We start from the raw sequence: 57,671 nt of genomic DNA on the forward strand, positions 1-57,671 counted from the left end.
AAGTCGTTCATTTACGCCATTTAAGTCCTGATTGCCAGCGATTGCTTCGGAAAGCGGGAAGTATTATCGAGGTTAACATCATGCAAGATCCCCACTATCAGGTGGCTTCTGATCTGGAATAATCACAATAAAAGCCCGAGGTGACGAACCTCGGGCTCTTTTACTATCATAGCTATTATGCCTAGGAAAGATAACTTCCAATCGAAACGATATCGGCAAATACGCCTGAAGCCGTTACTTCAGCACCCGCCCCGGGGCCTTTGATCACCAGCGGGCGATCATGGTAACGCTTCGTGGTGAAAGAAATGATGTTGTCGGCACCTTCCAGAGCGTACAGCGGATGATTCGGCCCTACGGCTTTCAGGCCAATGGTAATTTTGCCACTTTCCAGCGTAGCCACGTAACGTAGCTTTTCGCCTTTGGCGTCGGCATCATCCACCCATTTCTCGAATACGGCATTACAGTTCTCCAGTTCTGCGAAGAAATCATCCACCGAAGGAGCATTCTGGCAACTTTCAGGCAGTAAGGGTTTGATTTCGATATCTTCAAAATTCAGTTGCATCCCAATTTCACGAGCCAGAATCAGGATTTTTCGAGCTACGTCCTGACCACTTAAATCGTCGCGAGGATCGGGTTCGGTGTATCCTTTGGCTTTCGCTTCGCGAACCACTTCCGCAAAACGTAATCCCGGACGGAAATTGTTGAAAATGTAACTCAGTGTTCCCGAGAAAACGCCTTCAATTTTCAGGAAACGATCCCCCGACGCGATGAGTCCCTGAATGGTATTAATGACGGGTAAACCCGCCCCGACGTTGGTTTCGTACAGGAACTTTACTCCTTTTTTCAAAGCCATGCGATGACGACGAGCGTACTCTTCATAAGAAGCCGCGTTGGCCGTTTTATTAGGCGTAACGATGGAAACCGAAGCTTCCAGCAGGCCTTCGTAATAGTCTACTATCGATTTATTCGCCGTACAATCAACGAAGATACTGTTTGGTAAATTGAGCGTTTTGATCCGTTCGATAAAGCCCGAAAGATCGGCCTTTTCCCCATCGTGATCCATGCGTTCATCCCAGTGTTCCTTGGAAATACCGCCTTCGTCAATCACCATAACCCGGCTGTTGGTTACGCCAATCAGACGAATCTTCAGGTTGCGGAATTTCCGCATGTAACTCTCCTGCTGCGACAACTGATTGAGTAACGTCTTTCCAATCAGTCCCGTACCCATCAGAAACATGTTCAGCGTTTTTACCTGATCGGCAAAGAAGCTTTCGTGAATAACATTCAGTGCTTTGGAAAGATCTTTCCGCTCTATCACAACCGAGATGTTCAGCTCCGAACTTCCCTGAGCCGTAGCCACGATGTTAATCCCGTTTTTACCCAGCACGGAGAACAAACGGCCCGAAACGCCCGTATGCTGACGCATGCCTTCACCCACTACGGCAATTACGGAAAGGTTTTCCTGAATATCCACGCCTTCTACGTCCCCCATGCGAAGTTCATTGGCGAACTCCGTTTCCATGATTTCCCGCACTTTGGCTGAGAATTTAGGATCAATAGCGAAACAGATGGAATGCTCGGAAGAAGCCTGTGAAATCAGAATGACCGAAATTTCGTGGCGAGCCAGCACGGTAAATAACTTAGCCGAAACCCCGGCTACTCCAATCATTCCCGAGCCTTGCAGGTTAACCAAAGCCAGGTTATCAATGGAACTGATCCCCGTAATTGTGTACTCATGCGGCGGAGCCTGACGCGTGACAATCGTACCCGGATGCGAAGGATCAAAGGTATTCAGTACCTTGATGGGGATATTTGCTTTGAACGCTGGCGTTAAACTGGGTGGGTAAATTACCTTGGCTCCAAAGTGCGTCAGCTCCATCGCTTCCGCATAGCTCACCACGGGAATCGTAAAGGCGTTACGAACCTTTCGGGGATCGGAAGTCATCATGCCTGGTACATCCGTCCAGATTTCAATTACCGAAGCATTCAGAGCGGAGCCAAAAATACTGCCCGTATAATCTGAGCCCCCACGACCTAAGGTTGTGGTAATACCATCTTCAGTCGAACCGATGAAGCCGGTAATGAGCTGTAAACTTTTATTTTTTGAAAAATGATGCTGAATCAGGTGGTTGGTTAACTCAAAATTTACCTCGGCCTGCTGGAAGCTGGCGTTGGTTTTAATGAGTTTACGGGCATCGAGAAAGTCACAGTCCACGCCCTGATCTTTCAATACTTCAGTTACTAAGGTCGTAGAGAGACGTTCCCCAAAACTTACTAACAAGTCAGACGTGCGAGGTGAAATTTCCCGAATCAGGGTAATTCCCCGCAGCAGATCTTCCAGTTCATTGAAAAGTCCCATCACATCAGCAATCACACGACTGCGGAAACGGGGGCCAATGAAATGATTAATAACTTCCAGGTGACGATCCGATGCTTTCTTGAATACGTCGCGATATTCTTCATTACGAGCAGCCCGGCTGCCCATTTCGAGCAAATGGTTGGTAAAACCACCCATGGCCGAAAAAACTACGGCAATTTTCTCACCGCGTTGAAGATTATCATGAATAATGCCCAAAACCGCCTCAATGGCTTTGATGCTTCCTACGGAGGTGCCGCCAAACTTTAGAACTTTCATACGCTAATGAACGGCCTGATCGCCGTCCCGATAAAGTAAATGAGCCTATGGGGAATAGGCTATTTAGACAATAGAGCCGCAAAGATAGCCGAGACACCCATTATGCAGGTGAAGAATTAGAAATTCTGATGGAGAAAAGCCAATTCACCCCATTTATTTACTCAGTTAATTCGGGAAGAGAAATAGATTATTTGGCTAAAAACGAAAAAATCCCGAAGTTTTCGAAGCTTCGGGATTTTACTTGGTTCAGAGCGATTGTTCCATCTTTTCTCCCTGATGCCACCAAAGTTCATTGAACTTCTGGCCATTTTTACGTAAGAACTCAAAAGAACCTTCTTCCAGAATCCGCCCTTTGTCCATGACGTAGACGTAATCGAAATCCCGCAAGAGGTGCAGTCGGTGCAAAGAAGAAATAATGGCCTTATCCGAGAACGCCTTAAACATGCTGTTGTAAATTAGGGCTTCCGTTTTGGGATCGACACTGGAAGTAGGTTCATCCAGTAATACCACCTGACTTTCCTGAGCCGCCAGAATGCCCCGAGCCAGGGCCAGCCGCTGTTTTTGTCCACCCGAAAGGTTAACTCCTTTTTCCTGAATACTTGATTCCAATCCCTGAGGTAACTGCTCAACGACCGTCTGAAAATGAGCGATTTCACAAACCTCCCGAATCGTTTCTTCCGTAAAGGGCAAACCTAGCGTGATGTTGTAGGCAATGGTATTTTCAAAAATTTCAGGCTCCTGCGGAAATAGCGTTACCGTATCATACAGCGTACCCATGCTTTGAGCTTCTACTCCATCTACTTTTAATTGAGCACCTTCTTTGGGTTCGTACAGTCCTCTCAATAAGGCAAGTAAGGTACTTTTTCCGCTGCCACTTTCGCCAATTAATGCGATGCGTTGGCCCCGTTGAATACGTAAATGGAGGCCATGCAAACCCGTAACCTGCTCCGTCTGGTGAGAGAAGTTGATGTTTGTGAAGCGTGATTTCTTTCCAGTTTTCAGGCACTTTGGTAGCAGCTTCCGGGCGGTGATGATCGTTATAGGCTTCCGCAATCTCATTGGCCGCCTGTAAGTCGGTATTATGTCGAATGATGTCCGTATACTGCCAGGCTACGTCCTGAAAAACGCTGGTAAACTGATTGACGTATCCTAGTAACGTTACCAAACCACCGACGGCAAAAGCTCCCGTTGGGCTATAATTCTGGTAGACATAGCCCAGCGTGATAACCGCGTAGATCAGACCGATCATCATTTCGGCGGTAAACCATTTCCATTCATTAATGACTGCCGTTCTGCGAAAAGGCTGGAACATAGCGGATACTTTCCCCAGCAAACCCGTTTCCATGCTTTTTTCCAGTCGAAGCGTAATGACCGTAATGATGTTGGAAAGGCTGTCAAACAAAGTTGCGGAAACCGTGTGCTCATGTTCGTTCACCTCATTTAATGATCTAATGAAAGGTTTGTCAAACATGAAAATAACCCGCAGGGTAATCGCCCCAATGAGCACTCCAATGGTTCCGAAAACCGGGGAAAAGTAGAGCATCGCACTCAGCGAAAATACGAATTTGGCCAGAGCGTGTAAGTAAACGAAGCCATTCTGGAAAAACTCCCGCAGAGCTTCAAAAGCTTTTCGAATCCGGTTAATCGTCGCTCCCGAGTGGTGATCTTTGTGCCATTTCACGGGCAGGTGGAGTGCCTGATGATACCGTTCCTGAAGGAAATTTCGACTCAGATTGAAGGCTAGTTCACGCTCCATTACCCGGGCTGGGCCGTGACAGGCCCAGAACAGAAAACGAATCAGCAAATAGCCCAGAGCGTACCAGAGGGCATAACGCAGGGCATGCATTCCGTCCTGCTGAAGCTTATTAACCAGCCAGCCCAGCATCAGCGGCAAGGCTGCTTCAATTAAGTTGGAAAGAATAAAAAGAGCGTACACGAGCAGATACCTTCGACGTTCCTGTCGGGCATACTGCCAGGCCGTGCGTAGCAGTGAGATATAAGGATTATTCATGGTTTCGGGATGGATGGGAAAATCGGCTTGCGAACTTTCAGGAAACTTTAGTTACTGAAATACTCCGCGAATCATCAGCATTACTCTCAATCCGTACCGATAAATAAGCTTCGGGCCAGAGATGAGGTATCTGGGAAGGCCATTCGACGAAACAAAAGTTCCCGGAATAAAAATATTCTTCAACACCGATATCAAAAGCCTCTATTTCGGACTTAATCCGGTAGAAATCAAAATGATAAATGGTGTCATTCTGATCCGTAGAATATTCATTCACCAAGGCAAACGTTGGGCTTTGCACCGTTTGAAGCACTCCTAGTTCGCGACATAAAGCCTTCACGAATGTGGTTTTGCCCGCTCCCATCTCTCCTTCGAATAGCCACACCCGCAAATCCTGGCCGTAAGCCAGTACCTGACGAACCGTTTCGGGTAAATCCGCCAATGAGGCACAATGAAAAACTTTCTCCTGCATGAATGTATCTCTAAGAATTTAGGCGGGTATTACCTTTTGCAGACGTTCCACAATTTCAGCCACCGCCGGGCAAACCTGGGTATTCGCCAGCGTTAAGTCCAGAATCTGGTGCATCCGCCGCCGGTCCGTGTGCGGGTATTCCCGACAGGCTTTGGGCCTTACCTCATAAATGGAACAATAATTGTCGTAACCTAAAAAAGTACAGGGCGAACTGTTTAGGACATAATGCCGGTCTTCATCCATGTGAAGATAACGAGCAATCAAATCCGCTGGACGCATCCGCAGGTGTTTGGCAATCCGCTCAATATCGGCATCCGTGAAGATGGGACTGGTAGTTTTGCAGCAATTGGCACAGGTGAGACAATCCATATCGTCAAAAACTTCTTCGTGCAATTGCTCAAAAGCTTCGTCTAATTTTTTAGGTTTACGGGCCTTAAGCCGGTTCAGATACCGTTTGTGCTCCGCGTAACGCTCGTTCATTTTACAAAATTAATCTAATTAGTTTTCTGTTTGCAGTTTTCTGTTGATGTAACATATAACCAACCACAGGGTTACTCAAAGTTGTAAGTCTTATGATCCTGTTCTTTACGGATTTGCAATCTGAAAGAGATCTATTACTCTGAGTAACCCAGTGGTTCCGTCAACAGAAAACCGGAAACTGTAAACTCTATATCTATGATACGTACCGCTCTAGCGGGTTTTGGAGATTCTGCCCGTTACCTTCATGCCCCTTTTATACTCGCCAATTCCTCTTTTCAACTCACGCATGTGTTCGAACGTTCCAAAAATCGAGCAGCAGAGGTTTTTCCTTTTGTAACGACCGTTCGCAGTTTTGAAGCCCTGCTCGAAGAGCCTTCGATTGATCTCATTATCATCAATACGCCCAACGAAACGCACGCCGATTACACCCGGCAAGCTCTGGAGGCAGGCAAGCACGTGGTCGTTGAAAAGCCTTTTACGCCTACCGTTGAGGAAGCCGAAGAGTTAACGCAGTTAGCCAAAGAGAAAAATCTGGTATTAACTATTTACCATAACCGTCGCTGGGATAGTGATTTTCTGACCGTTAAGGATGTACTGGAATCGGGCGAACTGGGCGAAATTTTGAGTTATGAAGCTCACTATGACCGCTATAAGCCCATTTTGAACGTAAAAGGCTGGAAAGAAAAGCCGTCTCCCGGTAGTGGAACACTCTACGATCTCGGTTCGCACATTCTGGATCAGGCCCTGCATCTGTTTGGTATTCCTACTAAAGTCTGGGCTGACATCTGGACGCAACGGGAAGGTTCCACCATCCATGATGCCTTTGATCTCCATCTGACCTATGATAAACTTCGGGTTCGCCTACGTTCGAGCCTGTTAGTTCTCGAACCTGCTCCTCGTTATACCATTAATGGAACGTTGGGAAGCTTTCTAAAACCCGGTATTGATATTCAGGAAGATCAATTGAAAGCCGGAGAAATTATGCCAGGTCACCCTAATTTTGGTGTAGAACCAGAGTCGCTTTGGGGCATGATCCACACTCAGTTAGGCGATACTTCCATCAAACGAAAAATAGAAAGTCACGCTGGGAACTGGGGTCTTTTTTACGAAAATGTAGCCGATGCGATCCTGAACGGAGCTGAGCTTGCCGTGAAGCCTGAACACGTCATCAATCAGATTAAAGTCATCGAGGCTGCCTTTTTAAGTACGCAGACGGGTAACGCCGTTTCTCTACGATAATTGGTAAAAGATCGGAAAGTTTTTGGCAGACTTTCCGATCTTTTTCTTTCTTTCAAGCACCATTTCTGCCTGTAAATAGTTATAGTTGCATCTTGAAATGGAGGCTATGGAAACAGTTCAATCTAAAAATACTTCAATTCGTACCCACTCATTATCCAATCTATGGAGTACGGCTGAACGCGGAGGTTACCCTGCCGCGTTGTGGCGGTTACCACGAGCAAGTGAAAAACAGTTAATCATTGACTTATCGAGCGAAGACCGCCGTACCAAGATTGACCTGGAAGAATTGCCCGCTGGTTTTGCCATTAGTCCGTTTATAAATCCCGAAGGAGATCAGACTCGTTTTTTAAGGGCTGATCTTTATTTTTCTTTTGATTCAGAAGAAAATTTAGTGGCCGAAAAGACTTCCCCCTCGGCTGACTTCTGGCGAATTCAGGCATTTGAAGACGATGCCTTTGAGGAAGTGGATGCTCCCGACTATAACCTGTCTCCCATTCCGCTGGATCTAGAGTCGTTGAGTGAGCGGGAGAAATTTGAAGAATCGGTGCGGCAGGCGGTTACGGAGATGAAGCTCGGTGCTTTTCAGAAGGTTGTACTTTCGCGAAGAAAATGGGTGCAATTACCAGCCCAATTCGATCATGTGGCGGCTTTTCATCGCCTTTGTGAAGCGTACCCGCATGCGTTTATTTCCTTGGTTTCCTTACCCGAATCGGCCTGTGTCTGGCTGGGTGCTACGCCCGAAATTCTGGTTAGTCAGGACCAACAGGGTATGTTCAGAACCATGTCGCTGGCCGGAACGCAGTCCGCTCTGGATGAGAATAATCATCCTATTCCCTTGGGCGAAGCTCGCTGGTCGCATAAGGAGATTGAGGAACAGGCTCTGGTGAGTCGTTATATTATTGAATGCTTCAAGAAAATCCGATTAAGGGAATACGCTGAAAGCGGCCCACAGACGGTAAAAGCAGGTAATCTTCTGCATTTACGGACGGATTTTAAGATTGATACTAAATCCGTTAACTTCCCGCAACTGAGTACGGTTATGCTGGATTTGCTGCATCCTACGTCAGCCGTTTGCGGCACGCCTAAATCTTCTGCTCTCCGATTTATTGAACATTACGAAGCCTACGACCGCACCTATTACAGTGGTTTTTTAGGTCCAGTGAATATCAATAATGAATCTCATTTGTTTGTGAACCTTCGTACGATGAAGATCGAAGGCGATCAGGCGATTCTTTACGCCGGAGCGGGTATTACTGAAAGCTCTGTCCCCGAACAGGAGTGGAACGAAACCGAAATGAAGTGCCAGACTTTATTGTCAGCTTTGCTTTAGTAGTTAGTTTTCAGTTTGTTGTTGTCAGTTTTCAGTTGGGTAACTAGGGAGTTACTCGAAGTAAGGACTCTTTGGATTCATCATTCCACGGCCCAGATAAAATCTAATGGAAAACCCCGGGTTTGACACCTGGGGTTTTCCATTCTTAAACCCTGCTGGGGTTATCCTACTCATTTTGGATTTACGACCCAGAGCTTCCCCGGATTTCATCCGGGGCTATCCATATTCAACCCTGCTGGGGTTGTTATTATGATAGGTTTACAACAAATAACCCCAGCGGGGTTAAACATGGATAGCTTCGGTCTAGATGAACCCAGGCTGGATAGTCCCATCCCAGGCTGAATAGCCCCGAATGAAATCAGGGGACACGGTTAGTAATGATAATTATCTCATACCTGAAAGATATATCATTACTTAATCATCAGCGTCTGTCATTCAAAGCGAAGAATCTTATGATCTTTTTCTAATGTATTGGGACATGCGATAACTCGACTAAACCCGACCCGCCCCATTCCACAGAAGGTCTCTCACTTCGTTCGAGAGGTCAGGGATCATACCCAATTTTTCCTTTATAGAAACTCCACTGGTGGGAGATTCCATCTCGTACCTAAAAATAAGGCAGAAACCCAGAGGTCCTGAGCAAAGCTTTAGTTACCAACTGAAAACTACAATCTAACTACTCCCTGAATTGCAGGACGTTCGAAGAATTGATGAAGACCGGCAGCAAGTTATTACCCGTGGAGCTAGTTGATTTAACTGGCGTCGGCAAGGGCTTCTGAGCTACTTTTTTCCGGGGAAAGATATAGTTGAAGCTCTTGGTATAAAGCACACTTCCGCCCACCGTCGGCGTGTTCTGGTTGATGGTACTTTGCAGGAATGTATTCTGCGGGAAACGACTAAAGGCTTTCAAACGCCAGCGGGCATCAGGAGTGACAGTCCATTCGGCTGCCCAGTCACCAATCAGATTGGCATTTTGCGTACTGTACACCGAAGAAAATCCTCCATCTCGACTGATAGTCAATCCATTACCAAAGTTATAGGAAACCCTTGCTCGCAACTGATCGGCCAAAGTCGAATTCGAACCAATGATATTAACCGTATTAATATCCACCTCTACCCCATTCGCCACTTTCGAGAGAATATCACTTAAGACACTCGTCCCCGTTTCGGCTAGTAGATTCAATAACGTTCCCTGCGAGAAAGAAGCCTGCGAGTTCTGCGGTAACAAACGACCCGAGAAAAGCACGCTACTGACCTGATTATTCAGCTCCTGCTCATCATTGGCAATGCGGGCTTCAAAGGCCTGCACCGAACCCGAAAACTGGGGTTCCAGTGGATATTCCTTGATTTTTAAACCAAAGGCAACGTTTGGTTTCATTAAGCGATCCTTCAAACTAATCGTTACCTCTACGGGATACGCCCGCCGGGCCTGAGCGGAAGAGGTTTGCTCATTCGTCAGGTTCATGATAGGGGTCAGTGACGTTAGTTTCGTGTAAGAAGCTTTTACATCCACAAAGGCCTCATAAGGATCGCCGTACCAACTGATGCGGCTGTTGGGCTGGATGGCAAATTCTTTCGAAACCAGAGCCTCGTATTTATAGAAGTATTTCCCTTTTTCCAGTTCGTAACTTCCCCGCATGGAGAAATCCCCTTTGGTATCCACTTCCAAAGCCAGGTTACTATTTCCATAGGCTTCCAGGCGGTCGCCCGTGCGACGATCCAGCACCAGAATACATTTGGCATCGGGGGTAATATTAAAGTTGAAATCCATCCGAATACCCGTGCGAACCCGACGTTTCAGGCTAAAATCTTCCTCTTTTTTCTTAGGAATGGCCAGATTAACAAACTGGATATAATCGGTATTACTTACTTCACTGGCATTGTCAATTGGAATGGTAATCTCCGTTCCGGGACGCGTGGTCGCGTTAGATTTAATCACCAGATTTTCCAGCGTCCCTACACTCTCTACGCTTACATCGCCCGTAACGTAAGCTTTTCCGAAGAACAACTTATTCTCCTTAATGGTGGTATTCAGTACTTTGAAGTTCCGCAAATTGGCTTTCAAATCCAGAGCGTAATTCCCATTGCCACCCGAGTAAAGTCCAATCCGCACATTTCCGGGGTTACCTTCTTCATCCGTCACCGCCATTTTCGCTAATGCTTCACTTCCCCGGAACCGAATGGTATCCGCGAAATTCAATCGAACGCCCAGGTAATCGAACCGTAATTGACCTTTTTTTACGTCTGCTAATCCCCGAATCTGCGGCGATTTAGGTGTCCCTTTAATGGTTAACTTTCCACTCGCCTGACCTTTAATTTCGGAGAATAAGCCTTCCACGAAAGGTTCAAAAATCTGTAAATCCGTACGATTCAGGTTTGCGGCTAAATCCAGAGCATTTTCTCCCTGATCAGGCGTGTAAGTGCCTTTTATGTTCAGAATCGGATTATTCATCCGATCTACATTCACGTTCACATTCACCCGCTGATTGGCCTTGTCCCACTGCGAAGACGCGTCTACATTACCGATCAGAAAGCCTTTATACACCAGCTCGTCGATGTTGAGTTTTCCATCCAGATTGATATTCTCGTAGGCGTCCCGCATCCGGACATCCCCATTAAGCGTCCCGTTGATTTTCACCTGCAAAATCGGTTCAAGCGTTTGCAGATTAAAGTCACGGGCGTTCAGTAATAACGTTTCCTGCGGATTTTCTGAGACTCTTCCGTTTAAAGCAATGGACTGTTCGGTATTCTGGAAGGTCAAATCTTTCACGTCCACTGTTGAGCCCGTCAATCGAATCATATTACCCGTGTTCACATTCCAGTCCTGATCCAGAATTCGGATTCTGGAACGACGGAAGTGTAGATCAGTACCTTCGGCTCTAAAGAAGATATCTCCGTTTAAACTCAGGCGGTTTGTACTGGCTTTCTGCTGTAACCGACTGGTAAAAGCAATGTGGTCTTTATCCCAGGAAGCTTCCACCTGAAGATTTTCGGTGGGAGCAGCGGAATAAATCTGCTGATTATCAGAGGTAATAACGGCAGAAGCCAGCACATCATTCTGATGGGCAAACTTCGAAGTATTGATATCGACTTCGGAGTGGAAGAATTTATATCCCCCCATTAAAAGCGTGTCGGCTTTCGCATTTAGCGTAAAAACGGAGGTATTTCCCATCGTGAAATTACCCTCCACTTTACTATTGGGAGACAGGTAACCGTCGGGATAAAGAAAAGCCATCAATGGCCGGGAATCTTTAAATTCGACGGCATAATTCAGATTATAGGGGTTTGGAATGGGCTTGGTAGCCTTTTTCTGGTAATAACTTTGCCGGGCAGAATCCAGCTCGGTGAAGTAGATTTTATACTCTTCAATCAGATTGGGTAAATCCTTCAAAGCCTGCGAAAGCTTAAAGGGACCCTCTACGCTGGCATTCAGAATATCGGTTTGCAGGGAGATATACCGCTTATCCACCGGTTTGGGCATAAACAGATACAACGTATCAATCAGCAGGTTCCGATCACCGTCCTTTAAGTCACGGGTTAAATAGGTGTTTTTCAGGCGAGCTACGCCGTACATTTCGTCAATATCCAGTCCCGTCCAGACGACGTGTACTTCCGACTGCAAACGCATGTTTTCTTCGGAAATACCCAGCGGATGTAGCATCGCCTTGCGAATCGTTCCGTCAATATCGAAGTAATTCCGTTTTTTCCGAATATCAGCCTTACCCGTCAGATCGAACACCAGATTGGTATCCTGCATGGCAATTCGTCCATCGAATTGACCTAACTGTAGATTCCCGTCAACGCGAATATGACGGTAATCGTACCCCTGAAAACCAAACCTACGAACGTCAGTATTCAACTTCACTATGGCCGTTTCCTTATCAAAACCCTTGCCTTCAATCTGCCCTTTCAGATCAATCTTCTGAAGCATCTTCGGATCGTTAATCAAATCGCCCAGAGCAAAATTAACCAGCTCAATATCCCCCTTATAGGTTGAGTTATCGATCTTGTTGGCAATTTTCATGCTTAAGTTGGGCTTCGCAATGCCGTATCGGGTCTTCAACGATCCATTCGCCCGGAAATCATTATAGCGTCCGGCAAACAGTCCTGTGTATTCCAGCGTACCAAAATCATCCAGCGTTTCAGCGGCTGTTTTGCCCGTATACTGAGCCAGATCCTGAGCGTTGGTAGAGAACTGCGTCAGGTTGAAATTCATGTCGGTGGTTTCAAAATCGGGCAGGCCCTTAAACGCGAAAACACCCGCCGCCTGGCTTTTCTTGCCATACCGCAGGTCTTTAGCCCAAAATTTGAAATTCCGAACGATACCATCAAAATGCCCCGTCGCTTCCCACCGATCATTGAATTCGTATAACGGTCGCGAGAAACGGGCCAGGTCATTCGCATACACCACACTATGATCCAGATCGGCTAGAATGCGGACTTTCTCGTTAAAATCGCCCAGATCACGACTTCGTTTGTACCGAAATTCAATGTGCTTGCGAAGTGTGGAGCGATTCACCTGTACTAGCAAGTTTTCAAACCGCATCTGTTCCGAAGAAAAGAAAAACTTGGTATCGAACTTATGAATCCGCATTTGAGCCACCCGATCAATTCCTCGCAGGTTTGTAATATCGGCTGCAATGGTATCGGCAAAAACCAGAAAGTTTTTCACGTCTCCACTTAAGTCATTGATCACAAAATGATTGTAATCAAAAGTCCCCTTTCGGTTCAGAGGTTGGGTTCGCGGATCGTCGTAATGGAACTCTCCGGCTTCCACTTCTCCGGTTCCAATGGTAAACGGAATAATTTTGGGCGGGCCTTTACGGGGTGTTTTCGGAGCCGTTAATCGATCAATTGCCGCAATGAATCCATCAATATTCAAATCTCCGCTCGGCTGAACAACCAGACGAACATCGGGATTGACTAGCTTGACTTTATCGAGGTGAATATTGGTACTGGCGGAGTCGATCAGGTTAAAGAGGGAAAGATTAACTTCCAGCCGATTCACATCAATCATCGGCTGACGTAACGTGTCAGGAATTGAAACCTTCTCCAGAATCAGGTAATCAGGAAACTGGTAGTTCACCCGGCCAATGGTTATCGGATATTGTGTTTCCTTATAGAACCAGTCAGTTATGTAACGGGTAATCCTGGTCTGCACTTTCGGAATCCGCAGAAACGCCATGATACTTACGCTCAACCCAACCGTCAATAAAAAGAAGAAGGTAACGTTTCGGATTAAAATCGGAACTTCCTGACGAATCAGGCTGGCGACTTTGCTTCGTACGGCAGGAAAAAAAATAATCAGGAATAGCCCTACTAGTGCGGCGGGTAATCCTACCAATAGCAGTCCCCTTTTTATTTCTGTAAGCTGATTGGGAGTAAGGGTTATCCAGGATAAATAATGACCTACGCTCAGCCCAATGACTGCCACTACGAGGAGTGTCAGCAGAAATCGGGATATAAAACGCAGTAAGTAAGTCATCATGGAAAAGAAAGACAGTCAATGAAACAGCAGTAAACCTGCCATCAATAACTGTTTTTAGAACGTTTCAGGCGTACTTTTGTTGATAGTTCAGTAGTTAAAATTAATAAAATCAGGCCGAAACCTTCGGTTACTCCCCAGATTATGGTATTACTTGCCATCGAATCTTCCTGCGATGAAAGCTCCGCTGCGGTGCTGGTAGACGGGCAGATTCGTTCCAATATCGTAGCAACTCAGCTTATTCATCAGCAATACGGCGGCGTAGTGCCCGAATTAGCGTCCCGAGCCCACCAGCAACACATCGTGTCGGTGGTACAGGAAGCCTTAGCACAGGCCAAAGTTACAAAAAAGGACCTGAACGTGATTGCCTTTACCCGCGGGCCGGGCTTATTGGGAGCTTTATTAGTAGGAACTTCCTTTGCTAAATCGCTGGCCCTGGGTCTGAATATTCCGTTAGTGGATGTGCACCACATGCAGGCTCACGTGCTGGCTCATTTCCTGCAAACGCCTCATCCCGCCTTTCCTTTTCTGTGCTTAACGGTTTCGGGCGGACATACGCAAATTGTACTTGTCCGGGATTACCTCGACATGGAAGTCATCGGAGAAACGCAGGACGATGCCGTGGGCGAAGCCTTCGACAAAACGGCTAAACTCCTGAACCTTCCCTACCCTGGTGGCCCCTTGATTGACAAATATGCTAAAGAAGGTAACCCCGAACGGTTTCCTTTTCCGGCTGTGGATACGCCCGGATTAAGTTATTCTTTCTCTGGAATCAAGACGGCCATTTTATACTTTTTAAAGAAAGAAACGGCTCAGAACCCTAACTTCATTGAAGAAAATCTGGCGGATATCTGTGCTTCGGTGCAGGCGGCGTTAGTTCGAACGTTATTAACCAAACTCAAACGAGCCGCCCGCGAAACAGGTATTCGGGAAATTGCCATTGCTGGTGGTGTTTCCGCTAATTCTGGTTTACGGAAAGAACTTCAGGAAACGGGCGATAAACTCGGCTGGAATGTCTACATCCCTGATTTTGAATATTGCACGGATAACGCCGCCATGATCGGCATGGCTGGTTATTACAAAGCCGTACGAGGTGAATTCTGCCCGCAAACCGTTTCTCCTTTACCCCGAATGGACTGGTAATCACAAACATCGAGCCCACTGCATTTCCATGAAGCAGAAAATGCAGTGGGCTCGATATTTGTCAAATTCTTGTAAAGATGCGATTGTAAAACGTCGACTATCAATCGAATAACCGCAGCGGCCGCCGCTAGAAACGATCAACTACTTTTGTTATCTATATTACTTAAACGTCTTTTCGTATTCGTCTGGCTTAAAGCCCAGAGCCACTATCTTTCCATTGGACTCAATCAAAGGGCGGCGAATGACGGACGGTTTTTCCAGCATTAAGGCTACCGCAGAAGCTTCGTCCGTTGGTTTTTCTTCCAGTTTCTTCCAGGTCGTTCCGGCTTTATTGACCAAGTCCTCCCAGGATTTTTGCGTTAACCAACGTTCAATGATTTCCCGACTAACTCCCTGCTTTTTGTAATCGTGGAATTGGTACGTAATGCCCTGATCGGCGAGCCATACGCGGGCTTTTTTTACGGTATCACAATTCGGAATGGCGTATAATGTATACATATGTATGCTGGCAAATCAGGTTATTTATCAAACTTACGCAAACCTGAAATTTTCAAACTAATGAGTATTTCACGAAAAAAGAGCGGCATTCCCAAAGGATACCGCTCTTTTTTGTCTGTTCTTAGATCTTATTTTCTAGGTTCGCGTTTTTCCAGGAATGATCCAATGTAGAACGCAGAAACCATCAGCAATACGAAGAATGCCAGAGGAACATAAGTAGGAAGTGGAATATTCAGTAACATATCTGTGTAATGATCAGTGTTCAGAATTCGGTACGTGCAAAAGTAAGCCACAAAGCTTAAACTCTAAAACCATTTTTCAAATTACAGCACACCTTTTGTACTGGGCAGATTATTGAGCTCTTTTACTTCCCGGCGAACGGCCATTTTAATGGCTTTTGCCCAGGCCTTAAAGATGGCTTCAATTTTATGATGCTCGTTATCCCCTTCTACCTTAATATTCAGGTTCGTAAGCGAAGTATCGGTAAAGGATTTGAAGAAATGGTGGAATAACTCCGTTGGCATATCCCCAATTTTCTCCCGGCGGAAATCCGCCTCCCAAATCAGCCAGGGGCGACCGGAAAAGTCAATGGCTACCTGAGCCAGAGCCTCGTCCATGGGCAATAAAAATCCGTAACGGGCAATGCCGCGTTTGTCCCCCAGGGCTTTGCGGAAGGCTTCGCCAAGAGCTAAAGCGGTATCCTCAATGGTATGGTGTTCGTCAATGTGCAGATCGCCCTTGACTTTAATGGTCAGATCCAGTCCACCGTGTTTAGCTAACTGATCCAGCATGTGATCGAAGAATCCAAGACCAGTCTCAATGTTGGCTTTACCCGTTCCATCCAGGTTAAGTTCAACAAAAATCTGCGTTTCCTTCGTATCGCGTTGAACCCGTCCGATTCGGTCTTCGAGTCTTACTTTCCGGTAAATTTCATCCCAATCAGGTGTAGCCAAAGCCACTACGGCTTCCAGCTCGGGGGTTAATAAGCTACGTTCGGATTCCTTATAATCGGGCTCCACCAGAATCGCTTTTGCCTCCAGATTTAAAGCCAGCCGCACATCCGTCAGACGATCACCAATCACGTAACTATTCGCCAGATCATAACTGCCGTCCAGATACTGCGTTAGGAGGCCCGTTCCGGGTTTGCGGGTAGGTAAATTTTGCTCCGGGAATGAACGGTCAATGTGTATGGCGGAGAACTTCACTCCTTCCTTTTCCAGCGTTTTCAACATTTTATTCTGAGCTGGCCAGAAGGTATCTTCAGGAAACGAATCCGTGCCGAGGCCATCCTGATTGGTAACCATGACGAGTTCATAGTCTGTTTCTTCGGCAATTTTCCGAAGGGCAGAAATGGCTTTGGGCAGAAATTCCAGTTTTTCGAGGGAATCAATCTGAAAATCGGTTTGCGGCTCTACGATAATCGTTCCGTCCCGATCTATGAATAAGGCTTTTTTCATGTAAACGATTTTGCTGCAAATTTGAATAAGAATCAGTGACTTTGAACGGTTATCGGCTCATTTGATGAACAGATTCCAGGAAAATTTACAAACAGTGATACATTTCATTGATTATACTGGATTTTTCCACCACATAGTACAATTTAGTTGCAGAAGCGAACTCTTTCACCGTATTTTGCATTTGTATTTATAGCAGTGGAAGATATACATAGTTCTGCTGACTAAAAAGGCCTCCCGTCTGCCTTGCTCTGATTAGGTTCGCGTGCCGAACCCTCCTTTGTAGCTCACACTTTGGTCATCAGAAGCCCGACGGATGTGTAGGCATCGTTGTGGTTTATTTTACATCATTTTAAAACCGATTGTACCACAAACTTCCTGTTTGTGACGTCTTTGGTTACAGGCAGCCGCCTGTGGATGACCGGAGCACAAGGAACTCTTGTGGTATTACTAATTCATGGAGAATCAAATTTTATTTGCTGACCTGGGTCTTTCCGACGAGGTTAAGCAAGCCGTCGCGGAAATGGGTTTCGTGGCACCTTCGCCTATCCAGGCAGAATCTATTCCTCACTTACTTGAAGGTCGTGACGTTATTGGCCAGGCTCAAACGGGTACTGGTAAAACTGCCGCCTTTGGTATTCCCTTAATTGACATTATTGACCCTAATGAAAAAGTGATTCAGTCGCTTATTCTTTGCCCCACCCGCGAATTAGCGGTGCAGGTATCTGAAGAGCTTCGTCGACTTGCTAAATTCAAAAAAGGGGTATGGATCACTGCTATTTATGGTGGTGACAGTTACGAACGCCAGAACCGTGACCTGCGTAAAGGCTGCCAGATTGTGGTAGGTACGCCGGGCCGGGTAATGGACCATATTGATCGCGGAACACTTCGTCTGGATAATATTCGTTACATCGTATTAGATGAAGCGGATGAAATGCTGGATATGGGCTTCCGGGAAGATATTGAAACGGTATTAGCTGACTGTCCTGAAGATCGTCAAACGGTGTTCTTCTCGGCTACGATGCCTAAGCCTATCATGGACTTAACGAAACGTTACCAGAAGAATCCCCAACTGGTAAAAGTAACGAAGAACGAAGTAACCAATGTTAACATTGAGCAGAGTTGGTATGCCGTTCGTCCAGATGCGAAATTCGAAGCAATGTGCCGTCTGATTGATTTCCACCAAATCAAATTGATGCTGGTGTTTAGTAATCAGAAAGCACGGGTAGACGAAATCGTTGAGCAATTCCAGATGCGGGGTTATGCCGCAGAAGGTCTGCACGGCGATATGCGTCAGGCTGCCCGTACTCAGGTGATGAGCAAGTTCCGTGCCGGTACGACTCAAATCCTGGTAGCAACGGACGTAGCTGCCCGTGGTATTGACGTAGACAGCGTGGAAGCCGTATTTAACTACGACGTTCCTATGGATTCTGAGTATTACGTACACCGGATTGGTCGTACGGGCCGTGCGGGTAAGTCTGGAAAAGCCTTTACGCTGGCTTCAGGTTCAGAAAAATACCGCATCCGCGACATTCAGAACTATACGAAAGTAGAAATCATCCGTGGTAAATTACCCACTTTTGCTGATGTATTTGCAATCAAGAAAAACCGCTTTATCGAACGCGTACAGCAGACGATTGAAGAAGGTACTTCTGAGTTTTACGCTGACGTATTAAGCACTCTAGAAGAAGCTGGACATGAGCCTGCGGCTATCGTATCGGCTTTGGCTCAGTTAAATCTGGGTGGTGTAAAAACAACGGAAGATAACCTGGAAGAACAACCTCGGAATAATAAATTCGAAGGTCGTGATTCTCGCGGTGGTGATCGCAATGGCAGCCGTTTTGGCGAACGTCGCAGCAACGATCGCTTCGGTGATCGTCGTGGTAACACTGCCGAACGTAACGGTAACACGCGTGAGCGGGTTGATCGGGAAGGTAAGCCTTTCCGTCGGGGTGCAGATGCCGGTATGGTTCGTCTGTTTATCAACATCGGTAAGAACTTCAAAATCACGCCTAGCCACATCGTTGGAGCCATCACTGGCGAAACCGGTCTGCCTGGTAAAGTGATTGGTCAAATTGATTTATTTGACAGCTATTCATTCGTGGACGTTCCGAAAGAACACCACCAAACGGTTCTGAGTGCTCTGGATGGCAACACCATCAAAGGCAAACGCGTAAACGTTGAAGTAGCGAAAGGATAATAGGGTTTAGGGTTGTGTGTTAGGGGTTCTGAGTTTTTTTATCCTTTACATTAAACCTGCCTATATAAAAAAGCGAGTCTGGGTATCTATTTGATACTCAGACTCGCTTTTTATTTTAAGCTATTCATTAACTCCGAACGCAAAACTTTCCACACTAAACTATAAACGCCAAACCTGTTAAAGAAAGTTAAGGCTTTAAACGTGGCTGATGGTTTCTTTTCATAGTCTCGAAAATGAAAAAATCATTGATACTATAAACAAAAACGCCATGAAAAACTCCTTGTTAAAAAAAGCTTTCTTTTTCGCTGCTACCCTTGTAATTGGTTCTGTTACCGCTGCTCAGGCTCAGTCTTACGGTCGGTATGATGACCGATATGATCGTCGGGACCGGTACGAAGATCGTCGCTCCGAAAGCCGGGGCCGTTTTAATCCTGAGTTTCGTCAGCAACAACAAAATAGAAGAATTGAGCAGGGAATCCGTTCTGGTCAGTTGAGTCGTCGTGAAGTGCGTAACCTGAAACGCATGCAGGCTGATGCAGATCGTGCCATCTGGTCTGCTCGTGCCAATGGGTACTCTTCCCCCCGCGAACGTTTGATCATTAATGACTTACAGGATCGCATTGACCGGGCCATTACCTGGGAAAAACGCGACGGACAACGTGGTTATGACCGCTGGTAATTCTGGACTTTCATTTCTCTCCATTGCTTTCCTATTAATAGAATACCGTAGTAATTGGTTTGACAGGTTATCAAAGTGATCGGTGAATATTTCGCCGATCACTTTTCTTGTTAACGCCTAAAACATTACCTATTTTTCACCGTTATCTACTTGACACATAGCGACTAAGCCGCTTGCAACTAGTTCTATGTGTTCCGGCGATTACAGTCTTTTACTCTTCCAGGTTTCAACCTTATTCAACAAATCAATGATTTCTCCTAAAAACCTCCGTCGTTTCTTCAGTATGGGTGCATTAGTAATGCTCCTGATTCCCGCCGCAGAAGCCCAGGTAGCTTTTAGTCTTCACGGCACCCTGGCAGCTCCAACGCTGGATGATGCCAATACCCGTGGTGGGGCAGGTGCCAATCTGAAATTATTTCTCGGCAAACAATTTGCTATTGGAGCGGCTGCCAAGTACATCAGCCTTTCTTACGAAGCTAATAACAGCATAGGTTTACAGGCCATCGGTTCGCTGATTCCAGTAACGGCTACTGCTGACTATTACCTGACTTCCGGTTTTATTCGGCCCTATATTGGTGGAGAAGCTGGAGCGTATATCCAACGTTATGATTTACGCCAGGGTACTAATAGCCTATACGAATCTAAAACTACCCGATTTGGGGCAGCTCCCAAAGTTGGCTTAGCCATTGCTATCGGAAACTTGGGAATCTTTGCCGAAGGGAATTATCACTTCATCTTTTCAAACAAAGACGGTAGCCCCGATATTACTTCAAGCAGTAACATAAGCTTCAAAAGACCTCAGAACCTTTGGTCGCTTAATGCTGGAATTACCTTCGGATTCCCCAATTCCAATTAATCTACGTTACGTAGATTAAACAGGAAGTTAGCCTACATTGTGTAGATAAATAGCCTCTTTTTATTGAAAAAGTACTAATTATATTCACATAATTAGTACTTTTTTTATTTTACATTCGTGTATATTCTTGATCTAATAAGCCGTTACAGTTCTTGAAACTCAGGCTTGCTATTTTTTCATTCACTGATCCGATTATACATGAAAAGTACTGCATTAGTACCCCGCCTTCTGCTATTTGTTCTGTTCATCCTCTCTGCTCAGCTCGCTAATGCCCAAATTGCCTATACCTTACATGGTACGGCAGCAGTAGCCAATTACCCCTATGCTCCACTTAAACCCGGTTTTGGGGCTGGGGCCAAGCTGTTTATCACTTCGTATTTTGCCGTGGGAATTGCGGCAAAATATACGGCTCTTGGTTACAAGCATAAACAATCCTCATCTTCGATTATTACAAATACGGGGTCGCTTATTCCTATTACTACTACTGCTGATTTGTACTTAGCTAAGGGCCCCGTTCGTCCTTACATGGGTCTCGAAGCGGGAGCTTATTTCCATTCCCTCAAAACGGATGTAGAAGGCAATGGCTCTTACAGAGCTACCTATACTAAACTAGGCACTGCTCCGAAGCTTGGTATTTCATTCAAAGTCAATAAGTTATCTCTATTTGCTGAAGGTAGTTATCAGTTTTTATTTGGAAGTACAAACGGGAGTGTAACCGATCAAACCGTAAAGTTCAGATGGCAAACGCCCAATCAACCGTAAAGTTCAGATGGCAAACGCCCAATCAATACTGGTTTTTTAACGCCGGAGTCTCTTTCGGAATGCCTTGATCAAAATAATATTTGGCTATTCCCGCTAATATATGTACCCATCTGAGGGCATACACATAGGAGCACAAACCAATGTTGTAGATATTATTACCCATTATTCAAAGCTATGCCAAGCCCTATGTAGGGTTTGGCATCTTTTTTTATATTACCTAAGTACAATTGTTAAACTAGACAACTATCCATGAAAACAATTCGATTCTACGCTAGTATGGCTCTGGTGGCTATGTTAGCTACCTTCAGCACAAAATCATTCGCACAAGTTGGTTTCACGCTTCACGGTACAGCCGCCGCTCCTAATATTGACGGTGCGGAAGTAAAGCCAGGGGTTGGTGCAGGTCTGAAAGTATTCCTCGGTCCTAACGTAGCCGTAGGTGCAGCCGCCAAATACATTGCTCTTTCTTATGATTATAATCAATCGGTAGGAAGCAACGTGGAAAACAAAGGTTCTTTGGTTCCTATTACTGGTACATTAGACATTTTCCTGACCAGTGGCGTGGTTCGTCCTTATATTGGTGCTGAGGCTGGTGCTTACATCCGTAACACCAAGGCAACCATTTTGGGCAACGAATTCAAAAGCTCACGTACTAACTTCGGTGCCGCTCCTAAAATTGGGGTAGCCTTTGCCTTAGGTGGTGTAGGCCTGTTTGCCGAAGGTGCTTACAACTTCATCTTTGGTAACAAAAATGGTAGTGCAAACATTGGTTCAGGCAGTAATATTAGCTGGGATAACCCAAGCAAACTATGGGCCGTTAACGTTGGTGTAACCTTTGGTTTCCCACGTACGAACGACTAAGATCTAAAATCGAAGTACAAAGTGTTGTTTAGGCTGTTTATTGCCAAAAAAGACTAAGCCCACGAAGAACAAATCGATTGTTACCGTCACGCTTGGATGAGCCTGGATTTCGATCCAGGCTTTTCCCATTTCTGGTGACCAGTGGATATCATCAAAGACAAAAACGCTGTCCTGATGAGCTTTCTTTAGGCATTGCAGAAAGTATCGAACCGTAGGTTCATAGCGATGGTTGGCATCGAAGAAGGCAAAATCAATTTGCGAAACCTGTTGTGCTTGAGTAACCAAAGTTTCATCGAGATTCCCTATTACTAATTCAACCTTTGAAGCCTGAAGTTTTTGAAGGTTTTTAGCCGCCACCTGAGCCGTCTGCGGACAGCCTTCAAAGCTATAAATCTGAGCTTCAGGAGCAGCTTTGGCCTCGTAAAGTGTAGTAATACCCAGTGAAGTGCCCAGGTCAAAGAGAACGGTAGGCTGAAAATACTGAATCAGGCGATACAGCAACTGGGAAAATTTGGGCGTCTTCTGAGCATTTTTTGCAATGGTGGAAACCTTCCGAAGCGGAGTATTACTTAGTCGGGAACCCGCTCCGTAATCGACGACTTCAATCTCCAGTGTACTACTTTTCATCTCCGAACGAATAGCCTCAATTTCCTGAAAAACCGACTTATCTACCGAGTTACGAATAACTTTGGTGTATAGTTCGAAAACAAACGGAGAGTGAATCGAATGCTCGTTTTTCGCAGAAAACAGGTAACGCAGGAAAGCAGTAATCAAAATATATTCGCCCGTAAAGGTTAACCTGAGTTAACCTTTTTGAAGCCGTTAAAATGAGTAACAAAAAGATAATAGCTCTAAAGCTTAGTTGAGCTTGTAAGGAACAATGAGCAGGAATTCAGGAATCTGAACGGAAAACTCGCGACCATCGTACGTACGCTCCATCAAATAGCTACCGGCCATTTTACCCATGGTGGTTTGCAGGTTGCTTCCCGAAACGTATTCATGAATTTCGCCCGGCTCCAGCACGGGTTGTTGTCCGATAACGCCTTCCCCTTCTACTTCGCGAATAGTGCCGTTGGAGTCATAAATGAACCAATGCCGACGACGAAGACGAATGGTGTGATCCGACTGATTTTCAATGCGTACGCGATACGTGAATACAAAATGCTGCAAGGAAGCATTTGAATGGTCGGAAATAAACTCCGTAATCACACTAACTTTGACGCCTTCTGTAATAGCCGTTACCATAATCGTTTCGTAGTTTGCCGAATGGATTCTTACTTACTAAACAATCGAAATTAACCATCATCCCGATACGGGGCAAATCCTGGAATTGATTTTTATGAATTCTTAATAAAATATCTACGGGAAAAGCTCTATTCAGGTCGTCAATGATCCCTGTTATTCTTAATTTTTTACCTTATGAACGTTCAAATCGCCGAATCCTGGAAGACCTATCTACAGCCGGAGTTCGAAAAACCTTATTTTCAGACGCTCGTAGAATTTATTAAGCAAGAATACGCCACCAAGCAGGTTTACCCACCGGGCAAGTTAATTTTCAATGCGTTCAATCACTGCTCATTCGAAAATACGAAAGTAGTTATTCTCGGCCAAGACCCTTACCACGGCCCTAATCAAGCTAATGGATTGGCCTTTTCAGTGAATGATGGCGTTCGTACACCGCCCTCGCTGGTTAATATTTTCAAGGAAATTAAAGACGATCTGGGTAAGCCCATTCCACATTCGGGTAATCTTGAACGTTGGGCAGATCAGGGGGTATTACTTCTTAACGCGACCTTAACCGTTCGAGCGGGAGAAGCAGGTTCACATCAGGGAAAAGGCTGGGAAACCTTCACTGATGCGGTTATACGTATCTTATCGGAACAGAAAGAAAATCTGGTTTTCCTGCTTTGGGGAGCTTATGCTCAAAAGAAAGGAGCCGTTATCAATCCCGAAAATCACCTGGTCTTGAAGTCCAAGCACCCCTCTCCTATGTCAGCCAATTATGGAGGCTGGTTTGGGAATAAACACTTTAGCAAAACTAACGATTATCTGCGAAGCAAGGGATTACCGGAAATTAACTGGTAATGGAATAAGGTTGAAGGTTGGTTCTTGACTGTTTAATAAGTTTGAGGCGACGTTTGATACATTAAGCTGCTGACAACGTGCTATAGGGTTTATTTTACCAGACTACCATTTGAGATAACTTATTGATAGTTAGCATGCCGCTACTAGCATGGCCCGACCAGCTTTTTCGCTGGTACTACTACTCCCTGTAACTCGACACCATCAAACACATTGCTGCCAGCGAAAAAGCTGGCAGCGGTAATTCCTCTACAATTATTTTACTAGGCTACCTACCATTTAGGGTAACCCAGCGTTAGTTAGCATGCCGCTGCCAGCGTGGTCCGGCCAGCTTTTTCGCTGGTAGCACTACTCCCTATAACTCGACACCATCTAACACATTGCTGCCAGCGTGGCCCGGCCAGCGAAAAAGCTGGCAGCGGTAACCCTACTATTGTTTTACTAAACTACCGTTTTTGGCAATTAACTATACAGCAGATTCATCATTAACTGGATTGAACTCCTACTGGCGGCAATACCACTAAAATAACTTCATCAAAGCATTCTCAAACTTTCAAAAGAAACCAAACGATCACGTCATTCAAATTTCTTCCGCATTAACTCCATTTGATCGCACATTTTTATCATGAAATAGCGGCGAGCCATGTCATGTTCCTCGATGAAATGTTCGATTTGCTGTTTATCAAAAACGAGTAAGATTGACTCATCATTCACCTTTACAGAAGACTGATGAGATTCATTTAATAAGGCTTCGTGCAGCCCTAAAAAGCAGCGACATCCCTGCAAACGATGGCCCGTCTGAGCTTCTTCATCCAGAATATCTACCGATCCATCTTTCAGATAGAAAACGAACTCCGCGAGTTGTTGTTTTCGGTATAAATATTCCCCTTTGTGAGCATAAAGTTCAGTCCCACGGGCCAATAGTATTTTCTCCGTATCTAGTAGCATAGCTCTTCGTCTGGCTTTTGGGAATCAATTTCACCTGATTCATTAAAAGCTTATTTCTAAGGCGAAGTTGTTGAAAATCTGGCAAGTAAGAAATGATATAAATCAGTCGAAGAATTGAGAATTTCCGAATATTAATAAACAGAAACCCGATTCTTACCCATATTTATTAATCGTACAATTGACTGATTTTTAATAAGCGATCAGGCTTCACAATGGTAATGGTGCTACCGTGAGAAGTAACGATTCCATCTTCCTTAAATTCAGACAAAAACCGAATAACCGTCTCCTTAGCAGTACCTACGATGGCTGCTAAATCTTCCCGGGAAATGGAAATACTAAAGGGAGCATTTTCTTCTTTTTTCTGATACGTCGAACGCAGTAATAATAAAGCCTCAGCGAGTCGTTCACGTACGGGTTTCATCGCTAAATGAATCATTCTTTCCTGCGAATCACCGAGTGCTTTAGCTAACATTTTCATCAAATCATTAGCCACTTTTACGTTCGAGTCAATCAGGTTATTAAAATCCGAAGCGGGCAAAAAACAGGCTTGTGTATCGTCTAAAGCCACAGCTGAAGCTGTGTATTTCGCATTTTCAATTAGCGAACGATAGCCTAACGTATCGCCGGGTTTAGCCAGACGAATAATATGTTCTTTACCATCAGAATTCAGGCGGCTGATTTTTACTTTTCCATCGAATACACAGAACAAGCCAAAGGGTCGATTTCCTTCGTGGAAGATAACCTGTCCCTTTTTATACGTATGAAAGCACTTGTTTTCATTCATGCCTTCCAGCTCTTCATGCTGACAGTTTTTGAAAAGTGAAAATTCACGAAAAGCACAACGTTGGCATTCGGGAGCAGCTTGCGATTTCATCAGATTCTAGTGGATCTCGGGCAACGGTTCCGATTGAATCCCATGTTCGAACAACGGGCCGTTACGCTTATTAACAATACGCCGTTCCGTTTAGACTATTCTTCCGGGTTGGCATTACAAAGGTGACAGAAGTTATCAGTTCAAAAAATGATATAAATCACTTTGTGCACTTATTCCTTATCATAGGCCGCCGGGGCAATGAATCGGAGCTTTGATGTCGAATTGGGGGCCTTATCTAAAGAACTACTCGTACCGCAGAAAAATTTCTTTCCAGTGGGTATTTCTTGTTAACGTCAGCCCCTTTCCTGATCCATGCATACAATCCAGGATTCCGTTCTTACCCCGACGCATTGTTACCACTGCGGTAACGAATGCCCTGAAAAGGCCTTCGAGCAGGACGATCATTCGTTCTGTTGTGAAGGATGCCGGACGGTCTATGATCTGCTTTCGCAGAATAATCTATGCCGTTATTATACCCTTGAAGATCAGCAGGTAGGCATTTCGCCTTCTTCCAGTCGATTTGAATTTCTCGACCATGCGGAAGTGAGTCAGTCTTTACTTGATTTTCAGAACAATACCCAGTCTAAAGTTACTTTCTATATCCCCAGCATTCACTGCTCGTCGTGTTTGTACTTACTGGAGCATCTCAATCGGCTGAACCCGGCGGTGCTGAGTAGCCGAGTGGATTTTCTGAAAAAGCAGGTTTCCGTTTCATTTTCGAAAGAGGTAACGCTGCGGCAGTTAGCCGAGTTGTTAACTTCCATTGGTTACGAACCGCTGATTAGCCTTCAGGATGTAGTCAAAGAACAGCAGAATCCTGGCTATCGAAATCTGTTAAGCCGCGTGGGTGTGGCGGGGTTCTGTGCGGGGAATATTATGCTTTTCAGTTTCCCGGAATACCTGGGGCTGGAAGATGCCTCCTACAAAATTCTTTTCGGGTGGCTGAGTTTAGTTCTGTCCATTCCAGTAGTGTTTTACTCCGGCTGGGAATACTTCGAGTCCGTTTACAAAAGCCTGCGTGCCGGGCGTTTAAATCTGGATTTTCCGATTCTGCTCGGGATTCTGGTAGCCTGGTTGCGGAGTGTCTACGAAGTTACTTTTCTGCACCAAAATGGATATTTTGACTCCCTTACCGGACTAACTTTCTTTTTATTAGCCGGAAAATGGTTTCAGCAGAAAACCTACTCCTTTTTGTCTTTCGAACGGGATTATAAATCCTATTTTCCTTTAACCGCTACGCTGGCCGAAGCATCTGGTTCGACTCTGGAAGTTATCCCTGTTCAACAGTTACAGAAAGGTAATCGCATTCGCATTCGCCACGGCGAGTTAATTCCCGCCGATGGTTTATTATACCGGGGCTCGGGACTGATTGATTACAGTTTTGTTACTGGAGAAGCCCTACCGGAACCGCATCAGGCGGGTGATCTGGTTTATGCCGGTGGCCGACAAATGGGGGATTCCATTGAAATGGAAGTTCTCAAAAACGTTTCTCAAAGTACACTCACCCAGCTATGGAATCACGCTTCGTTCTCCAAAAATCAGAATAGCGTGCTGAAAACCTTTGCCGATCAGGTAGGTAATTACTTTACCATCAGCGTACTGATTCTGGCCTCATTGACAGCAGGGTACTGGTACTTTCATGATCCCTCTAAAGTGCTCAATGCCTTTACGGCGGTATTAATCATTGCCTGTCCCTGTGCGTTGGCCCTTTCTTATCCCTTTGCTTTGGGGCATGGCTTGCGAATGTTAGGCCTCCGCAAATTATACCTAAAAAACGCCGAGGTAATTGAGCAAATGGCTCAGTGCGATACCATTGTTTTTGATAAAACCGGAACATTAACAACTACCGAAGAACAACCCATTCAATTCATCGGACTGGCTTTAAGCCCCGAAGAACGGCGGATGGTGGCTTCGCTGGTTCAGCATTCCAATCACCCCCTGAGTATAAAAATCCAGCATTTTCTCCATGAATCCTACCCTCTTGAGTCCGTCGAAAACTTTGCCTCTTTTACGGGTAAAGGGTTATCAGGAACCATTCAGGGACATGCGATCAAAATAGGTTCCGCATCCTGGGCGGGAGCGAATGTAGCTCCACAGGAAGGCAGTACGGTATTTGTCAGCGTGGATCAAATATGCCGGGGTTATTTTCTCCTGCATACGTCCTACCGCCAGGGACTTGACTCCATGCTGACTCAACTTCGCCCCAGGTATCAGCTTTACCTGCTTTCCGGCGATTCTGATTCCGAAAAAACGGCTTTACAGCAATGGTTTTCCCCAGAGAATATGCGTTTTCGGATGAAACCCGAAGATAAACTGGCCTTTATCGAGCAATTACAGAAAGCAGGAAAACGAGTGATGATGCTGGGCGATGGACTGAACGATGCCGGAGCCTTGAAACAGGCTCATGTGGGTATTGCTTTAACGGATAACACCCTGCATTTCAGTCCCGCCAGCGACGGTATTCTGGAAGCCAGGCAACTCAGAAATTTACCAAAGATGCTTAAGTTCAGCCGCATGGGACTCTGGGTAATTCGCTTCAGTTTTCTGATTTCACTCATCTATAATTTCATCGGACTGAGTTATGGCCTAACGGGACACCTCGCCCCTATTGTGGCCGCCATTCTTATGCCCGTCAGCTCTGCTACCATGGTTTTTATTGCTACGCTGGGAATGAACCTTGCTAGCCGCCGACACCTGCCTCAACCTTCAGCCTACCTTTAAAACAGCTTTTACTAACTCTTTTTTTCATGTACATCTTTTTGTTTTTCATTGCCCACTGGTATCTATCCCTATTTTCACAAACGTTTTTTCTACATCGCTACGCAGCACACCAGATGTTTACCATGTCGAAGGGATGGGAGCGGTTTTTCTACTTTTTCACCTGGGTAACTCAGGGTTCCAGTTTTCTGAGTCCGTATGCGTACGGGGTTATGCACCGCCTGCACCACGCCTTTGCGGATACCGAAAAAGATCCGCACTCCCCCAGTTTTTCGGACAATGCCTTCGACATGATGTGGAAGACCAAAACCATTTATAACCGCATTCTGCACCACAAAGAGAACGTGGACCCTAAGTATTTCAAGAATGTGCCCTACTGGGGTTTCATGGAAAAGATTGGCGATAACTGGATTTCACGGGTTGCCTGGGGAACTGCCTACACCCTATTTTACATCCACTTCGCAACGAGCCCCTGGCAATATCTGTTACTGCCCATTCATTACCTGATGGGTCCCGTTCACGGGGTAATTATTAACTGGTTTGCTCACAAATACGGCTATACCAATTTCAAAGTAAATGATACTGCGAAGAACCTGTTACCCTTCGACTTTCTGATGATGGGAGAATCGTATCACAACAATCACCACAAGCTTGGCGGTCGGGCTAACTTCGGTGTTCGCTGGTTTGAATTTGACCCTACGTTTCCAGTTATTCTGCTACTGAACGCCGTTGGTGTGCTGAAGCTGAAGAAGAACAATGATTTGAATTATATGTAGGTAACTTACCGCTCCCAGCGAAAAAGCTGGCAGCGGTTATAGCCTTCCACAGTCGCTTGGCTTTATCGGAGTAACTGCGAGAGGCAAATCTGTGAGGTAGTAAACATAGTTTACCCCGAACTTGGTCTTTCCCCAAACAAACGTAGAGACGCCGATTTATCGCGTCTCAGCCGAGGAAAGGGAAATCATTGGGAGGTTATAAATCAATTCTACCCAGACGCGATAAATCGGCGTCTCTACTAAGGGGGTTTCCAAACGTAGAAATGCCGATTTATCGCGTCTCAGCCGAGGAAAGGGAAATCATTGGGAAGTTATAAATCAATTCTACCCAGACGCGATAAATCGGCGTCTCTACCAGGGGGGCCAAACGTAGAAATGCCGATTTATCACGTCTCAGCCGGGGAAAGGGAAATCATTGGGAGGTTATAAATCAATTCTACCCAGACGCGATAAATCGGCGTCTCTACTAAGGCGTTCTTTAAAATGTAGTACGACGCAGTCTCAATAAATGAAAGTTTATCAGGGCGGCACCTAGCCTTTTATTTTCTACGAGGCTGGTAATCTTCGTAAAAACGATCCTCGAAGGTATGGCCACTGGGAACCCCATCTTTCAGAATGCGATAAACCATCCAGCCTACCACAACCGGAGCCAGTATCCAGAGGGTAACGATGAGGGGCAGAGAAAACCAGCCCATATTTGCTCCAATAGTATAGACCAGTAAATAAAGCGTAGCAAAAAAGAGGGGAAAGCGAACGTTTTTCATAGCAGTATTGATTGAATGGTTAATTCAGAATCCTTATACTTGAATTCTGCTTAGATGATTCGCCGCCCGCTTTTCGCGAGTAGCCCCATAACTAACAACTAACTGCCAGCAGAAAAGCTGACAGCGAAAGACGATATGAATCCTCCTTCAAAAAAGATGTACCTTGATAGTTCAGAAGCCGTTCGGCATTTGGTGGATTCTTTCTATGAAAAAGTTCAGAAGGATGAGTTACTGGCTCCCATCTTCACCGACGTTGCTCAGGTAGATTGGGCCAAACACCTACCCAAAATGTACGGTTTCTGGGAAAACCTGCTGTTGGGGAATAACAGTTACCACGGTCACCCCTTTCGTCCGCATTTGATTATTAATCAGAAGCATACCTTAACCATCGAGCATTTTGAACGCTGGTTAACACTCTTTACGGAAACCCTTGCGGAAAATTTTGAGGGCGAAGGGGCGGAAAACGCCCGACAACGAGCCACGCAGATTGCCCTGGTCTGGAACAGTAAGCTCGAATACCTCAATAACGATTCTTATATGGAGAATTAAACTCCATTTCTTACTAGCCTACCCTTCGAAAATCACCCCCCGGGGTGATTTTTGTCATTTTTAAGAGTGCCCTTTCTCCTGACCTTTGAAACTGAAAATCAAAGGTTTATGAAAATCATTTTTCTTCTTATCGGCATTAGTCTTCTGCTGGCTTTAGGCTTTTTGGCTGCCTTCTTCTGGGCCATGAAATCCGGGCAGAATGATGATTTGTATACACCCAGTCTCCGAGCCTTACTCGACGACGAAGCCTGAGTTCACATTAACCATTCCTGTATCCCATGATTTCCTATTCTTCTACTGAAATCGCCCCACCTAAGCTCGAACGCTTCGCGTACGACAACAAGGTCGTTAAAGCCTTTTCCATTGCTACCATCATCTGGGGGTTAATCGGTATGCTGGTCGGTGTGATTGCCGCCACGCAGTTGTTTCAGCCCGCCATGAACATGGATAACCAGTACACCACGTTCGGTCGCATCCGGCCTTTACACACTAATGCCGTGATTTTTGCCTTTGTGGGTAATGCCATTTTCATGGGCGTTTATTACTCTCTGCAACGGCTGCTGAAAGCCCGGATGTTTTCGGATGTATTAAGCTGGATTCACTTCTGGGGCTGGCAGCTCATCATCGTTTCTGCCGTAGCAACGCTGCCTTTGGGGATCACCTCTTCCAAAGAATACGCCGAATTAGAATGGCCCATCGACATTGCCATTACGCTCATCTGGGTGGTTTTTGGCATCAACATGTTCGGAACGATCATCAAACGCCGTGAACGTCACCTGTATGTGGGAATCTGGGTTTTACATCGCCACGTTTATTACCGTAGCCGTTCTGCACGTGGTGAATTCCTTCTCCATTCCCGTTACCTTCCTGAAGAGTTATTCTATGTACGCTGGCGTTCAGGATGCTCTGGTGCAATGGTGGTACGGGCACAACGCGGTGGCGTTCTTCCTGACCACGCCTTATCTGGGGCTGATGTATTATTACCTGCCCAAAATGGCCAACCGGCCCGTTTACAGTTATAAACTTTCCATTCTACACTTCTGGTCGCTGATCTTTATTTACATCTGGGCTGGCCCTCACCATCTACTTTATACAAGTTTGCCTAACTGGGCTCAATCCCTGGGAACGGCCTTCTCTATTATGCTCATTGCTCCGTCCTGGGGCGGCATGATTAACGGTCTGCTGACCCTTCGCGGAGCCTGGGATAAAGTACGGGAAGATGCCCGGCTGAAATTCATGGTCGTGGGGGTTACGGCTTACGGGATGGCGACCTTTGAGGGTCCGATGCTTTCGTTGAAAAACGTAAACGCCATTGGCCACTTTACCGACTGGATTGTGGCTCACGTACACGTAGGTGCTCTGGGTTGGAACGGCTTCCTAACCTTTGCCATTCTGTATTACCTGATTCCTAAAATGTGGAAGACGGAAATTTACTCGAAACGGATGATGAACATCCACTTCTGGTTAGGCACACTCGGTATTCTGTTCTACGCCGTTCCGATGTATATCTCAGGCTTTACGCAGGGAATGATGTGGAAAGAATTTACGCCCGAAGGAACGCTCAAGTATCCCGCTTTTCTGGAAACAACGCTGCAATTGTTACCCATGCACATGATGCGTGCCATTGGCGGAGCCATCTATCTGCTTGGGGCTATTCTGATGGCCTATAACCTCTTCAAAACCATGGCTAAAGGCAGCTTCGTAGCTAACGAATCCGCCGAAGCTCCGGCTCTGGAGAAAGCATACGTACCCACAGGGGAAGACACCTACTGGCACCGCGTCTTCGAACGTCGCCCCATGCAGTTATTAGCAGGTTCATTAATCGTTATTCTGATCGGAACGGTGCTGGAATTGATTCCAACCTTTACCGTTGAGTCCAACGTACAAACCATTGCCTCTGTCCAGCCCTATACGCCTCTGGAGCTTCAGGGACGCGATTTATACATCCGCGAAGGTTGCAATAACTGTCACAGCCAGATGGTACGTCCCTTCCGTTCCGAAACCGAACGGTACGGGGAATACTCCAAAGCGGGCGAGTTCGTATATGATCACCCGTTCCTCTGGGGTTCTAAACGTACCGGCCCGGATTTACACCGCGAAGGAGCCAAATACCCTGATTCCTGGCATTACCACCACATGAATGATCCGACGAGTATGTCTCCGGGATCGATCATGCCGGCCTACCCCTGGTTGTTAACCCAAAAGCTGGATAACTCCACTCTGGAGGCCAAACTCAAAGCCATGCAGTCGCTCGGGGTTCCTTATGATGACTACGCCATTTCACAGGCTTCTGCTGACGCCGAACAACAGGCCGAAGCCATCTCGGCACGCCTGAAACAGGAAGGGATCAAAGTTAAATCAGACAAAGAAATCGTTGCCCTGATTGCCTACTTACAACGTCTGGGAACGGACATCAAGAAGGACGAAGCGGCTTTGAAATAAGTTGATGGTTGTTGGTTAGTAGTTGTTAGTTCTCCCGACTATAACCGCAACGGCAGCCGCCAACAACCATCAACCAACAACTAACAACCAAACATATGTTTCGCAACCTCATCACCCAGCTTCAGGGAGCCGATTTCTTTATGATTTCGTCGCTCGTCATCTTCGTTGCCTTTTTCGTTACGGTAGGTCTTTTCGTTTTTCTGACCGATCAGAAACACCTACAGGAAATGAGTAAAATGCCTTTGGAATAAATGCGTTGGCTGTTGTTAGTTGATGGTTATTCGTTTCCGCTATCAACTAACAACGATCAACCAACAACTACGAACAAAATGAACTTTGAAATAAAAACGGGCGAAGAGTTACTGCTGATGGTATTACTCATTTGCCTGATCTTCGGAGCTTTAGCCTTGCTGGTTTCTACCCTTCACTTATACCTAACGGTAAAAAATACCTTACCTACGAAGGAAGAAACCAAAGTAGATGTCTACGAAGGCAGTAGCATCTGGAATCGTATTTTCCGGGTACCGCCCTCTTCTACCAACGAACAGTTACTCATGGCCCATGCTCCCGATGGCATTCAGGAATTGGATAACCCAACGCCAGGCTGGTTTATGGGCCTGTTCTATATCACCATTATCTGTGCAATTGGCTATCTGATTACCTACCACGTCATCGGCGACGGCGATGTGATGCATCAGGAATACACCGCCGAAATGGCCGCTGCTGAACAGGCTCACGAAGCGTATCTGAAGAAGTTTGCTAATGCGGTGAATGAATCGAATGTAACGGTACTGAAAGATCCAAAATCCATCGAAGCTGGGAAAAAGCTCTTTGACCAGAACTGTACCGCCTGTCACGGAGCGGCGGCTGAAGGCAAAGTGGGTCCGAATCTGACGGATGCCTACTGGCTACACGGGGGAACGATTAAAGCAGTTTTTAAAACCATTACCGAAGGCGTACCCGACAAGGGAATGATTTCCTGGAAGAAGCAATTGAACCCCATTCAGATTCAGCAGGTTTCGAGTTATATTTTTTCACTCCAGGGCAGTAAACCCGCCGGAGCCAAGGCACCTCAGGGCGAGGAAGTGAAGCCCGAAGAGGTAGCCCAAAAACAGTAAGTCATGACTACCGCAGATGATCTATTAGAGGACCTCGCCATCACTTCGGGGAAACGTCAGTATCCGCGTTTACCCGAAGGCGGGCGACTCTATCGCTGGAGAGGAATCGTAGCCGGAGTTTTATTGCTCACCCTCTTCGGCTTACCCTGGCTTGAATTTGAAGGGCATCCGCTGTTTCTTTTTAATGTTCTGGAGCGGAAATTCATTTTCTTCGGGGTACCGTTCTGGCCACAGGGATTTTCACCTGGTAGCCATCGGCCTGCTTACTTTTATCCTGTTCATTGTGGTTTTTACGGTAGCGTTTGGACGCCTCTGGTGCGGCTGGGCCTGTCCGCAGACGGTTTTCATGGAAATAATTTTCCGGAAAATTGAGAACTGGATTGAAGGCGATTACAAAGCCCAGAAACGACTCCAGGCAGCTGCCTGGACGGCTGAGAAAATCAAAAAAAAGGTACTCAAACACGGACTGTTTTTACTGATTGCTTTCGCTATTTCCAATACCTTTCTGGCTTACATCATTGGTAAAGATGAATTGCTTCGTATCCAGACGGATGATCCCGCTAACCACCTCGGCGGCCTGGCTGCGATCCTGATTTTTACGGTACTCTTTTACCTGGTTTTTGCTAAAGTTCGTGAAATGGTATGCATCGTCATTTGTCCCTACGGACGATTGCAGGGGGTATTACTGGACAAAAAATCAATCGTGGTGGCTTACGATTACGTTCGGGGCGAGCCTCGGGGGAAACTCAAAAAACAGGATACGGCTCCCAAAGGCGATTGTGTGGACTGCTCGCTCTGCGTACAGGTTTGTCCGACGGGCATCGACATTCGGAAAGGTACCCAACTCGAATGCATCAATTGTACGGCCTGTATTGATGCCTGTGATGGGGTCATGAACAAAATTCAGAAGCCCCTCGGACTGATTCGTTATGCTTCCCAGGAAGGTATTGAGCAACATAAAAAATTCCGTTTTGATGGTCGATTACAAGCGTACACCGCGGTATTAGTAGTATTAATCAGCGTACTCAGTTACCTATTGATTAATCGAAAAGACGTCGAAACAACGGTATTACGGGCTTCCGGGTTAACTTTTCAGAAACAGGACAACGGACAGGTTTCCAATCTTTACACGGTAGAGGTTATTAATAAAACCTTCCGCCCCATCGAACTAAATTTCAAAGTAAAAAATCCCGATTTTCAGTTACAATACGTGGGGCAGGCTCTAAAAACAGCCCGACCAGGCGAGTTAACAAAGGGTTCTTTTTTCTTACTAACGCCTGCCAAAAAGATTACCGAAAATAAAACGCCCATCGAAATTGAAGTAACCGCCAACGGTCAGCTCATCGACCAGGTAAAAACCAATTTCATGGGACCCGTGGAATAATGTGTTTTCAGTTTGCTGTTTTCAGTTTTCAATTGTTAGAATGCTCATCATGATTTTAAATCAATGAGTTACTTAGAATTTTCAACACAGATAACGCTGAGTCAAGCTCGGTGAAACCCTGGGGATAATTCGATTGAAAACAGAAAAACTATAAACTGAAAACCGTAAACTGAAAACTAAAAGATGAACTGGGGAAAATCGATCATTCTTGCCTTTGTTGCCTTCGGCAGCTTTATTGGCTTTCTGGTCTATCGCATGGCCAGTACTAAAGTAGATCTGGTGCGGAAAGATTATTACCAGACTGAAATGGCTTATCAACAGCAAATCGACCGGATTCAAAACAACAAATCCGTTCATAACCCTTTCAAAGTCAACTACCAGCCTTCCGAAAAGGAAATTCAGTTTTCCATCCCTAAAGGTTTAACGAAGGGCCAGATTCAGTTTTTCCGCCCCTCCGACGCTCAACTGGATTTCAACGTAGCCGTTGAGCCCAACCATACCGAACAAATCGTTTCTACGCGAAAGCTAAAAACGGGTCACTGGCGAATCAAAATCACCTGGACCGATGGACAACAGGAGTATTATACGGAAGAGGAAGTTAGGTTGTAGGTGCTAATCTAACCCCTCATGAGGTTAGATAGGCTTGGATATAATCCGGGGTTCGTACAAACTGGGTCATCCGCCGTGGTTGGTGTCCTCACCAACCACTATGCTTTATATGAATGGCTGGTGAAGACACCAGCCATGGCGGGAGAGGAAGTTAGGTTGTAGAGGGTTCTCCAACTCCAAGAGGGGTTAAATAATCCGAGACCCGCCAGGGGGACACATTTTCCGCCGTGGTTGGTGAGGACACCAACCACTTCCTTTACCCTTGGCTGGATACCCCGGATTAGCATCCGGGGCTACTCCTATTAAACCCCTCCGGGGTTATCACTTCCATTTCCAAACCTCTTCCCTACCTTTATGGGTTTTCTCTTTTCAAACTGAAAACTGAAAACTGAAAACTGAAAACTGAAAACTGAAAACTGAAAACTGAAAACTGAAAACTGAAAACTCAAAACTCAAAACTCAAAACTCAAAACTGAAAACTCAAAACTGAAAACTGAAAACTGAAAACTGAAAACTCAAAACTGAAAACTCAAAACTCAAAACTCAAAACTCAAAACCGCAGCGGCGGCCGCTCCAAACTCCAAACCCAATGCTAATCGCCTTCTTCACCGGACTTACTGCCAGCCTGCACTGCATAGGCATGTGTGGGCCGCTTTCGCTGGCCCTGCCCGTGGGTGGACTTTCAGTTAATCAGTTATGGCTCGCCCGGCTGAGTTACCATCTGGCCCGGTGCATGAGTTATAGTTTATTGGGAATGGCAGTAGGGTTGTTGGGGGAACGGTTTTCACTTTTTGGCTGGCAACAGCAGGTTTCAGTACTGGCCGGTCTGTTAATGATTGCCTTCCTGGTGGGAAATCGCTGGCTGGCTTTTCGTCCGATTCTGCGGCTACAAAAACTATTTGGAAAGGTATTAATCCAGAAAACCTGGTGGTCTTACCCCGCTGCCGGGTTTCTCAACGGCTGGTTACCCTGCGGACTGGTTTACGTGGCTTTAGCGGGGGCATTAACGGCTAATTCGCCATTAGAAGGAATGCTTTTTATGACCGTTTACGGTCTCGGCACCTTACCTGCCCTGCTGGCCGTTAGCTGGGTTTGGCGATGGATCAGTCTTCCCATTCGTCAACGACTGAACCGCTGGTTACCCGTAGTTACCTTAACCATTGCTCTGCTTTTTATCTGGCGAGGACTGGGACTAAATCTTCCTTACAGTCCAAAAGTTAGTATATCTGCCTCGCAGCCAGCTCCGGTTTGTCATGAATAGCTTCTCATGAATCAACAATTATGTGCATATTTAGGCCCTTCATTGATGAATTATGAGCACTATTCAAACCACTGATTTCATCCTAAAAATCCGAACGCTCGATCAGATGCTGTTTGATTTGTTACGTTCCCTAAATTCGGAAGAGTGGCAGGCTCAAACCATTGCGAAACGCTGGAAAGTAAAGGATGTAGTTGCTCACTTGCTGGATGGGAATATTCGCATTCTTTCACAACTAAGAGACGGGTATCAGGGCGAAAATCCTTCCATTCATTCCTATCAGGACTTACTAGATTATCTCAATGGCTTAAATGCCGATTGGGTGCAAGCCATGAAGCGGGTAAGCCCACCCCTATTAATTCTCCTGCACGAATTAACCGGGCCTTTGTATTGTGATTATTACGCTACGCTGGACCCAGAAGCTCCTGCTACTTTTTCAGTAGCCTGGGCCGGAGAAGAAGAGAGTAAAAACTGGATGCACCTCGCTCGGGAATACACTGAAAAGTGGCTACACCAGCAGCAAATCCGGGCAGCCGTTCATAAACCCGGGCTTTTAACAAAAGAATTTTTCTATCCGTTTATCGATACGTTCATGTATGCTTTGCCACACACCTATCGAAGCATTCAGGCAGAAAATGGGACGACCATTCAACTTACCATTACCAGCGAGATAGGTGGTTCCTGGTACGTCGTTCGGGAAAATAATGCGTGGATATTAAAGAAAGAATATATCGGTAATCCTACAAGTGAAGTAAGTCTTTCCCCGGAAACGGCCTGGCCTTTGTTTTCAAAAAGTATTTGGCCTCAGGAAATTATGCATCAGGTTATGATAAGGGGAGATCAGAAACTTGGAAGAGTAGCGTTGGAAATGGTTTCGGTAATGGCCTAGTAATTTAGGGAACTTATATTCAAAAAATTCCCTAAATTACTAAAACTAAAGTATAATTTAAAGTAAATTTTCTAGTCCAACAACATTAGCATTAAATATTTTTGATATATATACTGATTTACCTCCATTATTAGGCTGGATTTTAAATGAAACTCGTACTTTAACATTTGCAGCCATCCGCCTTCCATTTCTCCCTATAATACGAAAGGTATTACTCCCTGAATCATACCATTCATCTTGAACAAAAGGAGTATTGGTATTTTCCTGTTTCCCTTCTGTTCTAGTAATCAATGTGACGGGGGAAGTAGAAGTTGGTGATACACTTATACCATTAAATGTTTTTAGCCATACAATACTTTTTTGGATTTCAGAAATAGTTATATCATTGGCAACTTCTGGATTAATATCTACGTTAAAGGTAGATGGATTAAATGAATAAGTTATACCATCACTTCCGTATGCAGACACATTAATAACAGGTGTTGTTGAAATATTAAAAACGCCCAATGGTTTATCATAGTAAGGTACTAATCCAGGGTTATTAGAGTTTCTTATAGTACCAGGAACAAAGAAATGTTGATTATACAACAGGAATTCTGATTCCGCTGTACCTTGTACTTTTAATTTTGCATTCATTTTTAAATGCACATTTTCAGTATTTTCAGCAGGAGATGCTATTAAAGAATTGAAAAACTTTGATATTGGAGAGGTAATTATGTTTAGCCCCCCTGTCGCTAATGTGTTAGCTGCATTTTCCACCGAAGACTTAAACCCGTCTGTAATCGCACTTCCTAATATTTTCAATATACCATCTTTAGCTGAACTTTTTCTTGATCCGGTTCTAACATTTCCGATAACATTAGAAATAGAGTTATCATTTGAGGTAAACAGAGTATTAATTAACGAAGATCCTTCTTTACCCGATATTTCTATTGTACCATCTATAGAACCGTCTAAGGATCCTGTTAATGAAATCTTCTGTTGTCCAATAGCTCTCGCTTCTAAATCCATTCCGACGCTCATTTCATTTACACTTGTAATAGTTGGATCATAAGCAATTTCATAGTCAAAACTATACCAACTGTTATTCAGTGCTCCTGTATTTATACTGGATGGATTAATATTAGATATAATAGTAAATGGTCTATCTGATTTAATATCCTTTGCTGATGCAAATTGCTCTGAAAAGTTCAACAGTCCAGAGTTTAAAACTCCATCACTACCAAAACGCAGTTTACCTAAAACGTAATTTGAATAACTAGGAGGATTGTCTTTATTATAAAAAAACACTCTGACTATACCTCTCCATTTATTATACAATATAAAAAATAGTTTATTGTCTATAAACTGATTAGGATCTAGAGTACTATATAGCAAAACCCATCCATCTTGCTGAAGCCGGTCAGTAGCTTCATAAAACGAAAATACAGAACTTCCCCCTGATGACCAAGGAGTCCTAACTGCTCTAGTTGTGCCAATATCATCTTTGTAATAAAAAAAATCTGCATTTTCCCAAGCAATATAACTAGTATTCTGTCGTCCTCCTCTAGCAAGATAATCAGGCTTTCTAGCTGGTAAGTTAGGCTTTATTTCTAATTGCTTTGAACAACTGAAAAACAAAAAAAGAAATAAAATAAAAAAAGATGTAAATTTAAATTTTCTCATAATTATAAAACTTTAGATAAAGTAGATGGTTAATTATGCTAATATAACGATACATATTATTCTGTCACAAAACAGAATAATATTTTATTTAAATAAAATATAAAAAATCTATTTTACACTAATTAATAGCATTGTTTTTAATAACAAATACCATATTTATTAACTTTTATTAGTTATATATCAAACAAAACCGCTCCCATTCCATCCTTCTCATACGAAGCGATCGGATGATATTTTTCTTCAAAATCCTTTTCTTCTGGATTCAGTTCTTTAGGTACCATACTACCTGCTTTGAAGAAATAAACTTTCGTAGTTCCGTATTTGGTATGCGGCATAAAATCGCCGTATTTTTTCATTTCTCCCCACAACGTATCTTCCACCGTTACGGCATAGATGCGGGTAATAGGTCCGGTATTGTTTTCATTCCGATACAGGGCTACTTCCTGAAAATTACCTTTTAAATCCTGAATGCCGGGCTGAGAAGTGGCATTATAAACCATGTAGGCCATCAATAACAAGATGGCTCCTATCAATAGATATTTAACTTTCATTTTATTCGTTTTCAGTGGTCAGTTTTCAGTTAAGAATAGAGCTCCTACGCATGCAGTAAGAGACGCGATGAATCGACGTCTCTACTTTTTTTTTCTAACAACGAACAACCATCAACTAAGCTAAGCTTTCGGTTCTACCATCACTACTTCCTCCTTTTCTACAATGACCTGACCTTCCTGTAAATCGCGGGTTTTGCGGACGAATTTTTTCGGGGTAACAATAACTGGACACAAACTGTCATTGCGACGTTTGGAATAATAAGCCGCTAGCTGAGCCGCTCGTTCAATGACTGGATTTGGGAATCGTTTACCGGCCTGATGGCGAATAATAACGTGCGAACCCGTGACATCGCGGGCGTGCAGCCAGAGGTCTTCTTTACGGGTATATCGTTGCGTAAGCAGGTCATTGTTTTTGGCATTCTTTCCCACAAAAATTTCGAAACCCTGATACTCGTAGCGTTTGAACAAGGTAGCCGCCGAAACATCGGGCTTCTCCATTTTGTCCAGCCCACTGGTTTTTAGGTATTTCCGCAGCTCCTTTAACGTTTCCAACGACTCTACTTTTTCGATTTGGGCATCGTATTCAGCCATTTCGCCTTCCCGAACTTCCAGAGCTTCCATCAGGTGTTCTATCTCAATTTTCTCGTTTTTAGCCTTTCGGTAATACGACTCGGCATTTTTCTGAGGCGTCAAATCGGGCTTTAAACGAATCGTGACGGGCTGATCGCGGTAGAAATCGTGTAACTCAATACTTTCGGATCGTTCGGGAATCTGGTGCAGATTTGCCATCAGAATATGTCCGATCTCCTCGTGCTTGATGGCTTTTTCCATCTCGTCGAGTTTCTCGTAGACCGAATCAATGTATAACTGGGTTTTCTGCTTACGTTTTTGCAGTAATCGAACAATCTGTCCCTTCTCCCGGTCAAAAACATTGATTCTCGAATAAGCATAATAGAAGCCATTGGCTGCCTCAATCGGATCGGTAAAGGTCTTTTCGGCCTCGTCGGGAATGAGCGTCAACACGGGCTGGTATTCCACCGTCTTGATGTAATACTGCGGATTTTCCAGGTAGGCCCTTACCTGCTCTACCAAGGCCCATTTTTCGTCAATGGGTAACGAACGGTAGTGATGCCTATCCAGCCAGGACGTTACATCTTTACCAAACGTTGGGAATAACTTCCGCCAGTCGCCATTAGCCCGATCAAAGGCTTCCCGACTCTGGTCTAAAGGTCGGTCCAGCGTCTGGATATTCAGGTTTTCGTCGGAAACGAGTTTATTATGAAAGAGATCAACGACCTGCGTACCCTGAATTAATACCAGGTTGGAACGGTTGCCAAAGAGCTTAAAAACCAGATGGTAATCATCCGCAAATTCAATTGAAAAGGCCCGTTCGTTGAGAAACTGACGAACGCCAACCACTTGCTTATCCAGTAATTCCGAGAAAAGATCCACCGTATTTCGGCCTGCTCTTCTGAAATCATCGGGGAAGCTTAGAGCTACGAAATCAGGTCGAATGGTAGCCCGGATGTAAAAATCACGCTTTTTTCGCCACTGCTTTTCCTCAGGACAAAACCCAATGACTAGCTCGTCTTTTTCCTGCGAAAAACACTCCGCCAAAACCAGGCCTTTCAACTGATTTTCCAGTTCGCTGGACAGTTGGCGAAGGAAGTAATAATTGCTTTGCATGATACAAAAGTACAAACGGCTCGTCCGTATACCGGAAAGGTTTTGGAAAGCTTTGCCAAATGTCTTTTTTTGTAGGTATGCTACACGTCAAAAATTACCGAAAAGCGTATCACGGTCGCACCATTCTGGAAGTTCCCGAACTGCAACTTCAACCCGGCATTCACTGGATTCGGGGTGTGAACGGAGCCGGGAAGAGTACTTTTTTTCGGTCGGTAGCAGGGATGTTGCCTTTCGAGGGTGAAATCTGGCTAGATGATACCTGGGAAGTAAAGCGTGATCCCGTTGCGTTTCGATTACGGGTGAATTACGCCGAAGCCGAGCCGCTCTACCCGGAATATTTATCTGCTTTTGATCTGATTTCTTTTGTCGCCAAAGCCAAGAAAGCTCCGGCAGGACAAGTGGACGCGTTAGTAGAAACGCTGGAAATAGCCTCGTTCTGGAAACAGCCCGTTGGGACTTATTCTTCGGGAATGCTCAAAAAAACGTCTTTAATTTTGGGTTTTCTGGGCAATCCAACGCTCATTATGCTTGACGAACCTCTCATTACGATTGATGATCGGGCTGTGTCCAATGTATGTCAGCTCATTGATCAATATCACCAGAATGGGGTTCAGTTTCTACTTTCCTCCCATCAGGATTTCAGGTTAACCGACCTAAAAATGGACTCTTCTTACATCATCCGTAACCAAACGCTGGAGGAAATTCACCTCGGCTAAAGCCTCGCCTATTCCTTGAAAACGGTCCTCTATCGAACGCTGGTAACGGAGTTTTACCGTCAAAATACGGGTTTCTTTCTGGTTATTGTAATGCTAGGCTTCGGCATTATTCGCTCGGATGATCACGTCGCGGTGTTTCAGTATGCCATGACTTCGCCTTCTATTTTACTTTATTACTTTGCCGTTTGGACGTTATATGCCCTTAAAATAATTGGGTTTGTCCGGCAACAGTTTCGTCATCCAGCCTATCGATTTCTGCATTATTTTCGATTAATTTCCACCCCTCAGCGGGTGATTAGCTGGTTAACCATTACCATCAGCTTATTACTACCCATTCTGGCGTATGCTTTCTGGATGAGTTTGTATGCCATTCAAAATCAGCAGTGGATGGCTATTATCAGCCTTATTCTCTTTTTTGCTGCCATCAGCCTACTTGCGTTACTAATCTTCGAACGAACCCTTCGGCAAAGTGATACGGAAGCAAAGGTTCGAACTTTTGCCCAGAACTGGCCGCTACCCTATCCGCTGTTTTTCATTCAGTTTTTATTACGGAAACATGCTATCTTGGTACTGGTCACTAAATTCTTCTCGGGGGCCCTGCTCCTAGGCGTCTGCCTGCTTTACCCCACAGATGATTACGATGAACGGTTACTGGCCATTGGCTTACTACTAGGCAGCCTGATTCACCTCGGACTCACCACCGAACATTATACGTTCGAGCACGAGTATTTGCTCTTCGTCCGAAACTTACCTTTATCCTTTGGGAAGCGTTTTACGGCTCATGCCCTGCAAATGCTGTTGATTTTCATCCCGGAAATCATACTCCTGTTTCGCTATTTACCCGACACGGTCTCTTTTCTTTTTGTGGGGAAAGCATTCGTGTTTATCAGTGGTATTCAAATAGCGGCTTTGCATCGGGTGTATCAGCATGACAAAAGTCTGGAAAAACTAAGTGCGTATGGTTTGTGGGGCTTTATCGTCGGTTTACTGCTTATTATGTTTCATGTAGATCTAGCCATTTTAGGTGGTTTCCTCTGGGTATATGCGGCATGGATCAATGCGTATAAGTATTATCAATCGGAATTTCAGTTTGATTAGATGTTGAGAAGTGAGCTTATTCTATTTTTCGGATTTGCAATTCAGAACAGCTGCTAGCCGCATTTCTGTAGAGACAGTTAGTGTTACTTTAGGGATTATAAATCCGAAAGAGCGTAGGCTAATAGTAGAAACGCGACTTTATCACGTCTGGTTTTCCCTGCCCTGGCTGGTGAGACACCAATCACGGCGTAGGAAGGAATACAGAGGTAACCCAAAACCGCCTCTTACCCAGACGCGATGAAGTCGCGTCTCTACCTGAAATGATCGCCTGTTATTTTCCGCCCTGGTTGGTGTCCTCACCAACCTCTATGCTTTATACAAATGGCTGGTGAAGACACCAGCCAGGGGGAGGGTCCATCTATAGGGAACCCCGGATTTTCATCCGAGGCTATTCATATTAAACCCCTCCGGGGTTAGGGTTCCCTTTTCAAACATCTCCCTTATCTTTATGGGTTTTCTCTTTTCAAACTGAAAACTGAAAACTGAAAACTGAAAACTGAAAACTGAAAACTGAAAACTGAAAACTGAAAACTGAAAACTGAAAACTGAAAACTGAAAACTGAAAACTCTAAACCCTCCCAATGAAACACCTTTTCTTTCTTCTCATGATCAGTTCTTCCATTCTTCAGGCCCAAACCCGCTTTCGCGAAGATACTGGACTCCCCATTGGAATTTTAAAAACGGGTGCAACCAATGCCATTACGGATGTCGCCGGGTTAAAAGTTGGACACGTCACCTTAAGCCAGGGGACGGATGTTCGTACGGGAGTGACGGCCATTGTTCCGACGGAAGGTAACCTGTTTAAACAGAAAATTCCGGCGGCTGTTTTTGTGGCCAATGGATTCGGAAAAATGGCGGGAATCAGTCAGGTGAATGAGTTAGGAAATCTGGAAACACCCGTTGTATTAACGAATACACTTTCCGTCGCAGCGGGCATGCAGGGGATTATCCATTACACGTTAGCCCAACCGGGTAATGAGAACGTTCGCTCGGTTAATGCCGTGGTGGGTGAAACCAATGATAGTTACCTCAATGACATTACGGGCTTTCACGTTAAACCCGAACACGTGCTGGAAGCCATTCAAAAGGCAAAAACGGGGTCAGTTACTGAAGGAAACGTAGGAGCCGGAACGGGTACCATCTGTTTTGGATGGAAAGGGGGTATCGGTACGAGCTCCCGCGTGATTCCTAAAAAATCGGGTGGTTATACTGTAGGTGTGCTGGTGCAAACCAATTTTGGCGGTGTGCTGGAAATCAAAGGCAAACCCATTGGAAAAGCTTTAGGTAAATACTTTCTTAGCGATCAGCTAAACGACCCCGCCGATGGTTCCTGCATGATTATTGTAGCCACGGATGCTCCCCTTACCCATCGAAATCTGGAGCGACTAGCTAAACGAGCCTGGTCGGCGTTGGCAAAAGTAGGCGGTATTGCGAGTAATGGTTCAGGAGAATACGTGCTGGCTTTTTCTACGAATGAAAAGGTTCGTATTCCACACGAAACCAAAGGAATTATCCAAACCCTCGAAGAAGTCAATAATGACTCTATGTCGGCTCTTTTTTTAGCTTCGATTGAAGCAACGGAAGAAGCCATTCTAAACTCGCTTTGGGCTGCCCGAACGACCCAAGGGAAGAATGGGACCATTGAAGAGTTACCCAGGGAGAAGGTAAAGACTTTACTGAAATAAAGTAACCGCTGGCAGCCTGAGTTATTCAAGCTGCCAGCAGAAAAGCCAGCAACGATTATAACTTATTCAAAAAGTTACTCTTAATCGTATCCACCACTTCGCTGACATCGCCGCGAAGCGTATCTTTCATCATGTACATCCCGAAGCCCCAGGCTTGTTCGAAGGTAACTTTAGGCGGCATGGAAAGCTCCGTTGGATTCACTACGACGTCCAGTAATACCGGACCAGAATGCCGGAACGTTTCCTCAATCGCTTCGGGTAAATCATCTGGACTTTCGACGCGAATGCCCCGAATGCCCATCGCTTCAGCCATACGAGCGAAATTGGGATTTTTCATATCCGTCCCGAAGGGTGGCAATCCGGCTACTTTCATTTCCATAGCTACAAACCCCAGGGAGTAGTTATTAAAAATTACCAGCTTAACGGGAAGGTTGTATTGAAAGATCGTCAGCAAATCGCCCATTAACATCGCAAAACCACCATCACCAGAAAGAGAAATTACCTGCCGATTCGGGAAGGCCAGTTGTGCCCCAATCGCCTGTGGCATCGCACTAGCCATAGAGCCGTGCGTAAACGAACCTAATAATCGACGCTGGGCCGTCATTTTCAGGTAACGGGCCGCCCAGACGGTGGGTGTTCCCACATCAGCCGTGAAAATAGCGTCCTTACTTGCCTTCTCGCTGAGAGCTGCCATCAGGTATTCCGGGTGAATTACTCCGTCGTTTTCGGTTCCCCGGGCGTGCGAATCAAATTCTTCCCGGTTCTTTTTATAATCTTCTAAAGCCCGATCCAGGTGTTTACGATTCGTTTTCTCGATCAATAAAGGTAATAAAGCCTGAATGGTCGGAGCCACACTTCCAACTACTCCCAGGGTAAGGTTGGAACGACGCCCCAAATGCTCAGGACGCGTATCGACCTGAATCAGTTTGGCCTTATCCGGGTACCAGTCTTTGTAAGGGAAGTCCGTACCCAGCATAAGTAATACTTCGCCATTAGCCACGGCTCTTGCTCCAGAACGGAACCCAATCAAACCCGTTAAACCGACTTCGTAAGGATTATCATATTCCAGGTATTCCTTCCCTCGCAACGCATAGACTAAGGGAGCTTTTATCTGCTCACATAACTGCAACACCTCGGCGTGAGCACCCGCACAACCGCTTCCCCCCAAAATAGTAACAGTTTCAGCCTCGTTGATAAGCTGAGCCATTTGCTGTAACTCCTGATCCGATGGCCGGATGAGGGGCTGGGGAAGAAAGATCTGATGTTCAAGATGGGATTCTTCTACTTTTTCCGAGGATACATCCCCAGAAAGGGTAATAACAGCTACCCCCTGTTTACCAATGGCATTTTGCATGGCAATCTGCAAAACACGGGGCATTTGCTTGGCTGAAAAGATAGTTTCACAGTAATGACTGCACTGCTGAAAAAGATACTCAGGCTTCGTTTCCTGAAAATAACCCGTTCCAATTTCCATACTTGGAATTTGGGCCGCAATGGCTAGCACCGGAGCCATGCTTCGGTGGCAGTCGTATAAACCATTGATAAGGTGAAGATTACCGGGGCCACAACTTCCGGCACAAACCGCCAACTGACCCGTGGCCTGAGCTTCGGCTCCGGCAGCGAATGCAGCCGCTTCTTCGTGCCGGTAATGAATCCATTCAATTTTCCCCGAACGACGGATTTCATCTACTAATCCATTGAGAGAATCTCCCACGATTCCGTGAATGCGTTTAACTCCGGCATTCACCAGCATTTCGACCATCACAGCCGCTATAGACTTTGCCATATTTCATGATAGGTTTTGCACAAAACTTCAAAGTCACAAAAGCCTTGCCAGCTAAGCTACCTAGCCGGGTTTTAATCAAATTATAATCCGTTGTTTCGTCTTTCGTATAAAATAAGAAAAGAGGCCCCTCCTTACGGAAAGACCTCTTTTCTTATCACCCTATTCCTAATTAAAATGAATAATTAAGCGTCAGCATGAATCGCCGACCATTGCCACGGGTGTAGTTTTCATTACTTCCAAAGAACTGAGCGATATAGGTATAGTAGCTCTTATTAAGTAGGTTTTCAATCCCCAGGCTCAGCCGCACGGGCTCACTCACTTTATATCCTACATTTAAATTCCAGAGGTTATACGATCGTACCCGTCCTTCGTAAATGGCATAGGTACCGTTGGCCCGGGGCGTAAACCGATCCCTGTCTCCTAATCGCCACCAGTTCAAATCAATACTTACATTTTTAATACCGGAATAGCGGGCATACAGAGTAGTTTTATCGGGAGAAATTCGGCTGGCATTTAAATAGGTATCATAGCGTCCATCCGAATTTTTATCCACTTTTCCTTCCGTAATAGCATAGTTCCCGCCCACGGAAAATGCTCGAACCGGTGTCCAGTCAAGCTGAATTTCATAACCCCAGACGCGTTCAGGAGCACGCTCAGTTGTATACACTCCTTCCCCGAGGTCAACAAAATTAGCTCCCAGTTTAGACGTACTGATGTAACCCGCCGCCGACAGGGAAAGTGTTCCGACTTGGCTACTGAATCCAACTTCATAATTATTCACAATAATGGGCTGGGTTTGTAGCTTCTCGATGGTATTTTCCTGAGCCGACCGTAGAATCCGTCCCAGATCGTAAATGGAAAAAGCCTGCGAATAACTTACAAAAGGATTAAACCATTTGTTTTGCGAATACCGTAATCCGGCGTTGAATACCAGGGCCTCATAGCCAAGATTACCTCCTTTTACAAAAATACTTCCCTGCCCATTAGGACCCGTTGCCAGGGTATTGTAATCGGCTATTTTAATATTAATGTTTTCTGCCCGAACCCCTGCTTTCAGCGTCAGCCCTTCCACCAAAAGAGCACTTAGCTGAGCGTAGGGGGCCAGGTTTCGCATGTTAATGTTAGGAACCCAGGTACGCCCGTCCACCAGAGACTGAGAAGTCTGGTCATTGAGTAAATCAAAACCATACGTAAGATCCCCGCGAATACGACTGGCAAGGACGAAGGGACTATTCAGGTTGACCCGAAGACCTTTCTTAACGGAGGGAATCTGAGACTGGCCAGAACCGTAGAACGAAGCCGAATTCGAGTAAATCGTCAGGAAATCCTGGTAATATAAACTGGCATTGATATTAGTACCCCCAATGATATTTCGTCCGATGTATTGAAGATTTGCATTATGGTTATGCCGGGTTCCTTCGTCCACTCCCACGCGTTTGCCAATGACCCCAATGGCAGGACTTACCCCATACTTACCGGCCTTGAGAACGTAATTGGAATGTTGATTGGAACCGTAAAAATTATACATTCCTTCAATCCGGTGCTTGCTGGAAATATCGTAACCTATTTTAACAAAGGCATTATAGATTCGTGTCTCGCCCAGGCCATATTCAGGAGAGATCACTTGTCCCTGTGCATCCCGAAAGACACCCGTCTTTTCGTGCATGCCACTAACGACATAATCCACCTTTCCACTACGACCAAAAAATTGTTGTGAAAAACGGTAACCGAACGTACTGTCCCCTCGTGTATTACCCGTCATGGCCAGTTGCGTATTACCCCCCGAGTGATTGCCCGGACGAACTTTCTTGGTGATGTAATTAATCAGTCCCCCGTCGGCCCCGTTTCCGTAGATAGAGGTTGCTCCTTTGATTACCTCAATGCGTTCGATAACCGAAGGGTCAATGCTGCGGATGTCACGGCCACCCGCCCGCAGTGGAGTTGACTGCGGGATTCCATCAATGAGTACCAGCACGTTACGTCCTCGCAAAGTTTGTCCGCTATTACCCGTCTGGTTAGTAGAAGGAGCGAGACCGGGCACGGTGTTCGATAGAATATTAGCTACGTTGGGGCTAATTCCGGCCTGGGTTGCCAGCTCTTTTCCGGTAATAACGCTAACCGAAGAAGGGGTTTCTGCCAGCGTTTCTACCCGCCGACCCGCCGAGACGATTACTTCTGAGAGCTGCTTGTCAATTTCCGTAGTTTGCAGCGTAACTTCATTTTTTTCGCCTGCCACCAGTTCGATGGACTGACGTATGGTTTCGTAACCTACGCCACTAGCAATGATTGTATACGAACCCGCAGGGGCTTTCAGGGAAAATTTCCCGGATTCATCCGCCGTAGCAATCATTCGAATGCGGCCTTCCTGCTCCAGAGAAATGTTGATGAAGGCAGCCAGTCCTTTTGCTGTTTTAACCGTGCCCTGTAAAGTAGCTCGATCGGATTGAGCCCAAGCGGTGGTAAAGAAGAAGAAGGATAAAAGTAAGAGATAGGGAAGTTTTGAAATGGGGTACATAACTAAGGAGTTCATTTTACGGCCCCAAATTTATTTGTATTTAGACTTATTTCAAATAATAATCTTTGATGGATTTTCTAATTCTTAAAAAATGGTTTTCTTCCATGTCTGAAAGAATAGGGTCATTAGGTATGGGGAGGGCTTTCTTGCCAGCCTTCATCTGTCAGAGCTATACTCCCTTTTCTAATACCTTATCAGCCAAAAGGGAAGCCCCCTTACTCCCATAAAGATGTTTGCTTAATGGCTCCTTCCAGTCTCAGTAATCGATTTTTACGGTCCAATCCGCCCGCAAAACCCACTAACTTACCTGAAGACCCGACCACCCGGTGGCAGGGAGCAATGATGGAAATGGGATTACGGTTCGCAGCTCCACCTATTGCCCGTACCGACTGCGGGTTGTTTAACTGCTGGGCAATCTCTCCGTATGTACGCGTTACTCCGTAAGGAATAGTCAGTAAAGCCTGCCAGACCTGTTTTTGAAAATCCGTTCCGATAAAATCGAGCGTTAACTCGAAACGCTTCCGTTTCCCGGTAAAATATTCATTCAACTGACGTTCCGTTTCCAGTAAAACTGGATGTTGCTCATCCCGAGTCCCTAAGTCCACGGCAATTCGGTCAGGATTATCATTTTCCCACAGGATCGCCGCTAGCCCTTTTTCCGTAGCAATCAGGGTTAAAGCTCCTACGGGTGAGGTTATTACTTTATGATGATTGAGCATGGCTGCTATGCATTTGAGGAACGGTAGCCGGCTAGCTGGTCCAGTATATACGCTTTTACCCCCTCGTAATCTGAAGCTTCGAACCATTGAAAATCGCCCTGATGGCGAAACCAGGTTAGTTGCCGTTTGGCGTAGCGGCGACTATTCTGCTGAATTTTTTCGACCATTTTGCCGGAATCGTACGTGCCATCGAAGTATTCAAAAACTTCCTGGTAACCTACGGTTTTCAGAGCATAATGCTCCCGATAATCCGTTACTGATTTTACTTCATTGATTAACCCAGCCTCCATCATCAGGTTGACCCGTCGGTTAATCCGGTCATATAATACTTCCCGGTCGCGGGTCAGGCAGATTTTTATTACCTCAAAAGGTCTTTTCGCTTTTTGCCCCGTTCGGAAGCTCGAATAAGGCTTACCTGTACTCAGGCACACTTCCAATGCCCGCACAATCCGCTGGGTATTATTGCGATCTACGTATTCAAAATAAGCTGGATCGAGCCGACGTAATTCTTCCACCAGCGGCGTAATTCCTTGCTCTGCAAATCGTTGCATCAATTCCTCACGAACGCTCAAATCTACCTCGGGCATTTCGTCCAATCCATCGGTAATGGTTTTCAGAAATAAGCCGGAACCACCCGTCAGAATAACGACGTCTTTTCTTGAGAAAATAGCCTCGAGCGTTTGCAGGCATTCCCGTTCAAAATCGCCAACACTGAAGTAATCCTGTATGGAATGTGAATCAATGAAATGATGCCGGATTCCCTGCATTTCTTCCGCCGTGGGCTTAGCCGTTCCGATGCTTAATTCTTTGTAAAACTGCCGCGAATCCGCCGACACAATTTCGGTATTTAACTCCTGAGCCAGCTTTACACAAAGCTCCGTTTTACCCACTGCCGTAGGCCCGGCAATCACGATTACTACTTTCATTGATCAATCTTCCTTACTTTTTTACCTGGTGTTTCCAACGCCATAAGGCCCGACTAGCCGTGGAGCGATACGGTCGCCAGGACTCAGCAATTTCAATCATTCGTTTACGAAGATTCCGGTCTTTCTCCAAACCATACGCCAGCATCATGGCCTGCTGAACGCCCAGATCATCAACGGGAAAAACATCGGGGCGTTGCAGGGTAAAGATTAGAATCATCTCCACCGTCCAGCGACCTACACCTTTAATCTGACTTAGGTAATCGACGATGGCGTCATCATCCATCTCGTTCCAGTTTTTGGTCTCCAGATTTTCAGCCAGCCAGAACTCGGCGACGTTTTGCATGTATTGAGCTTTACCCCGGGATAACCCCACGTCCCGTAATTCTTCAGTTTCCAAAGCCAGTAACTGCCTGGGATGCGGATATTCTCCGGGAAATAATTTAAGAAAACGATTAAAAATCACGACGGCTACCTGCGTGGAAAGCTGCTGAGAAACAATCGAGTTCAACAGGTCGTAATATACATCTCCCGAACTTTGCGGTTCGGATAAAGAAACGGAGGCGATAATGTTAGCCATTTTCGCTTCACTATGGGCCAGATGGATTAGTGCCTCCCGCATCGGTTTAGTTCTCTGTTTTGCGATTCCGCTGGCAGCAACCACTTTCTTATCTCCCTACCTACTTACTCCCCCGGGTTAATACCCGGGGCTATTCATATTCAACCCCGCTGGGGTTACGAGCTCTACATTAAAAGCTCTTTTAGATTTACGATTCCGCTGCCAGCGTGGCCCGGCCAGCCTTTTCGCTGGCAGCAAGCACTCTCTCCTCTTCCTACCTATTGCTGCCAGGGTCCCCGGGTTGACACCCGGGGCTATTCGGATTGAACCGCGACCCCGATACCCTTGCATTGCTTCCCTTCGCTGTTGACACCCGGGGCTATTCGGATTGAACCCCGCTGGGGTTATAAGCTCTGCATCAAAAGCTCTTTTGATGTGTCATTACACACCGCTAAACTAGTGATCACCCGTTCACCACCTTATTTTTCCCCAGTATAGTTTCCAGCAATAAACCCATGGCTACTACAGCCACGCAGCCGATTACATTGAGCCAGAGGAAAGCCGTTAAGTTTAATAACCAGCAAACCACTACCCCGATCTCTGCCATAACTGCCGCCCAGAAAGTTGCTTTGGCTCCAATCTGTTTAAAATAAAAAGCAACCACAAAAACCCCTAAAACGGTTCCGTAAAATAAGGAACCCAAAATGTTAACGGCCTCTAGTAAACTTCCTACCCGACTGGCGTACATGGCTACTGCAATGCTTAATACTCCCCACACAGCCGTACTGATTTTAGAGACCTTTACATAATGAGATTCCGAAGCCTGCGTTACCCACATGCGTCGGTAGATATCCACTACAAAACTGGAAGTCAACGAGTTAATCGCCGAGGCGATGGAGCCCATCGAAGCAATAAAGATGATAGCGATCAATAAACCGACTACCCCCTTAGGTAAGTATTTTACGACAAAAGTCAGGAAGATGTAATTGGTATCGTTGGCGTCGCCACCCTTTTCTCGGACGAGTTTCTGCGTTTTTTCGCGTAGTTCGGTGCTTTGCTTGGTTAAGTTCAGTACCTGCTTTTGAAGCAGATTTACCTGAGCTGCATCCTTTTTCTCAAGAGCTTGTTGTAGCTGCATGACGGCCTGTTTTTTCTCCGTAAAAATCTGCGTATTTTTTTTCTGCAAAACCTGATAATCAACCGTATTTTCGATCTTACTCAATGCCGTTTCATTAAATACCAAAGGAGCTTGATGAAACTGGTAGAAGACAAAAACGAGTGCTCCGACCAGCAAGATCAAAAACTGCATGGGAATCTTGATAATCCCATTCATTAATAAACCCAACCGACTTTGGCTAATGGTTTCGCCCCCCAGATAACGTCCCACCTGCGACTGATCCGTACCGAAATAACTTAATTGCAGGAAAAACCCACCGATTACACCCGACCAGACATTGTAGCGATCATTCAGGTCAAATTCCCAGTTGATGGTCTGGAGTTTATTCATCTTTCCGGCCACTTCCAGCGTATCCACAAAACCCATATTTTCGGGTAGTAACCGTACGACCAGACAGCCCGCCAGAAACATGCCGCCCAATACGATGAACATCTGCTGCACGTGCGTATAACTCACCGCCTGACTTCCACCTATTACGGTGTAAATCAATAAAATACCGCCCATCGCTATATTCGTCCAGACGATATCCCAACCGAAAATGGTCGAAAGAATAATACTGGGAGCATAGATACTGATACCCGTTGAAAGCCAGCGTGGCACCAAAAAGAGAATTGCCGTTAGGGTTCGGGTACGAAGGTCAAAACGGGTTTCCAGGTATTCGTAAGCCGTATAGACATTGAGGCGGTGAAAGATGGGAATGAAGGTAATAGAAATGACCACCATCGCCAGTGGCAACCCAAAGTAAAACTGCACAAACCGCATCCCGTCGGTATAGGCCTGCCCCGGTCCCGAAAGAAAGGTAACCGCGGAGGCCTGCGTAGCCATAACGCTCAGGCACACCTGCCACCAGGGTAACGTATGACCACCCGTCAGGTAGGATTCGAGGTTCTGTTCCCGCCGACTGCGATAAATTCCGTAACCCACAATAAAGGTTAACGTAACGGCCAGAACGATCCAGTCGAGTAAAGACATTCCAGAGTATTTAAATTTTAGGGTTAAGAAGTGTGGACGAAAGAATAGTCGGTACTTACGAAAAGGCTTCCGTAAACCACCAGAACAGCATAATCATCAAAATTAGATTGGCAATAACCAACCCATACAACTGTCGCCAGGAGCGGACAAATGGGGGTAAGCCTTCCTTTTCTTCTTCCATTATTGTTTCGCTATGCAATCTTCTACGCAAACTGCCCATTTTCGATCAGTTGAGCAAGTAATAGTTCATTTCTCCATCGAAAAACGTCTAAACCTATTCAATCGTGACAGGGATATCCCTATTCTATGCATTTTTTGCAAAGACCTGGAGGCTTTCTAAGATGATGTTTTGAGTAAAACAGGGAGCCATGAGTATGTTTTTCCTTCATGCAAAACCCGTTCTACGCCGTGGTTGGTGTCTCACCAAACACTATTTGCGTATAAATGGCTGGTGTCTCACCAGCTAGGGCGGGAGGGGCTTTCTAAGATGACGTTTAAGTAAAACAGGGAGCCATGAGTATGTTTTTCCTTCATTCAAAATCCGTTCTACGCCGTGGTTGGTGTCTCACCAAACACTATTTGCGTATAAATGGCTGGTGAGACACCAGCTAGGGCGGGAGAACCAGTCACAAAAGCCGCCTCTTACCCAGACGCGATAAAGTCGCGTCTCTACCTCAAAAACGTTTTCATCCTATTTTGGATTTACGCCGTGGTTGGTGTCTCACCAAACACTGTTTGCATATAAATGGCTGGTGAGACACCAGCCATAGTGGGAAATTTCCATCTCCCGACTAGACGCGATAAAGTCGCGGCTCTGCCTCAAAAACGTTTTTATCCTATTCTGGATTTGGTTTGCAAATCAGGCGTGATTAAAAACCTATTATTTGGGTTTTCCCACTCAGCCCAGGCTCTTCCCCTTAATTTATAAAATTATTTATTAATAACCAAATAAGCAATATTACTTAAAAATGTCATAACATTATAGCGATTCACGAATACCCAAATTTTAAACATTATGAACCTTTTATTTTTACGTTTATGGATGCTGTGTTTATGCATTCTTCCTGGTGCATTATTTGCTCAACAAATTCGCGGCAGAGTACTGGATTCTAAAGGAAATGCCATTGTTGGAGCAACTGTTCAGATTAATTCAACCAACAACGGAGCGAATGCGTCGGGTACTGGAGAGTATCTGTTGAAAGTACAGCCCGGTTCTTATCAGATAACTGCTCGGGCCGTAGGTTATGAGAGTCTGGTTAAAACCGCCGAGGTGAAGGGAAATCAAACACTTGAGCTGGATTTTGTCCTCAACGAATCTTCCGTTAGCCTGAATGATATTGTAGTGCTGGGTTCCCGCTCTTCGCAGGCCCGTACCAGCACCGATACGCCCGTTCCGGTGGACGTCATTGGAGCCAAGGAAATGAAGCTGGTGGCTCAGACCGATCTTACGCAGATCATGAACTACGTAGCTCCGTCATTTAGCTCCAACCGTCAGACCGTTTCGGATGGTACCGACCACATTGATCCCGCTTCGCTACGGGGTCTTGGGCCAGATCAGGTGTTAGTACTGGTGAATGGAAAACGTCGCCACACCACTGCTCTGGTCAATATCAATGGAACCTTTGGTCGTGGAACTGTGGGAACGGATTTGAATGCCATTCCAGTATCGGCCATTGAGCGAATTGAAGTATTACGCGATGGAGCTGCGGCCCAGTACGGATCTGACGCCATTGCCGGCGTTATTAACCTGGTTTTGAAAAAAGAAACGCCCTGGAATGCCAATCTCATGTACGGTCAAAGTCTGACGAATACCTTAGGCAAGAGTTATTCGGACGGAAAAACGGTACAGTTCGATCTTTCGAAAGGCTTTAATCTGAATAACAAAGGCTTCGTAAACATCGCCGCTCAGTATCAGGATCGGGGAGCTACCAATCGCGGTGGACTCGATACCCGACCCTTATTATACTCTTCGGTATGGCCTTCTTCGGCGACTACGGTAGAAGCTCGTCAAACCCTGAAAGCAGCCGACGATGCCAAGGCTCAGGCCGCCGGACTGGATCGCAATAACATGCGGGTGGGTAATGCTGCCGTGAAAAATTTTGGTGTAATGGCTAATGCTGAGTATAAACTCGGAACTAACGTTACGCTTTACGGCCAGGCGGGTTACACCAATAAGGAAGGAAATGCCGCTGGTTTTTATCGCCTGCCTTCTCAATCTACTCAAATTGACCTGTCAATTTATCCGAACGGTTTCCTGCCGCAGATTAATACTTCTGTACATGACCTCTCGGGCGGACTTGGCCTGAAAGGAATGTTGGGAAAATGGAACTGGGATTTAAGTAATACCTACGGAGAAAACAGCATCAAATTTAATATCTCCAATACGCTGAATGCTTCGCTTCCGGTCGGCACCAGCCCTACTGAGTTTTACGCGGGTAAACTCAAATATGGCCAAAATGTAGTGAACCTGGACGTTAGCAGACGGCATGAATTTTCAGGGGTATTTTCAGCTCTGAACACGGCTTTTGGCACGGAGTTCCGCACCAGCCGGTATGAAATTGGAGCAGGTGAAGAAAAATCCTGGTCTTTTGGTATTCCTTCCGAAAATATTCCTGGCCGAATGATTGGCTCCTCTTCTACCGCCGCGGGTGCTCAGGTATTTCCCGGTTATAAACCCGCTAATGCCCTGGTAAAAACCCGAACTAACGTTGGTATTTACGCTGATTTTGAGGGCGAGTTCAAAGAGCGTTTATTACTGGGAGCGGCCTTACGTTATGAAAACTACTCGGACTTTGGTAGCAACCTTTCTTACAAAGCCACGGGTCGTCTGAATCTGTTCCAGGGGCTGGCTTTACGGGGGGCCGTATCCACGGGATTCCGGGCTCCTTCGTTACACCAGATTTATTTTAATAACGAATCCACCCAGTTTGTAAACAGCGTAGCCCGACAGGTATTGACAGTCAATAACGAAAGCCCCGTGGTAAGTCAGTTTGGCGTAGGTAGGCTCAAACCTGAAATCTCCCAAAACTACAGCCTGGGTTTAACGGGTAAATTTGGTAGCTTCAGCATGACCATCGATGCCTACCAGATTAACATCAAAGACCGG

The 57,671-nt window shown here is 45.5% G+C and carries 47 protein-coding genes and 2 pseudogenes (2 of these 49 cut by a window edge); 26 read left to right on the plus strand and 23 right to left on the minus strand.

Going from position 1 to position 57,671, the window contains the following annotated elements; translation table 11 throughout:
- Positions 1–122: the 3' portion of a SulP family inorganic anion transporter gene (locus tag QE390_RS04095; RefSeq protein WP_307141206.1), read on the plus strand. Its footprint begins 1,420 nt before the window's first position; 122 of the gene's 1,542 nt are visible here — the last part of the coding sequence; the start codon falls outside the window, past its left edge; it ends in the stop codon at positions 120–122.
- Positions 123–181: 59 nt separating this feature from the next.
- Here QE390_RS04095 and thrA read toward each other — a convergent pair whose 3' ends face one another.
- From thrA to QE390_RS04120, 5 genes and pseudogenes are all read right to left on the minus strand, one after another.
- On the minus strand, positions 182–2,635 hold the full coding sequence (gene thrA, locus QE390_RS04100; RefSeq protein WP_106637339.1) for a bifunctional aspartate kinase/homoserine dehydrogenase I: 2,454 nt from the start codon (positions 2,633–2,635) through the stop codon (positions 182–184).
- A 246-nt stretch (positions 2,636–2,881) separates the two neighbouring features.
- Positions 2,882–3,694, minus strand: a complete 813-nt coding sequence (locus tag QE390_RS04105) for an ABC transporter ATP-binding protein (protein ID WP_307141207.1) — start codon at positions 3,692–3,694, stop codon at positions 2,882–2,884.
- A gap of 127 nt (positions 3,695–3,821) precedes the next feature.
- Positions 3,822–4,646: pseudogene (locus QE390_RS04110) on the minus strand (ABC transporter transmembrane domain-containing protein); the annotation flags it as partial.
- Positions 4,647–4,683: 37 nt separating this feature from the next.
- Complete coding sequence (gene tsaE, locus QE390_RS04115) at positions 4,684–5,115, minus strand: tRNA (adenosine(37)-N6)-threonylcarbamoyltransferase complex ATPase subunit type 1 TsaE (protein WP_307141208.1); 432 nt, start codon at positions 5,113–5,115, stop codon at positions 4,684–4,686.
- A gap of 18 nt (positions 5,116–5,133) precedes the next feature.
- Complete coding sequence (locus QE390_RS04120) at positions 5,134–5,595, minus strand: YkgJ family cysteine cluster protein (RefSeq protein WP_106637336.1); 462 nt, start codon at positions 5,593–5,595, stop codon at positions 5,134–5,136.
- Between the two features lie 195 nt (positions 5,596–5,790).
- Between QE390_RS04120 and QE390_RS04125 the strand changes: the two genes are divergently transcribed.
- The gene (locus tag QE390_RS04125) at positions 5,791–6,834 is read left to right on the plus strand and encodes a Gfo/Idh/MocA family oxidoreductase (protein ID WP_106637335.1); all 1,044 of its coding nucleotides are present in this window, start codon (positions 5,791–5,793) and stop codon (positions 6,832–6,834) included.
- Between the two features lie 106 nt (positions 6,835–6,940).
- The gene (locus QE390_RS04130; RefSeq protein ID WP_106637334.1) at positions 6,941–8,164 is read left to right on the plus strand and encodes a chorismate-binding protein; all 1,224 of its coding nucleotides are present in this window, start codon (positions 6,941–6,943) and stop codon (positions 8,162–8,164) included.
- 676 nt (positions 8,165–8,840) lie between these two features.
- On the opposite strand, the gene QE390_RS04135 is transcribed toward QE390_RS04130, so the two are convergent.
- The gene (locus tag QE390_RS04135; RefSeq protein WP_307141209.1) at positions 8,841–13,652 is read right to left on the minus strand and encodes a translocation/assembly module TamB domain-containing protein; all 4,812 of its coding nucleotides are present in this window, start codon (positions 13,650–13,652) and stop codon (positions 8,841–8,843) included.
- A gap of 141 nt (positions 13,653–13,793) precedes the next feature.
- Between QE390_RS04135 and tsaD the strand changes: the two genes are divergently transcribed.
- The gene (gene tsaD, locus QE390_RS04140) at positions 13,794–14,792 is read left to right on the plus strand and encodes a tRNA (adenosine(37)-N6)-threonylcarbamoyltransferase complex transferase subunit TsaD (RefSeq protein ID WP_106637332.1); all 999 of its coding nucleotides are present in this window, start codon (positions 13,794–13,796) and stop codon (positions 14,790–14,792) included.
- 159 nt (positions 14,793–14,951) lie between these two features.
- On the opposite strand, the gene QE390_RS04145 is transcribed toward tsaD, so the two are convergent.
- The gene (locus QE390_RS04145) at positions 14,952–15,290 is read right to left on the minus strand and encodes an ArsC family reductase (RefSeq protein ID WP_307141210.1); all 339 of its coding nucleotides are present in this window, start codon (positions 15,288–15,290) and stop codon (positions 14,952–14,954) included.
- A 323-nt stretch (positions 15,291–15,613) separates the two neighbouring features.
- Positions 15,614–16,747 (minus strand): bifunctional histidinol-phosphatase/imidazoleglycerol-phosphate dehydratase HisB, encoded by a 1,134-nt coding sequence (hisB, locus tag QE390_RS04150; RefSeq protein WP_106637330.1) that lies wholly within the window; start codon positions 16,745–16,747, stop codon positions 15,614–15,616.
- 454 nt (positions 16,748–17,201) lie between these two features.
- Here hisB and QE390_RS04155 point away from each other — a divergent pair, with 454 nt between their 5' ends.
- The 5 genes from QE390_RS04155 to QE390_RS04175 all read left to right on the plus strand — a co-directional run bounded on the left by QE390_RS04155 (position 17,202) and on the right by QE390_RS04175 (position 22,102).
- Complete coding sequence (locus QE390_RS04155; RefSeq protein WP_106637329.1) at positions 17,202–18,944, plus strand: DEAD/DEAH box helicase; 1,743 nt, start codon at positions 17,202–17,204, stop codon at positions 18,942–18,944.
- 268 nt (positions 18,945–19,212) lie between these two features.
- Positions 19,213–19,623 (plus strand): hypothetical protein, encoded by a 411-nt coding sequence (locus QE390_RS04160; protein ID WP_307141211.1) that lies wholly within the window; start codon positions 19,213–19,215, stop codon positions 19,621–19,623.
- Between the two features lie 247 nt (positions 19,624–19,870).
- Complete coding sequence (locus tag QE390_RS04165) at positions 19,871–20,479, plus strand: hypothetical protein (protein WP_307141212.1); 609 nt, start codon at positions 19,871–19,873, stop codon at positions 20,477–20,479.
- 198 nt (positions 20,480–20,677) lie between these two features.
- Entirely contained in the window at positions 20,678–21,241 is a 564-nt protein-coding gene (locus tag QE390_RS04170; RefSeq protein WP_307141213.1) for a hypothetical protein, read from the plus strand.
- A 249-nt stretch (positions 21,242–21,490) separates the two neighbouring features.
- Entirely contained in the window at positions 21,491–22,102 is a 612-nt protein-coding gene (locus tag QE390_RS04175) for an outer membrane beta-barrel protein (RefSeq protein WP_307141214.1), read from the plus strand.
- Positions 22,103–22,105: 3 nt separating this feature from the next.
- Here QE390_RS04175 and QE390_RS04180 read toward each other — a convergent pair whose 3' ends face one another.
- The gene (locus QE390_RS04180; protein WP_307141215.1) at positions 22,106–22,876 is read right to left on the minus strand and encodes an O-methyltransferase; all 771 of its coding nucleotides are present in this window, start codon (positions 22,874–22,876) and stop codon (positions 22,106–22,108) included.
- 84 nt (positions 22,877–22,960) lie between these two features.
- Complete coding sequence (gene apaG / locus QE390_RS04185) at positions 22,961–23,347, minus strand: Co2+/Mg2+ efflux protein ApaG (protein WP_106637324.1); 387 nt, start codon at positions 23,345–23,347, stop codon at positions 22,961–22,963.
- Between the two features lie 174 nt (positions 23,348–23,521).
- Here apaG and QE390_RS04190 point away from each other — a divergent pair, with 174 nt between their 5' ends.
- On the plus strand, positions 23,522–24,187 hold the full coding sequence (locus QE390_RS04190) for a uracil-DNA glycosylase (RefSeq protein ID WP_307141216.1): 666 nt from the start codon (positions 23,522–23,524) through the stop codon (positions 24,185–24,187).
- A gap of 573 nt (positions 24,188–24,760) precedes the next feature.
- Here QE390_RS04190 and QE390_RS04195 read toward each other — a convergent pair.
- Together QE390_RS04195 and QE390_RS04200 are read right to left on the minus strand one after the other, a co-directional pair.
- Positions 24,761–25,132 carry a cyclic nucleotide-binding domain-containing protein gene (locus QE390_RS04195; protein ID WP_106637322.1) on the minus strand — a complete coding sequence of 124 codons (372 nt, stop codon included), beginning with the start codon at positions 25,130–25,132 and terminating at the stop codon, positions 24,761–24,763.
- Between the two features lie 166 nt (positions 25,133–25,298).
- The gene (locus tag QE390_RS04200; RefSeq protein ID WP_106637321.1) at positions 25,299–26,006 is read right to left on the minus strand and encodes a Crp/Fnr family transcriptional regulator; all 708 of its coding nucleotides are present in this window, start codon (positions 26,004–26,006) and stop codon (positions 25,299–25,301) included.
- Positions 26,007–26,318: 312 nt separating this feature from the next.
- Between QE390_RS04200 and QE390_RS04205 the strand changes: the two genes are divergently transcribed.
- Together QE390_RS04205 and QE390_RS04210 are read left to right on the plus strand one after the other, a co-directional pair.
- The gene (locus QE390_RS04205; RefSeq protein WP_307141217.1) at positions 26,319–28,727 is read left to right on the plus strand and encodes a heavy metal translocating P-type ATPase metal-binding domain-containing protein; all 2,409 of its coding nucleotides are present in this window, start codon (positions 26,319–26,321) and stop codon (positions 28,725–28,727) included.
- A gap of 26 nt (positions 28,728–28,753) precedes the next feature.
- Positions 28,754–29,500, plus strand: a complete 747-nt coding sequence (locus QE390_RS04210; RefSeq protein ID WP_307141218.1) for an acyl-CoA desaturase — start codon at positions 28,754–28,756, stop codon at positions 29,498–29,500.
- A gap of 539 nt (positions 29,501–30,039) precedes the next feature.
- Here the strand turns inward: QE390_RS04210 and QE390_RS04215 are convergent.
- Positions 30,040–30,264, minus strand: a complete 225-nt coding sequence (locus tag QE390_RS04215; RefSeq protein ID WP_307141219.1) for a hypothetical protein — start codon at positions 30,262–30,264, stop codon at positions 30,040–30,042.
- 156 nt (positions 30,265–30,420) lie between these two features.
- On the opposite strand from QE390_RS04215, the gene QE390_RS04220 reads away from it, so the two are divergent.
- From QE390_RS04220 to QE390_RS04265, 10 genes and pseudogenes are all read left to right on the plus strand, one after another.
- Positions 30,421–30,813, plus strand: coding sequence for a group III truncated hemoglobin (locus QE390_RS04220; RefSeq protein WP_307141220.1), 393 nt, complete (start codon positions 30,421–30,423; stop codon positions 30,811–30,813).
- Between the two features lie 108 nt (positions 30,814–30,921).
- The gene (gene ccoS, locus QE390_RS04225; protein WP_106637317.1) at positions 30,922–31,065 is read left to right on the plus strand and encodes a cbb3-type cytochrome oxidase assembly protein CcoS; all 144 of its coding nucleotides are present in this window, start codon (positions 30,922–30,924) and stop codon (positions 31,063–31,065) included.
- Between the two features lie 26 nt (positions 31,066–31,091).
- A pseudogene (gene ccoN / locus QE390_RS04230) lies at positions 31,092–33,255 on the plus strand (cytochrome-c oxidase, cbb3-type subunit I).
- 95 nt (positions 33,256–33,350) lie between these two features.
- Complete coding sequence (locus QE390_RS04235; RefSeq protein ID WP_307141221.1) at positions 33,351–33,506, plus strand: hypothetical protein; 156 nt, start codon at positions 33,351–33,353, stop codon at positions 33,504–33,506.
- 78 nt (positions 33,507–33,584) lie between these two features.
- Positions 33,585–34,373 carry a cbb3-type cytochrome c oxidase N-terminal domain-containing protein gene (locus QE390_RS04240; RefSeq protein WP_307141222.1) on the plus strand — a complete coding sequence of 263 codons (789 nt, stop codon included), beginning with the start codon at positions 33,585–33,587 and terminating at the stop codon, positions 34,371–34,373.
- A gap of 3 nt (positions 34,374–34,376) precedes the next feature.
- The gene (locus tag QE390_RS04245) at positions 34,377–34,745 is read left to right on the plus strand and encodes a hypothetical protein (protein ID WP_307141223.1); all 369 of its coding nucleotides are present in this window, start codon (positions 34,377–34,379) and stop codon (positions 34,743–34,745) included.
- Positions 34,657–35,757 (plus strand): cytochrome c oxidase accessory protein CcoG, encoded by a 1,101-nt coding sequence (gene ccoG / locus QE390_RS04250; RefSeq protein WP_307141224.1) that lies wholly within the window; start codon positions 34,657–34,659, stop codon positions 35,755–35,757. The genes QE390_RS04245 and ccoG overlap by 89 nt, the downstream gene beginning before the upstream one ends.
- A 183-nt stretch (positions 35,758–35,940) precedes the next feature.
- Entirely contained in the window at positions 35,941–36,366 is a 426-nt protein-coding gene (locus QE390_RS04255; RefSeq protein ID WP_307141225.1) for a FixH family protein, read from the plus strand.
- Positions 36,367–36,955: 589 nt separating this feature from the next.
- On the plus strand, positions 36,956–37,627 hold the full coding sequence (locus QE390_RS04260; protein ID WP_307141226.1) for a sulfite exporter TauE/SafE family protein: 672 nt from the start codon (positions 36,956–36,958) through the stop codon (positions 37,625–37,627).
- Positions 37,628–37,679: 52 nt separating this feature from the next.
- Entirely contained in the window at positions 37,680–38,513 is an 834-nt protein-coding gene (locus tag QE390_RS04265) for a maleylpyruvate isomerase N-terminal domain-containing protein (RefSeq protein WP_307141227.1), read from the plus strand.
- 57 nt (positions 38,514–38,570) lie between these two features.
- On the opposite strand, the gene QE390_RS04270 is transcribed toward QE390_RS04265, so the two are convergent.
- The 3 genes from QE390_RS04270 to QE390_RS04280 form a co-directional block, all read right to left on the minus strand.
- The gene (locus QE390_RS04270) at positions 38,571–40,178 is read right to left on the minus strand and encodes a hypothetical protein (RefSeq protein ID WP_307141228.1); all 1,608 of its coding nucleotides are present in this window, start codon (positions 40,176–40,178) and stop codon (positions 38,571–38,573) included.
- A 173-nt stretch (positions 40,179–40,351) separates the two neighbouring features.
- Positions 40,352–40,729 carry a hypothetical protein gene (locus QE390_RS04275; RefSeq protein WP_307141229.1) on the minus strand — a complete coding sequence of 126 codons (378 nt, stop codon included), beginning with the start codon at positions 40,727–40,729 and terminating at the stop codon, positions 40,352–40,354.
- A gap of 120 nt (positions 40,730–40,849) precedes the next feature.
- Positions 40,850–42,415 carry an NFACT RNA binding domain-containing protein gene (locus QE390_RS04280; RefSeq protein ID WP_307141230.1) on the minus strand — a complete coding sequence of 522 codons (1,566 nt, stop codon included), beginning with the start codon at positions 42,413–42,415 and terminating at the stop codon, positions 40,850–40,852.
- 59 nt (positions 42,416–42,474) lie between these two features.
- Here QE390_RS04280 and QE390_RS04285 point away from each other — a divergent pair, with 59 nt between their 5' ends.
- From QE390_RS04285 to QE390_RS04295, 3 genes are all read left to right on the plus strand, one after another.
- Positions 42,475–43,131 carry an ATP-binding cassette domain-containing protein gene (locus tag QE390_RS04285; protein ID WP_307141231.1) on the plus strand — a complete coding sequence of 219 codons (657 nt, stop codon included), beginning with the start codon at positions 42,475–42,477 and terminating at the stop codon, positions 43,129–43,131.
- A gap of 15 nt (positions 43,132–43,146) precedes the next feature.
- Positions 43,147–44,229, plus strand: coding sequence for a hypothetical protein (locus QE390_RS04290; protein ID WP_307141232.1), 1,083 nt, complete (start codon positions 43,147–43,149; stop codon positions 44,227–44,229).
- Positions 44,230–44,810: 581 nt separating this feature from the next.
- Positions 44,811–45,914, plus strand: coding sequence for a P1 family peptidase (locus QE390_RS04295; RefSeq protein WP_307141233.1), 1,104 nt, complete (start codon positions 44,811–44,813; stop codon positions 45,912–45,914).
- A gap of 55 nt (positions 45,915–45,969) precedes the next feature.
- Here QE390_RS04295 and poxB read toward each other — a convergent pair whose 3' ends face one another.
- The 7 genes from poxB to QE390_RS04330 form a co-directional block, all read right to left on the minus strand.
- Positions 45,970–47,700: a ubiquinone-dependent pyruvate dehydrogenase gene (gene poxB / locus QE390_RS04300; protein WP_106637777.1), complete on the minus strand. Its 1,731-nt coding sequence runs from the start codon at positions 47,698–47,700 to the stop codon at positions 45,970–45,972.
- Between the two features lie 169 nt (positions 47,701–47,869).
- Positions 47,870–50,215: a TonB-dependent receptor gene (locus tag QE390_RS04305; protein WP_307141234.1), complete on the minus strand. Its 2,346-nt coding sequence runs from the start codon at positions 50,213–50,215 to the stop codon at positions 47,870–47,872.
- Between the two features lie 215 nt (positions 50,216–50,430).
- Positions 50,431–50,934: a methylated-DNA--[protein]-cysteine S-methyltransferase gene (locus QE390_RS04310; RefSeq protein ID WP_307141235.1), complete on the minus strand. Its 504-nt coding sequence runs from the start codon at positions 50,932–50,934 to the stop codon at positions 50,431–50,433.
- 5 nt (positions 50,935–50,939) lie between these two features.
- Positions 50,940–51,860 (minus strand): tRNA (adenosine(37)-N6)-dimethylallyltransferase MiaA, encoded by a 921-nt coding sequence (gene miaA, locus QE390_RS04315; RefSeq protein ID WP_106637775.1) that lies wholly within the window; start codon positions 51,858–51,860, stop codon positions 50,940–50,942.
- Between the two features lie 13 nt (positions 51,861–51,873).
- Entirely contained in the window at positions 51,874–52,479 is a 606-nt protein-coding gene (locus QE390_RS04320; protein WP_307141236.1) for a DNA-3-methyladenine glycosylase, read from the minus strand.
- A gap of 400 nt (positions 52,480–52,879) precedes the next feature.
- Complete coding sequence (locus QE390_RS04325; RefSeq protein WP_307141237.1) at positions 52,880–54,565, minus strand: sodium:solute symporter; 1,686 nt, start codon at positions 54,563–54,565, stop codon at positions 52,880–52,882.
- Positions 54,566–54,620: 55 nt separating this feature from the next.
- Complete coding sequence (locus tag QE390_RS04330) at positions 54,621–54,746, minus strand: hypothetical protein (RefSeq protein ID WP_255400706.1); 126 nt, start codon at positions 54,744–54,746, stop codon at positions 54,621–54,623.
- Positions 54,747–55,580: 834 nt separating this feature from the next.
- Between QE390_RS04330 and QE390_RS04335 the strand changes: the two genes are divergently transcribed.
- Positions 55,581–57,671, plus strand: partial view of a TonB-dependent receptor gene (locus tag QE390_RS04335; RefSeq protein WP_307141238.1) — the 5' portion only. The gene runs 753 nt beyond the window's last position; only the first 2,091 of its 2,844 coding nucleotides appear in the window; its start codon is at positions 55,581–55,583; the stop codon falls past the right edge of the window.

It is taken from the genome of Siphonobacter sp. SORGH_AS_1065, assembly GCF_030818595.1.
GTDB lineage: Bacteria > Bacteroidota > Bacteroidia > Cytophagales > Spirosomataceae > Siphonobacter.

Bases quoted from the DNA above. Each gene is read 5' to 3' on its own strand.
- thrA (WP_106637339.1), bottom strand. From the start codon at position 2,635: ATGAAAGTTCTAAAGTTTGGCGGCACCTCCGTAGGAAGCATCAAAGCC.
- QE390_RS04105 (WP_307141207.1), bottom strand. From the start codon at position 3,694: ATGAGATTGCGGAAGCCTATAACGATCATCACCGCCCGGAAGCTGCTA.
- tsaE (WP_307141208.1), bottom strand. From the start codon at position 5,115: ATGCAGGAGAAAGTTTTTCATTGTGCCTCATTGGCGGATTTACCCGAA.
- QE390_RS04120 (WP_106637336.1), bottom strand. From the start codon at position 5,595: ATGAACGAGCGTTACGCGGAGCACAAACGGTATCTGAACCGGCTTAAG.
- QE390_RS04125 (WP_106637335.1), top strand. From the start codon at position 5,791: ATGATACGTACCGCTCTAGCGGGTTTTGGAGATTCTGCCCGTTACCTT.
- QE390_RS04130 (WP_106637334.1), top strand. From the start codon at position 6,941: ATGGAAACAGTTCAATCTAAAAATACTTCAATTCGTACCCACTCATTA.
- QE390_RS04135 (WP_307141209.1), bottom strand. From the start codon at position 13,652: ATGATGACTTACTTACTGCGTTTTATATCCCGATTTCTGCTGACACTC.
- tsaD (WP_106637332.1), top strand. From the start codon at position 13,794: ATGGTATTACTTGCCATCGAATCTTCCTGCGATGAAAGCTCCGCTGCG.
- QE390_RS04145 (WP_307141210.1), bottom strand. From the start codon at position 15,290: ATGTATACATTATACGCCATTCCGAATTGTGATACCGTAAAAAAAGCC.
- hisB (WP_106637330.1), bottom strand. From the start codon at position 16,747: ATGAAAAAAGCCTTATTCATAGATCGGGACGGAACGATTATCGTAGAG.
- QE390_RS04155 (WP_106637329.1), top strand. From the start codon at position 17,202: ATGGAGAATCAAATTTTATTTGCTGACCTGGGTCTTTCCGACGAGGTT.
- QE390_RS04160 (WP_307141211.1), top strand. From the start codon at position 19,213: ATGAAAAACTCCTTGTTAAAAAAAGCTTTCTTTTTCGCTGCTACCCTT.
- QE390_RS04165 (WP_307141212.1), top strand. From the start codon at position 19,871: ATGATTTCTCCTAAAAACCTCCGTCGTTTCTTCAGTATGGGTGCATTA.
- QE390_RS04170 (WP_307141213.1), top strand. From the start codon at position 20,678: ATGAAAAGTACTGCATTAGTACCCCGCCTTCTGCTATTTGTTCTGTTC.
- QE390_RS04175 (WP_307141214.1), top strand. From the start codon at position 21,491: ATGAAAACAATTCGATTCTACGCTAGTATGGCTCTGGTGGCTATGTTA.
- apaG (WP_106637324.1), bottom strand. From the start codon at position 23,347: ATGGTAACGGCTATTACAGAAGGCGTCAAAGTTAGTGTGATTACGGAG.
- QE390_RS04190 (WP_307141216.1), top strand. From the start codon at position 23,522: ATGAACGTTCAAATCGCCGAATCCTGGAAGACCTATCTACAGCCGGAG.
- QE390_RS04195 (WP_106637322.1), bottom strand. From the start codon at position 25,132: ATGCTACTAGATACGGAGAAAATACTATTGGCCCGTGGGACTGAACTT.
- QE390_RS04200 (WP_106637321.1), bottom strand. From the start codon at position 26,006: ATGAAATCGCAAGCTGCTCCCGAATGCCAACGTTGTGCTTTTCGTGAA.
- QE390_RS04205 (WP_307141217.1), top strand. From the start codon at position 26,319: ATGCATACAATCCAGGATTCCGTTCTTACCCCGACGCATTGTTACCAC.
- QE390_RS04210 (WP_307141218.1), top strand. From the start codon at position 28,754: ATGTACATCTTTTTGTTTTTCATTGCCCACTGGTATCTATCCCTATTT.
- QE390_RS04215 (WP_307141219.1), bottom strand. From the start codon at position 30,264: ATGAAAAACGTTCGCTTTCCCCTCTTTTTTGCTACGCTTTATTTACTG.
- QE390_RS04220 (WP_307141220.1), top strand. From the start codon at position 30,421: ATGTACCTTGATAGTTCAGAAGCCGTTCGGCATTTGGTGGATTCTTTC.
- ccoS (WP_106637317.1), top strand. From the start codon at position 30,922: ATGAAAATCATTTTTCTTCTTATCGGCATTAGTCTTCTGCTGGCTTTA.
- QE390_RS04235 (WP_307141221.1), top strand. From the start codon at position 33,351: ATGTTTCGCAACCTCATCACCCAGCTTCAGGGAGCCGATTTCTTTATG.
- QE390_RS04240 (WP_307141222.1), top strand. From the start codon at position 33,585: ATGAACTTTGAAATAAAAACGGGCGAAGAGTTACTGCTGATGGTATTA.
- QE390_RS04245 (WP_307141223.1), top strand. From the start codon at position 34,377: ATGACTACCGCAGATGATCTATTAGAGGACCTCGCCATCACTTCGGGG.
- QE390_RS04255 (WP_307141225.1), top strand. From the start codon at position 35,941: ATGAACTGGGGAAAATCGATCATTCTTGCCTTTGTTGCCTTCGGCAGC.
- QE390_RS04260 (WP_307141226.1), top strand. From the start codon at position 36,956: ATGCTAATCGCCTTCTTCACCGGACTTACTGCCAGCCTGCACTGCATA.
- QE390_RS04265 (WP_307141227.1), top strand. From the start codon at position 37,680: ATGAGCACTATTCAAACCACTGATTTCATCCTAAAAATCCGAACGCTC.
- QE390_RS04270 (WP_307141228.1), bottom strand. From the start codon at position 40,178: ATGAGAAAATTTAAATTTACATCTTTTTTTATTTTATTTCTTTTTTTG.
- QE390_RS04275 (WP_307141229.1), bottom strand. From the start codon at position 40,729: ATGAAAGTTAAATATCTATTGATAGGAGCCATCTTGTTATTGATGGCC.
- QE390_RS04280 (WP_307141230.1), bottom strand. From the start codon at position 42,415: ATGCAAAGCAATTATTACTTCCTTCGCCAACTGTCCAGCGAACTGGAA.
- QE390_RS04285 (WP_307141231.1), top strand. From the start codon at position 42,475: ATGTCTTTTTTTGTAGGTATGCTACACGTCAAAAATTACCGAAAAGCG.
- QE390_RS04295 (WP_307141233.1), top strand. From the start codon at position 44,811: ATGAAACACCTTTTCTTTCTTCTCATGATCAGTTCTTCCATTCTTCAG.
- poxB (WP_106637777.1), bottom strand. From the start codon at position 47,700: ATGGCAAAGTCTATAGCGGCTGTGATGGTCGAAATGCTGGTGAATGCC.
- QE390_RS04305 (WP_307141234.1), bottom strand. From the start codon at position 50,215: ATGTACCCCATTTCAAAACTTCCCTATCTCTTACTTTTATCCTTCTTC.
- QE390_RS04310 (WP_307141235.1), bottom strand. From the start codon at position 50,934: ATGCTCAATCATCATAAAGTAATAACCTCACCCGTAGGAGCTTTAACC.
- miaA (WP_106637775.1), bottom strand. From the start codon at position 51,860: ATGAAAGTAGTAATCGTGATTGCCGGGCCTACGGCAGTGGGTAAAACG.
- QE390_RS04320 (WP_307141236.1), bottom strand. From the start codon at position 52,479: ATGCGGGAGGCACTAATCCATCTGGCCCATAGTGAAGCGAAAATGGCT.
- QE390_RS04325 (WP_307141237.1), bottom strand. From the start codon at position 54,565: ATGTCTTTACTCGACTGGATCGTTCTGGCCGTTACGTTAACCTTTATT.
- QE390_RS04330 (WP_255400706.1), bottom strand. From the start codon at position 54,746: ATGGAAGAAGAAAAGGAAGGCTTACCCCCATTTGTCCGCTCCTGGCGA.